The organism is Nonomuraea salmonea (assembly GCF_042428605.1).
In the GTDB taxonomy this organism is placed as follows: Bacteria; Actinomycetota; Actinomycetes; order Streptosporangiales; family Streptosporangiaceae; genus Nonomuraea; species Nonomuraea salmonea.
This window is the reverse complement of sequence record NZ_JBHMCF010000045.1, coordinates 1-55920: the sequence shown is the minus strand read 5'-3', so window position 1 is coordinate 55920 and position 55920 is coordinate 1. Positions and strand designations below refer to the sequence as shown.

General features: G+C 72.0%; 54 protein-coding genes (1 of these 54 only partly in view). 29 read left to right on the top strand and 25 right to left on the bottom strand.

Annotated elements, in window-relative coordinates; all coding sequences use genetic code 11:
• A protein-coding gene (locus tag ACFFR3_RS40260) for a hypothetical protein (protein ID WP_379484837.1) crosses the window boundary here: on the top strand, positions 1–35 show its 3' end. Its footprint begins 625 nt before the window's first position; the window shows 35 of its 660 coding nt (coding positions 626–660); its start codon lies off the left edge, out of view; it ends in the stop codon at positions 33–35.
• Between the two features lie 201 nt (positions 36–236).
• On the opposite strand, the gene ACFFR3_RS40255 is transcribed toward ACFFR3_RS40260, so the two are convergent.
• Positions 237–824 (bottom strand): hypothetical protein, encoded by a 588-nt coding sequence (locus tag ACFFR3_RS40255; RefSeq protein ID WP_345394714.1) that lies wholly within the window; start codon positions 822–824, stop codon positions 237–239.
• The gene (locus ACFFR3_RS40250) at positions 821–5500 is read right to left on the bottom strand and encodes a hypothetical protein (RefSeq protein ID WP_379484836.1); all 4680 of its coding nucleotides are present in this window, start codon (positions 5498–5500) and stop codon (positions 821–823) included. The genes ACFFR3_RS40255 and ACFFR3_RS40250 overlap by 4 nt, the downstream gene beginning before the upstream one ends.
• A 354-nt stretch (positions 5501–5854) precedes the next feature.
• On the opposite strand from ACFFR3_RS40250, the gene ACFFR3_RS40245 reads away from it, so the two are divergent.
• From ACFFR3_RS40245 to ACFFR3_RS40205, 9 genes are all read left to right on the top strand, one after another.
• Positions 5855–6727, top strand: a complete 873-nt coding sequence (locus ACFFR3_RS40245) for a thiopeptide-type bacteriocin biosynthesis protein (RefSeq protein WP_345409495.1) — start codon at positions 5855–5857, stop codon at positions 6725–6727.
• A complete protein-coding gene (locus ACFFR3_RS40240) occupies positions 6724–7791 on the top strand; it encodes a thiopeptide maturation pyridine synthase (RefSeq protein ID WP_345394720.1) in 1068 nt (355 codons plus the stop codon). Before ACFFR3_RS40245 ends, ACFFR3_RS40240 begins: the two co-directional genes overlap by 4 nt.
• Positions 7788–9143: a SagB family peptide dehydrogenase gene (locus ACFFR3_RS40235; RefSeq protein ID WP_379484835.1), complete on the top strand. Its 1356-nt coding sequence runs from the start codon at positions 7788–7790 to the stop codon at positions 9141–9143. Before ACFFR3_RS40240 ends, ACFFR3_RS40235 begins: the two co-directional genes overlap by 4 nt.
• Positions 9140–10933 (top strand): hypothetical protein, encoded by a 1794-nt coding sequence (locus tag ACFFR3_RS40230; protein ID WP_379484834.1) that lies wholly within the window; start codon positions 9140–9142, stop codon positions 10931–10933. The genes ACFFR3_RS40235 and ACFFR3_RS40230 overlap by 4 nt, the downstream gene beginning before the upstream one ends.
• Positions 10930–12867, top strand: coding sequence for a TOMM precursor leader peptide-binding protein (locus ACFFR3_RS40225; protein WP_345394735.1), 1938 nt, complete (start codon positions 10930–10932; stop codon positions 12865–12867). Before ACFFR3_RS40230 ends, ACFFR3_RS40225 begins: the two co-directional genes overlap by 4 nt.
• Positions 12868–12883: 16 nt before the next feature.
• Complete coding sequence (locus ACFFR3_RS40220) at positions 12884–14650, top strand: ABC transporter ATP-binding protein (protein ID WP_379484833.1); 1767 nt, start codon at positions 12884–12886, stop codon at positions 14648–14650.
• A 14-nt stretch (positions 14651–14664) separates the two neighbouring features.
• Positions 14665–14856 carry a thiomuracin/GE37468 family thiazolyl RiPP peptide gene (locus ACFFR3_RS40215; protein WP_364375557.1) on the top strand — a complete coding sequence of 64 codons (192 nt, stop codon included), beginning with the start codon at positions 14665–14667 and terminating at the stop codon, positions 14854–14856.
• A 75-nt stretch (positions 14857–14931) separates the two neighbouring features.
• Positions 14932–17616 (top strand): lantibiotic dehydratase, encoded by a 2685-nt coding sequence (locus ACFFR3_RS40210; protein WP_379484832.1) that lies wholly within the window; start codon positions 14932–14934, stop codon positions 17614–17616.
• A gap of 49 nt (positions 17617–17665) precedes the next feature.
• Positions 17666–17812, top strand: coding sequence for a hypothetical protein (locus ACFFR3_RS40205; RefSeq protein ID WP_345394747.1), 147 nt, complete (start codon positions 17666–17668; stop codon positions 17810–17812).
• Here ACFFR3_RS40205 and ACFFR3_RS40200 read toward each other — a convergent pair.
• Positions 17788–18900 carry a serine hydrolase domain-containing protein gene (locus ACFFR3_RS40200; RefSeq protein ID WP_379484831.1) on the bottom strand — a complete coding sequence of 371 codons (1113 nt, stop codon included), beginning with the start codon at positions 18898–18900 and terminating at the stop codon, positions 17788–17790. The genes ACFFR3_RS40205 and ACFFR3_RS40200 overlap by 25 nt on opposite strands.
• A 27-nt stretch (positions 18901–18927) precedes the next feature.
• Positions 18928–19593, bottom strand: a complete 666-nt coding sequence (locus ACFFR3_RS40195; RefSeq protein WP_379484830.1) for a DUF4097 family beta strand repeat-containing protein — start codon at positions 19591–19593, stop codon at positions 18928–18930.
• Between the two features lie 227 nt (positions 19594–19820).
• Here ACFFR3_RS40195 and ACFFR3_RS40190 point away from each other — a divergent pair, with 227 nt between their 5' ends.
• The 3 genes from ACFFR3_RS40190 to ACFFR3_RS40180 all read left to right on the top strand — a co-directional run bounded on the left by ACFFR3_RS40190 (position 19821) and on the right by ACFFR3_RS40180 (position 21685).
• On the top strand, positions 19821–20546 hold the full coding sequence (locus tag ACFFR3_RS40190) for a helix-turn-helix domain-containing protein (RefSeq protein ID WP_345394756.1): 726 nt from the start codon (positions 19821–19823) through the stop codon (positions 20544–20546).
• A 113-nt stretch (positions 20547–20659) separates the two neighbouring features.
• Positions 20660–21094, top strand: a complete 435-nt coding sequence (locus tag ACFFR3_RS40185) for a helix-turn-helix domain-containing protein (RefSeq protein ID WP_345394759.1) — start codon at positions 20660–20662, stop codon at positions 21092–21094.
• Between the two features lie 162 nt (positions 21095–21256).
• The gene (locus tag ACFFR3_RS40180; protein ID WP_345394762.1) at positions 21257–21685 is read left to right on the top strand and encodes a VOC family protein; all 429 of its coding nucleotides are present in this window, start codon (positions 21257–21259) and stop codon (positions 21683–21685) included.
• A gap of 6 nt (positions 21686–21691) precedes the next feature.
• On the opposite strand, the gene ACFFR3_RS40175 is transcribed toward ACFFR3_RS40180, so the two are convergent.
• Positions 21692–22213: a hypothetical protein gene (locus tag ACFFR3_RS40175; RefSeq protein ID WP_364375536.1), complete on the bottom strand. Its 522-nt coding sequence runs from the start codon at positions 22211–22213 to the stop codon at positions 21692–21694.
• 130 nt (positions 22214–22343) lie between these two features.
• Here ACFFR3_RS40175 and ACFFR3_RS40170 point away from each other — a divergent pair, with 130 nt between their 5' ends.
• On the top strand, positions 22344–23594 hold the full coding sequence (locus ACFFR3_RS40170; protein ID WP_364375533.1) for a hypothetical protein: 1251 nt from the start codon (positions 22344–22346) through the stop codon (positions 23592–23594).
• A gap of 63 nt (positions 23595–23657) precedes the next feature.
• Positions 23658–24104 carry a GNAT family N-acetyltransferase gene (locus tag ACFFR3_RS40165; protein WP_345394770.1) on the top strand — a complete coding sequence of 149 codons (447 nt, stop codon included), beginning with the start codon at positions 23658–23660 and terminating at the stop codon, positions 24102–24104.
• A 62-nt stretch (positions 24105–24166) separates the two neighbouring features.
• On the opposite strand, the gene ACFFR3_RS40160 is transcribed toward ACFFR3_RS40165, so the two are convergent.
• The 4 genes from ACFFR3_RS40160 to ACFFR3_RS40145 all read right to left on the bottom strand — a co-directional run bounded on the left by ACFFR3_RS40160 (position 24167) and on the right by ACFFR3_RS40145 (position 27080).
• Positions 24167–24493 (bottom strand): putative quinol monooxygenase, encoded by a 327-nt coding sequence (locus ACFFR3_RS40160; RefSeq protein ID WP_345394773.1) that lies wholly within the window; start codon positions 24491–24493, stop codon positions 24167–24169.
• A gap of 125 nt (positions 24494–24618) precedes the next feature.
• Positions 24619–25047, bottom strand: coding sequence for a hypothetical protein (locus tag ACFFR3_RS40155; RefSeq protein ID WP_345394776.1), 429 nt, complete (start codon positions 25045–25047; stop codon positions 24619–24621).
• Positions 25048–25254: 207 nt separating this feature from the next.
• Entirely contained in the window at positions 25255–26511 is a 1257-nt protein-coding gene (locus ACFFR3_RS40150; RefSeq protein ID WP_379484829.1) for a mannitol dehydrogenase family protein, read from the bottom strand.
• A complete protein-coding gene (locus ACFFR3_RS40145) occupies positions 26508–27080 on the bottom strand; it encodes a Gfo/Idh/MocA family oxidoreductase (protein ID WP_379484828.1) in 573 nt (190 codons plus the stop codon). The genes ACFFR3_RS40150 and ACFFR3_RS40145 overlap by 4 nt, the downstream gene beginning before the upstream one ends.
• Before the next feature lie 73 nt (positions 27081–27153).
• On the opposite strand from ACFFR3_RS40145, the gene ACFFR3_RS40140 reads away from it, so the two are divergent.
• Entirely contained in the window at positions 27154–28143 is a 990-nt protein-coding gene (locus ACFFR3_RS40140; protein ID WP_379484827.1) for a LacI family DNA-binding transcriptional regulator, read from the top strand.
• A 149-nt stretch (positions 28144–28292) separates the two neighbouring features.
• On the opposite strand, the gene ACFFR3_RS40135 is transcribed toward ACFFR3_RS40140, so the two are convergent.
• The 6 genes from ACFFR3_RS40135 to ACFFR3_RS40110 form a co-directional block, all read right to left on the bottom strand.
• Positions 28293–29783 (bottom strand): D-arabinonate dehydratase, encoded by a 1491-nt coding sequence (locus ACFFR3_RS40135; protein ID WP_379484826.1) that lies wholly within the window; start codon positions 29781–29783, stop codon positions 28293–28295.
• Positions 29780–30952 (bottom strand): N-acetylglucosamine-6-phosphate deacetylase, encoded by a 1173-nt coding sequence (locus ACFFR3_RS40130; RefSeq protein WP_379484825.1) that lies wholly within the window; start codon positions 30950–30952, stop codon positions 29780–29782. The genes ACFFR3_RS40135 and ACFFR3_RS40130 overlap by 4 nt, the downstream gene beginning before the upstream one ends.
• Positions 30953–31059: 107 nt before the next feature.
• Entirely contained in the window at positions 31060–31839 is a 780-nt protein-coding gene (locus ACFFR3_RS40125; RefSeq protein ID WP_379484824.1) for a glucosamine-6-phosphate deaminase, read from the bottom strand.
• A 150-nt stretch (positions 31840–31989) separates the two neighbouring features.
• Positions 31990–32133, bottom strand: coding sequence for a hypothetical protein (locus ACFFR3_RS40120; RefSeq protein ID WP_364375508.1), 144 nt, complete (start codon positions 32131–32133; stop codon positions 31990–31992).
• A gap of 64 nt (positions 32134–32197) precedes the next feature.
• The gene (locus ACFFR3_RS40115) at positions 32198–32746 is read right to left on the bottom strand and encodes a VOC family protein (RefSeq protein WP_345394800.1); all 549 of its coding nucleotides are present in this window, start codon (positions 32744–32746) and stop codon (positions 32198–32200) included.
• 87 nt (positions 32747–32833) lie between these two features.
• Positions 32834–33778, bottom strand: a complete 945-nt coding sequence (locus tag ACFFR3_RS40110) for an acyltransferase domain-containing protein (protein WP_345394803.1) — start codon at positions 33776–33778, stop codon at positions 32834–32836.
• Positions 33779–33838: 60 nt separating this feature from the next.
• Here ACFFR3_RS40110 and ACFFR3_RS40105 point away from each other — a divergent pair, with 60 nt between their 5' ends.
• The 4 genes from ACFFR3_RS40105 (at position 33839) to ACFFR3_RS40090 (ending at position 36698) form a co-directional block, all read left to right on the top strand.
• Positions 33839–34747: an alpha/beta fold hydrolase gene (locus ACFFR3_RS40105; RefSeq protein ID WP_364375504.1), complete on the top strand. Its 909-nt coding sequence runs from the start codon at positions 33839–33841 to the stop codon at positions 34745–34747.
• The gene (locus ACFFR3_RS40100; protein WP_364375501.1) at positions 34725–35309 is read left to right on the top strand and encodes a TetR/AcrR family transcriptional regulator; all 585 of its coding nucleotides are present in this window, start codon (positions 34725–34727) and stop codon (positions 35307–35309) included. Before ACFFR3_RS40105 ends, ACFFR3_RS40100 begins: the two co-directional genes overlap by 23 nt.
• 60 nt (positions 35310–35369) lie before the next feature.
• Entirely contained in the window at positions 35370–35948 is a 579-nt protein-coding gene (locus ACFFR3_RS40095; protein ID WP_345394812.1) for an HD domain-containing protein, read from the top strand.
• Positions 35949–36131: 183 nt separating this feature from the next.
• On the top strand, positions 36132–36698 hold the full coding sequence (locus ACFFR3_RS40090) for an NUDIX domain-containing protein (protein WP_345394815.1): 567 nt from the start codon (positions 36132–36134) through the stop codon (positions 36696–36698).
• A 4-nt stretch (positions 36699–36702) separates the two neighbouring features.
• Here the strand turns inward: ACFFR3_RS40090 and ACFFR3_RS40085 are convergent, their stop codons facing one another.
• Entirely contained in the window at positions 36703–38064 is a 1362-nt protein-coding gene (locus ACFFR3_RS40085) for an SLC13 family permease (protein ID WP_379484823.1), read from the bottom strand.
• A 78-nt stretch (positions 38065–38142) separates the two neighbouring features.
• The gene (locus ACFFR3_RS40080) at positions 38143–39330 is read right to left on the bottom strand and encodes a CaiB/BaiF CoA transferase family protein (protein ID WP_364375495.1); all 1188 of its coding nucleotides are present in this window, start codon (positions 39328–39330) and stop codon (positions 38143–38145) included.
• A gap of 111 nt (positions 39331–39441) precedes the next feature.
• Here ACFFR3_RS40080 and ACFFR3_RS40075 point away from each other — a divergent pair, with 111 nt between their 5' ends.
• Entirely contained in the window at positions 39442–40323 is an 882-nt protein-coding gene (locus tag ACFFR3_RS40075; protein ID WP_364375492.1) for a LysR family transcriptional regulator, read from the top strand.
• Here the strand turns inward: ACFFR3_RS40075 and ACFFR3_RS40070 are convergent.
• Complete coding sequence (locus ACFFR3_RS40070; protein WP_379484822.1) at positions 40316–41698, bottom strand: tannase/feruloyl esterase family alpha/beta hydrolase; 1383 nt, start codon at positions 41696–41698, stop codon at positions 40316–40318. The genes ACFFR3_RS40075 and ACFFR3_RS40070 overlap by 8 nt on opposite strands.
• Positions 41699–41992: 294 nt before the next feature.
• On the opposite strand from ACFFR3_RS40070, the gene ACFFR3_RS40065 reads away from it, so the two are divergent.
• From ACFFR3_RS40065 to ACFFR3_RS40045, 5 genes are read left to right on the top strand one after another with little or no spacing between them, the layout of a single operon-like run.
• Complete coding sequence (locus tag ACFFR3_RS40065; RefSeq protein WP_364375487.1) at positions 41993–42808, top strand: ABC transporter ATP-binding protein; 816 nt, start codon at positions 41993–41995, stop codon at positions 42806–42808.
• The gene (locus ACFFR3_RS40060) at positions 42795–43505 is read left to right on the top strand and encodes an ABC transporter ATP-binding protein (protein WP_364375484.1); all 711 of its coding nucleotides are present in this window, start codon (positions 42795–42797) and stop codon (positions 43503–43505) included. Before ACFFR3_RS40065 ends, ACFFR3_RS40060 begins: the two co-directional genes overlap by 14 nt.
• A 59-nt stretch (positions 43506–43564) precedes the next feature.
• Entirely contained in the window at positions 43565–44806 is a 1242-nt protein-coding gene (locus tag ACFFR3_RS40055; protein WP_364375481.1) for an ABC transporter substrate-binding protein, read from the top strand.
• A gap of 9 nt (positions 44807–44815) precedes the next feature.
• On the top strand, positions 44816–45679 hold the full coding sequence (locus ACFFR3_RS40050; RefSeq protein ID WP_345394836.1) for a branched-chain amino acid ABC transporter permease: 864 nt from the start codon (positions 44816–44818) through the stop codon (positions 45677–45679).
• Positions 45680–45681: 2 nt separating this feature from the next.
• Complete coding sequence (locus tag ACFFR3_RS40045; protein WP_364375832.1) at positions 45682–46752, top strand: branched-chain amino acid ABC transporter permease; 1071 nt, start codon at positions 45682–45684, stop codon at positions 46750–46752.
• Here the strand turns inward: ACFFR3_RS40045 and ACFFR3_RS40040 are convergent.
• The 4 genes from ACFFR3_RS40040 to ACFFR3_RS40025 form a co-directional block, all read right to left on the bottom strand.
• Positions 46634–48550, bottom strand: a complete 1917-nt coding sequence (locus ACFFR3_RS40040) for a helix-turn-helix domain-containing protein (protein WP_379484821.1) — start codon at positions 48548–48550, stop codon at positions 46634–46636. The two genes, ACFFR3_RS40045 and ACFFR3_RS40040, sit on opposite strands and share 119 nt — an antisense overlap.
• 304 nt (positions 48551–48854) lie before the next feature.
• Complete coding sequence (locus ACFFR3_RS40035; protein WP_364375475.1) at positions 48855–49487, bottom strand: TetR/AcrR family transcriptional regulator; 633 nt, start codon at positions 49485–49487, stop codon at positions 48855–48857.
• Between the two features lie 193 nt (positions 49488–49680).
• A complete protein-coding gene (locus tag ACFFR3_RS40030; protein WP_345394843.1) occupies positions 49681–50118 on the bottom strand; it encodes an HIT family protein in 438 nt (145 codons plus the stop codon).
• A gap of 42 nt (positions 50119–50160) precedes the next feature.
• The gene (locus ACFFR3_RS40025; RefSeq protein WP_345394845.1) at positions 50161–50346 is read right to left on the bottom strand and encodes a hypothetical protein; all 186 of its coding nucleotides are present in this window, start codon (positions 50344–50346) and stop codon (positions 50161–50163) included.
• Positions 50347–50465: 119 nt separating this feature from the next.
• Here ACFFR3_RS40025 and ACFFR3_RS40020 point away from each other — a divergent pair, with 119 nt between their 5' ends.
• Positions 50466–51011, top strand: a complete 546-nt coding sequence (locus ACFFR3_RS40020; protein ID WP_345394847.1) for a dihydrofolate reductase family protein — start codon at positions 50466–50468, stop codon at positions 51009–51011.
• Between the two features lie 39 nt (positions 51012–51050).
• Here ACFFR3_RS40020 and ACFFR3_RS40015 read toward each other — a convergent pair whose 3' ends face one another.
• Positions 51051–52676 carry an AMP-binding protein gene (locus tag ACFFR3_RS40015; RefSeq protein WP_364375469.1) on the bottom strand — a complete coding sequence of 542 codons (1626 nt, stop codon included), beginning with the start codon at positions 52674–52676 and terminating at the stop codon, positions 51051–51053.
• 131 nt (positions 52677–52807) lie between these two features.
• Here ACFFR3_RS40015 and ACFFR3_RS40010 point away from each other — a divergent pair, with 131 nt between their 5' ends.
• Positions 52808–53860, top strand: coding sequence for a serine hydrolase domain-containing protein (locus ACFFR3_RS40010; protein ID WP_364375466.1), 1053 nt, complete (start codon positions 52808–52810; stop codon positions 53858–53860).
• 56 nt (positions 53861–53916) lie between these two features.
• Positions 53917–54585: a flavin reductase family protein gene (locus ACFFR3_RS40005; protein WP_364375463.1), complete on the top strand. Its 669-nt coding sequence runs from the start codon at positions 53917–53919 to the stop codon at positions 54583–54585.
• Here the strand turns inward: ACFFR3_RS40005 and ACFFR3_RS40000 are convergent.
• Together ACFFR3_RS40000 and ACFFR3_RS39995 are read right to left on the bottom strand one after the other, a co-directional pair.
• A complete protein-coding gene (locus tag ACFFR3_RS40000) occupies positions 54582–55079 on the bottom strand; it encodes an NUDIX domain-containing protein (RefSeq protein WP_345394854.1) in 498 nt (165 codons plus the stop codon). The genes ACFFR3_RS40005 and ACFFR3_RS40000 overlap by 4 nt on opposite strands.
• Before the next feature lie 42 nt (positions 55080–55121).
• A complete protein-coding gene (locus ACFFR3_RS39995) occupies positions 55122–55865 on the bottom strand; it encodes an ABC transporter permease (protein WP_364375460.1) in 744 nt (247 codons plus the stop codon).
• Positions 55866–55920 lie beyond the last annotated feature (55 nt).

The following is a 55920-nucleotide window of genomic DNA, read 5'->3' as shown; positions in this document are numbered from 1 at the left end:
CCCCCTGGCGCGTCACGGCCGTCACCCTGCGCTAGCGCGCGAAAGCCGGGGCGCGCGAAAGCCGGGGCGCGCGAAAGCCGGAGCAAAGGGGCCGAAGGCAAGGGGGCCGGGGGAAGAGAGGCCGAGGGCAAGGAGAGCCGGGGGCGAAGGTGCCGGGGCCGAGGAGCGCCGGAGGGTGAAAACGCCGTGGCCGGCTCCCTCGCGGGAGCCGGCCACGGCGCGCTAAAGCGGGTGCGTCAGCTCTTGCCGCTCACCTCCCGCACGTCCAGCCGCCTGTCGGCCTTGGAGGCCATAGGCCGCAGCGTCTCGACGGTGACGTTGTACTCGCCGACCATCGCCACCTGCGTGAGCGCCTGGTACGTCCCCGGTTTCCCGGGCACCTCGGCCATCACGATGGGCCCCTGGCGATGGGCCATCGGCATGGCCACCATGTCCGTATGGGCCACGACCTGCGCCTTGGTGATCGGGTCGTAGCTGCCGGGCGCGCTCACCTTGGCTTCGATCTTCACCTGCAGGTCGCCGAGGTGGGTGGCGGTGATGTCGATCGCCGCCTTCGGATGCGCTCCGTGCGGTCCAGGAGCCGCCGCCGAGTCCGTCCCGGCCGCCGGAGCCTGGATCGTCGGCCGGGTGACGAGGAAGCCGATCGCCCCGATGGACAGGGCGAACGTCATCCCGATGCACCCCCCGAGCACCAGCCCCTGGCGGAACGGCGTCAGCCCGGCCGGCTTCTTGGGCGCCTTGCCGGGAGCCCGTCGCGGGCTCGGCACCCGCCGGGCCGGCGGCTGCTCGTCCCGGGACGACCTGAGCTTGCTGAGCAGGCTCATCCTGACCGCCTTCCGTAGCTCGCCCTGCTGCCCTGACCCGCGGTGCCGAACCACGCGTACGGCAGCTCGGATCCGGCGGGATCGCCGCCCTCGTCCCGTACGGGCATCTGGTTCGCGCCGGCCATCCTGTTGTCGGGCAGCGGGATCAGGTTGGGCTGGAGCCTGGCGTGCACCCGGAACAGCCCCCACTGACCACCGGGAAGGTGGCGGGGCAGCGTGCCGGAGCGGTAGAGATAGTCGCCGGGCACGTGACGGAACCCGCCGGCGCCGCCCGAGCTGTCCGGGTCGGCCAGCAGGTCGCGGACCACGCCGGGCACGATGTCGTACACGCTGCCCGGGTTGAACTGCCCCTGGGTGGCCGCGATCTGCGAGCCGGGGTCGCGGGGCGCGCGGCGCCAGGTGTGGCCGTGCAGGGCGAAGCTCGTCGAACGCGGGTCGCCCATGGCCTGACCGACCCGGAAGATCGTCCGGTCGCCGGCGTAGGCCTGGAACACCGGCGTCGCCGGGTCACCGTGCACCCGGGAGCTGAAGATCTCGGTGATGTTCTGGTTCCTGGCGTACCGCCACGACCAGGGCTCGTTGGTGTAGTTGATGGAGAACTCTCCCAGGTCCTCCGGGTCGTCGGCCTCCCTGCTCGGCTGGAGCACGAGGTCGAAGTTGTCCGGCACGGGCTTGCCGGTCTTGCGGAACAGCGCCAGGTCGCTGTTCATCAGCACGATGTTCTCCCGGAAGTCCGGATCCTCCGGATGGGTGATCACCGCGCTGGTGCCGCTGCGCAGCGGCCGGCCGTTCTTCGGGTCGAGGTACTCGGAGCCGGGCTTCTCGATGATCAGCGCGCCGTACAGGCCGTGGTGCAGGTGGTTCTGTACGTCGGCGTTGTCCCGCAGCAGCGCCATGCCGGTCGTGTCGGTCGGCAGCTCCCAGCGGTACTGGATGGTCTCCCCTGGAGCCACCGCCTCGGGCGGTTCTGAGTTGACCAGCTGCGGGCTGATCGACGCCTTGGAGCTCACCGGGAACGGCTCGAAGCCGGGCACGTTGTGGTGGTTCCTGGGCGGCCGCTGGATGCACTGCGGGAAGCGCAGCACGTTCTCCCTGAAGCCGAGCTGTCCCGGCTCGGTGGCCTCGTGGCAGTGCGGACGCATCTTGCGTGGATCGAGCTTGTTGGTGAAGTTCACCGTCACGCAGTCGCCGGCGTTCGCCCTGATCACCAGCGGTTCCGGTTGTTTCCTCCCTTGGCGCAGCGCCTGCTCGTCGGCCGCGAGGGCGTACATCAGGCCGTTCGGGTCGTGGTCGCCGTTCTTGTTGTAGACGATGTCGTGGTTCATGGCGATGACGTCGAACGAGCGGTTCTGGCCGGTCCGGCAGGGTGTCACCGGGCGGCTCCGCAGCCGGGCGGCTCCCGTCGTCCCGAACATCCCGGCGCGGGACTCGTGCTGGTCGATCGTCAGCTCGGACCATTCGTCGCGCTCGTTCTCACCCGTGCAGGTGTCGCGCGGGAAGTCCGGGAGCTCCCGAATCGGTGGCCCGCCCGCGCTCGGGTTGGAGCACGAGAAGATGCGCAGCAGTCCCCAGTCCCCGAGGAACCAGTCGTCCGCGCCGGCGTAGGCGTACTGGTAGTCGGTCACCTTCAGATCGGGCGTCGGCGGTGGCATCTCGTCCGGCAGCGGATCGACGTCGATGTATTCGAGCATGCCGATGTGCTGGGCGCCGACGATGTTCGAATCGGGATCTCGTGGCTCATGGCGCCATCGGAAGTGGTCCAGATTGAACCCGTGTGACTCCTCCTGGGACAGCTGGAAGAGCCGGAACCTGATCGGATCACCCCGGTACGCCTTCAGCACCGGCGTGAACGGATCCCCGTGCACCTTCAAGTTGAACAGCAGCGACGGGTCCCTGTTCCTGCGGGCCTCGAACGGCTCCAGCCGGTAGTTGACCCCCATGCCACCCTGGTCGTCGTTGCTCGACGGGAACTTGGCCGGGAAGATCGGCACCCCGTCCGGCGTGTCGAACTTGTCGTCCGCCCGCGTGCGCGGATCGTTCGGCTGGAACAACGGCACGTGGTCCTCGATGAAGAGGGAGAAGTTGCGGTAGTCGACTCCGTCCGTGAGCTGGTTGTTGTGGTCGATCACCGGTTCGCAGTGCACGTCGAACTGGGTCCCGACGACCCCGCGGGTCCGCGCGCCCGGCACGTCGGGCACGCAGCCCGCCGGGTGGATGGTCGCGCCGCCGAACAGCCCGTTCTTCTGGTGGGTGTTCGGGAAGAAGTGGTCGTGGAACGAGTTCGTCTTCGTGTTCTCCTGCACGAAGTCCCGGTAGGTGATCGTCTCGCCCGGTCCCGCGCCCTGATCGTAGTTCCAGCCGTTGGCGGCGCCGTCGGAGCTCAACACGTCGAAGTGCACCATGTGCTGGTGGATGCCGACCTCGTTGGTCTCCTGCGACCGGTCGAAGACGTTGCCGCCGAACATCCGGGGCAACTCGTTCGTCAGCTTGTAGATCACGCAGTCGCCGACGTTCAGGATGGGCGCGAACGGTTCGGGTTTCTTGCCGTTCAGCACCGCCTGTTTGTCACGTTCCAGGACATAGACCCGTGACTGCGGGATCGTCCATTTCAGATCAGGGTTGTACGTCTGTTTGATCTGGATGGCCGCGACCTTGAAGACCTTGGTCGGCCGGCCTATGGGACACGGGTCCTGGAAGAAGGCGCCCGGCTGCTGCCCGCCCGGGTCGGCCGCCGCCCGCTCCAGCGGTGTCGGCGGGAAGACGCCGTCCTCGGCCCGCGAGGCGAGCCCGAGTGGCGGCTTGGGCGCCTTGAAGCCGAACACTCCCGGGATGAAGTTCGGGAAGCCCGGCCGTTCCGGCGTCGGACTGGGCGGTGGCTGCCGCCCGGGGACGCCGGGCTGGTAGTCGTGATCGGGCAGCGGGAACAGCGGGAGCAGGCGCGTGCCGTCCGGCTGCCGCCGCGTGCCGTCCGACAGCGTCTCCAGCGTGCGGTTGAGCCCCCACATGCCGTTCGCGAAGTGCGGATAGAGGTGGCAGTGGAAGATGATGTCGCCGAAGGACGCCGGCTTGCCCGCGTTCGCCGACCCCGCGCCGCCCTGGATGATCAGCGGGTAGTGGCTGCCCGGCGAGACCGCCTGCACGTCGAGGAGGTTGGTCTTCCTCGTCACGTTGGCGGGCTCGCTGATCTCGTCGATCCCGCCCTCGTCCTCAGGGTCGAACATCCAGCGGTTGACGTGCCAGTGGAAGGTGTGGGTCTCGACCTCCGCGGGGTGCATGAGGCGGACCTGCGTCGGCTCGCCGCGGTAGTTGCCGATCACCAGGTCGCCGCCGCCCGGGTCGCCGTACGCCCAGGAGGACAGTGACGTCTCCTCACCGATGCAGCGCTCGGCGTCGAAGCCCTGGGCCTGGCGCCGTGCCGCCGGGCAGCCGACCTCGTCGCGGTTGAACCCGGGTTCTGAGCGGTAGTTGAAGGCGAAGTATTCCAGCTTGACCGGCACCTCGCCCTGCACCAGCGCGTCGGCGTCGCCGCCGCCGAGAGCGCGGATCGTCCCCCTGGTGAGCAGCCTGAGCTGCTCCCTGTTGGGCCGCACGCAGGACGTGTCACCCGCCTGTGGGCCGCCCCCGTCCTCGCGGCAGAACCGGGTGAGGATGCCGGGCTCGGCCTCCACCTCGTCGTGCATGAACATCACGTGCTCGCGGAAGTCCTTGCCGTTCGGCCGGATGATGACGGCCTGCGTCCCCGACTCCAGCGGCTCGCCCGTACGCGAGTCCACCCAGGTCGCCCCGGGCTCCTCGATGATGAACGCGCCGAACGCGCCGAACGCGTGGGAGCCGATGAAGCGCACGTTCCCGTCGCGGTCGATCGGGCGGGTCTGCTGTGAGGTGAAGTCCGCGCCGTCCTTGAACTGGAACTCACCCTGGATGTGGGCGTGCAGCTTGTACCTGATCGTCTCGCCCGGCCGGGCCGTGGAGTCCGGGTTGTTGCCCACCACGGTGCCGTCCGCGCGCCTGACGTCGTAGTCGAGGCCGTCGAAGTGCATCGAGGCGTTCGGCGCCTTGCGCGGGTCGAAGTCGATCTCCGGCACGCTCAGCGCCGGAGCGAACTCGCGCGGCCGCGGCGTCGGCGTGCCCGGCGGCAGCAGCCGCTCGCCGGGCAACGTGTAGATCGCGGAGTTGCGGATCCGCTCGTTGAGCGGCGGCGCCGGCTCGTTGAGCCGGTTGGTGAAGAACACCTTGATGCAGTCGCCCTGGTTGGCACGCAGGACCAGCGGCTCGATCAGGTCGCGCAATCCGCCTTCGCGCGGGTCGGCCGCCCGCGTGTAGGCGGCCCGCACGGCCGCGATGTTCTCGTCGAGCACGTACATGCGTCCCTCGGGAACCACGTCGCCGAAGCGGTTCACGAACAGCGGCAGGTTGATCAGTGAGACGTTGAACGTCTTGGGTTTCTTGCCGGTGCACGGATGCCGGGTCGGCTGCTGGATGTCGGGCAATCGCTCGGCGAGCGCGTTGCTCATCATCCACATCGACCCTCCGGCGAGGGCCATCCACAGCCCCGCTCCGGTGACCAGCAGCATCTTGATCGGCCAGGACCGCTTGCGGGTCCGCCGGGTGAGCATGGCCGCCGCGATGACGGCCAGCATGAAGAGCGGAATGAAATCGGTGTACGGCGCGTACAAGCATCCTCCAACCGAATGACCACTGAGTGGTCGCGCCGTCGGGGATCTGGGACAGAACCGGACAGAGGAGGGGATGACCGCCGGCATCGCCGCCCCACACGGTCGCCCCCGAGCCGTCCCGACCGCACGCCTGGCGATGCATGCCTGGTCAGAGTAAGAGTTGACGACCTTGAAACCTCGTCCGACCCGCCGACTGATCGCCGCCGTCGCCGCTGCGCACGGGGCTCCGACCGGGCGCGTATACGCGGCGTGTGCCGGACGTATTCCACCGCTCGTTACGCTCCCCGCAATCCAGTCATTCGTGACGACCGGCCCGATAGCCGGTCGGGACGGACCAGGGAGCGGGTGGTGCGGATGGCCGACGCGCGGTCGTGGGTCAGCGCCCACGTCTTCCACGACGGCGACCTCGACCTCGTCATCACCGACCTGCTGGCCACCGTGCAGAGCAGGCTCGACGCCGACGGGGCCGCCCGCGGGCTGTTCTTCCTGCGGTACTGGGAGGGCGGGCCGCACCTGCGGGTCCGCGTCCTGGCCCGGCCAGGACGCGTCGACGACGTGCGGCGGATCCTGTCGGGGGCCATCGCGGACGCGCTCAACCGCCTTCCCGCGCTCGTCCGGGTGACCCAGGAGGACTACGACCGCTACGCGCCTGCGATGGCGGAGCGGGAGCTGCGGCAGTCGTACGAGCGCCGCCGCCGCCCGCCGAACTCGTTCGCCTTCTTCCCGTACCGGCCGGAGACCGACAAGTACGGCACCGGCGCGGCCCTGCACGCCGTCGAGGACCACTTCGTCCGCTGCAGCACGGCCGTACGCCGGCTGCTGGCCACCGGCCCCTCCGACGACCGGCGCACCACGGCCGCGTTCGCCGTGCTCGCCCTGAACCGGTGGATCGCCTCGCGCGGCACCGGATGGCCGCGGCGCGAGCCACACCCGTGGCAGCCCGGCGAGCGGGCCCGCTACCTGCGCCGCCGCCCCGCCCTGCGCGCACTCGCCGAGCGGACGCGCACGCTGGCCGCGAACCCGCCCGAGCAGCCGTCCGGGTTCGCCGGCGCCCTCGCCGCCTCCGCCGCCACGCTGGCCGGCCGGCCCGACGCGGGGCCCGTGCTCGACATGTGCGCCCACCTCACCTGCAACCGGCTCGGCGTGGGTCAGGAAGAGGAGCTCCACCTGCGCGACCTCGCCGACAGGACCTTCGCGGAGCTGGTCGAGGAGGAGGCCCTCGCATGACGACCGGCTGGCACAGCGTGCACGTCCACCACTACGGCGACGCGACCGACCGGCTGCTGCTGGACGCCGTGCGGCCGGTCATGGCGGAGCTGGCCGGGCGCGGGCACCGGTCCTGGTTCGCCCGGCACTGGCGGCAGGGGCCGCACGTCCGGCTGCACGTCGAAGCCTCGGAACCGGCCTTCCTCACGGACGTGCTGCCGGTGGTCGCGGCCAGGATCGAGCCTTACCTGGCCGGGCTGCCTTCGGTGCCGCCCGACGTGGAGGCGCTGCTGCCGCTGCACCGCCGGCTGGCCGCGGCCGAGTCGGAGCGCGGCCCGCTGACCCCCTTCTACGCCGACAACTCCTGGCACGTCGAGCCGTACGACGACCGTACGGCGGTGCACGGCACGCCCGAGGCCGCCGCCCTGTACGCGGACTTCATGTGCGCCGCCAACGAGCACGCCTTCGCCGTCCTGGAGGGGCGCGACGTGCTCACGGCGGCGTTCGACGCCATGGTGGTCGTGGCCGACGAGTTCCACGAGGACGGCATCGAGGCCGGTTACCTCAGCTTCCGCTCACACGCCGACGCCTTCCTCGCCCAGCAGGGCGGCGGCGCGGCGCGGCGGCTAGCCTGGGACGCGCGCTTCGAGGCCCGCGCCGACGCGTTCGCAACCCGCCTGGACGCGCTGCTCGACTCCGGCGCCGTGGACGAGGCGACGGAGAGCCTGGTCGCCGCCCTGCTCGCGAGCCGGGAGCGCGGGCTCGGCCTGCGCCGGCGCGGTCTGCTCCCGCTCGGTGAGGACGGCGATCTCCCCTCGGTGCGGGACGCCTACCGCGACCTCAGCCCGTTCCACCGGGCGCTCGCCGAGAACGAGCGCTGGCTCGCCGAGGTGCTGCCCTCCACCTGGTTCGCGCTCTTCCGGCTCGTGCTGAACCTCATGTACCTGCAGTTCACCCGCCTGGGAGTGACGCCGTTGCAACGGTATTTCCTCTGCCACCTGGTCGCCGCCGCCGTGGAGCGGCGCACCGGCAGGCAGGCCACCGACGTCCTGCGCGCGTTCGCGGCGGCCGGGGACGCCGGATGAGCGGGACGGTGTACGAGACGCTGCGGCTGCGCGCCGGGGTGTCGGCCGGTCGCGGGCGGAGCGGCGTCCACCTGGTCGGCTACCCCGACGTGCGGCCGATCGGCGGCGACGACCTGGCCGTGGTGCGGGCGCTCGCCTCGGGTGAGCACCGCGCCGACGCCTTTCCGCCACCGGCTCGGCGGCTGCTGTCAGGGCTGCGGGAGGACGGCTGGCTCGTCGCCACCGTGTACGACGGCGACACGCCCGTCTACACGCTGGACCCGCAGGTCTGCCCGGACGGCGACGGCCCCGCGGACCCTGCTGTCGGCCGGTTGTCGCGTTTCACCACGATCGCGGCGGCGCCGGGCGGTGGGCTGCGGGCGACGTCACCCCGGGCGTGGGCGTCCGTCACCGTGCACACTCCCGGTGCGCTGGCCGTGCTCGCCGACCCCGGCTCCCGCGTCCCGCCTCCGGGGGTCGGCGCGCGGGCGGCTGCGATGCTGCGGCGGGACCTGCTGCGGGCCGGGCTCGCCGTGACCGGGGACGAGGACGCGGAGTTCCGGGTGCGGCAGTGGTCGGCGGTCGATCTGGCGTTCCACCGGAGCAGCCGGGGCATCGACGGCGAGGTGGGGGTGGCCGGCGGGTTCGGGGCCACGTACTGGGGGCGGGAGCACGTCACCGACGCGGGTCATCGGCCGCCGAGCGGGCCCGTCACCGAGCTGCCCCGCCCTGACCTCGCCCGCGTCGTCGCCGCCGACCCGAAGCTGACCGAGGTGCTTCAGGCGCGCCGGTCCTTGCGCGACCACGACGCCGCCAGGCCGATCACGCTGGGGCAGCTCGCGGAGTTCCTGCACCGCTGCGCCGCGACCGCCGACCACCCGACGCCGCACGGTGACCGGCCGCGCCGCGCCTATCCCGGCGGTGGCGGCGTGCACGAGCTGGAGCTGTACGTGGTGGCGCACCAGGTGGCCGGGCTTGAGCCGGGGACGTACCACTACGACGGCTACGGGCATCGGCTGGAGCCGGTGGGCCGGCAGGCCGGCGCCGAGCGGACGCTGCTGGAGGCGGCGCGTTCCATGTCGGACGCCCCGGTCATGCCGCAGGTGCTGGTGCTGGTGACCGCCAGGTTCGAGCGGCTCATGTGGGTGTACGAGGGGCTGGCGTACGCGCTGATCCTGAAGAACCTCGGCGTCCTGGTGCAGACCATGTACCTCGTCGCCACCGCCATGGGACTCGGCGGCTGCGCCCTGGGCGCCGGCGCGCCACGCGCCTTCCAGCGCATCACGGGCGCCGATCCCCTGAGCGAGGACGTGGTGGGGGAGTTCATGCTCGGCACCGTCGCAGGGGAGCACGACACGGAAGGGAACGCATGAGGCTGCGCCTGGCCGACCACACGTACATGGCGCCGATCGAGAACGGGCTGCACATCGTCACCCCGGCCGGCCCGGTCACGCTCACGGGGCCGTCGATCGCCCGGTGGGTCGAGGCCCTCGTACCGCAGCTGGACGGCCGATCCGGCCTCGACGACATCACGGCGGGCCTGCCGATCGCGCACGCGGCGATGGCCCGGCAGATCCTGACCCGGCTGCTCGACGCCGGCGTCGTCCGCGAGGTCACCGCCCCGCCCGACGTCGAGCCGGTCGCGGGGCCCGCGGAGGTCGCGTTCGTGGGCGCGCACACCGAGGGGGCGGGGGCGGCGTTCGCGCGCTTCCGCGAGCTCAAGGTCGCCGTCGCGCACGAAGGCCAGGCGGGCGGACCGCTGGCGGAGGCGGTCGCCGGCGCGCTGCGGACGTCGGGGGCCGGGGACGTCAAAGTGTGCGCGGCGGATGCGCTCGGCGACGACGACCTGTGGAGCCTGGACGTGCTGCTGGTGATCGGCGAGCTGGGCGCGGGCGGGCGGGAATGGGCGGCACGGGACGGGCTCGCCGTCGGGCACGTGCTGCGGGACGGCACGGACATCTGGTACGTCCCCGTGCGCGGGGCCAAGGAGGACCCGCTCAGCCCGGCATCCCTGCGCACCCGCCTCCGCACGGCCCCGCGCGCCCCTGAGCCGATCAGCGACCTGCACGTGGAGGCCGCCGCCGCCCAGGTGGGACGCGCGGTGCTGCGCTGGGCCACGGGCACGGCCGACCCGCGCCACGCGGGCAAGGTGACCAGGATCGGCCCCGGCCTCACCACGTCGAGGCACCACTGCGCGCCGCACCCGTACGAGCTGCCGGCCACGGCGTCCACCCCCGAGGCGCTGCTGACCCGGGTGGTGCACCTCAGATTCCGGCCCGTCGAGGACGGGCAGGCGTTCTCGGACGCGGCGGTCAGGGCGGCCGACGAGCTGTTCGGCCCGTTCCGCTTCCGGCCGGACGACTCCGCTGCGCAGAGCCCCCTGCACGTGTCGGAGGCCGAGGTCGGCGACGGCGTCGTACGGGCCGTGGGCTTCGACTACACGGAGACCAGGATCGAAGCGGCCCGTGCCGCGCTGACCAGGTACGCCGCCGCCATGGTCGACCCGCGCCGCCTGGTGGACGGCGGCGGGTCCGCGCTCGCGTACGACCTGGCGGCTGCGGCGACCGTGCGGCTGCCCGCGCACGACGCCTTCCCCCGCCCGGCGACCGGCGTGGGCGAGGGCTATGGCGCGAGCTGGGACGAGGCCGTGGCCCGAGGGCTGTGCACCCACTGGACGCGCGACCAGGAGCTGATCGAGGACGTGCGGGGAATCCCCGTCACGGTCGATCCCGGCGAGCTGGACGCGACGGGCCGCCGCTGCTTCGCCCTGCTGGCCGAGCTGGGCGAGCTGCCCGAGGTTCGGGAGCACGGGGGCCGCTTCGGCGTCACCGTGCTGTCGTTCCGCCGCGGCGGCGTGGAGGTGGCGAGGACCGCGGGGACCGCGTCGGCGGCCTGGACCAGGGGCCTGCTGGACGCGCTCTACGCCGTCCAGGTACGCGTGCACGCGGGCCGCCCGCGCCCGCCCGCCGAGCCCAGGCCGTCCCTGCCGACCGCCATGTGGGTCGATCCAGGCCGGTCCATCGACCCTGACGAGGTCGCGGCGGCGCTGGCCGCCGACGGCCGCCGCGCCGTCGTCATCCCCCTCGACCACGACCCCTTTGTGGCGGCGATCGCCCCGCTGAGCGTGCGGGTGGCGATCGTCAAGGAAGGACGTCAGGCATGACCGAGCACCCCGTGACCGTGCTGGCGGGCGGGCGGATCGCCGGCGCCGTGGCGGAGCGGCTCGGCGTACCGGCCGTTCCTCTTCCCGACGGTGAGCTGCCCCCGGGGCCGACCGTCGCCGCCGCGGACGGCTGGGCCGCGGTCGTCCCGCGTGACCTGCGGGCCAGGCTCACCGGCCCCGTGCTCCCCGCCCGCGTCGAGCTGGACACGATCGTCATCGGCCCCTGGGAGACGCCGGGCGAGCAGGGGTGCGCCTCCTGCGCCGCGTACCGGCAGTCGTGGGCCGCTCCGGCGTACGAACGGGGCGAGATCGTCCGCGAGCGCCACGCCGACCGGCTCGCCGCGCCCTCGCCGCTGCTGACCGGGGGCGCGGCCGGGCTTGCCGCGGCTCTGATGGCCGACGACCTGCGCGCGTACGCCGAAGGTGCGACGCCGCGGACCCGCGGCACGGTGCTCACCGTGGACCTGCACGACCTGTCGATCACCCCGCACCGGGTGCTGCCCGACCCGCTCTGCGCGGTCTGCGGCCCGCGCGTGACCGACGAGCCGCCGGCGGCGCTGGGCACGCCCAGCCCGGTCCCGAGCCACGCCGAGGGCGCCGTACGCGGGCGCGACCTCGTCGGGGAGCTGGACGCGCTGACCGACACGTACGTGGACGAGCGCACCGGCGTGGTCTGGCTGCTGCACGACCGCACCTCCGGCGGCGCGATCCTCAGCACGGCGGAGGTGTCGCACCGGTGGGCCCGGGGATCGGGAGGCTATGGGCGCGCCTCGGAGCGCCGGGTCAGCAGGACGATCGCGCTGCTGGAGGCGCTCGAACGGTTCTCCGCCTCGCCGGGACGGCTGCACCCGCCGAAGGTGGGGACGTACCACGAGCTGCGGGACCGGGCGCTGGACCCGCGCACGCTCGGCCTGCACCCGCCGCAGGCGTACGAGGAGCCCGGCTTCGCGTACGAGCCGTTCGATCCGGACCGGAACTACCGCTGGGTGTGGGGCTGGTCGTTCCTGCGCGGCGAGCCGATCCTGGTGCCCGAGACCGTCGCCTACTACGGGACGCACTCCCACGAACCCGACAACCGCCCCTTCGTCTACGAGATCTCCAACGGCTGCGCGCTCGGCTCCAGCCTGGAGGAGGCGGTGCTGTACGGGATGCTGGAGATCGCCGAACGCGACGGTTTCCTGCTGACCTGGTACGCGCGGCTGCCCGCACCGGAGCTCGACCTCGCCACCCTCGACGAGGTCAACGCGCTCCACCTCGCCGCCCTGCGCGCCGAAACCGGCTACGACCTGCGCCTGTTCGACATCACCACCGAGCACGGCATCCCCGCCGTCTGGGCGCTCGCCACCGCGCCTCCCGGCACGGACCTGCCGGCGGCGTTCTGCACCGCGGGCTCCCACCTGTCCGGCCGCCGCGCGGTCGCGGGCGCGGTGGCCGAGCTGGGCGACATGCTGACCAACGGCATCAGGTACGGCGGCGGCCCCGAGATCAGGGCCAGGGCGGCGGCCATGGCCGCGGACTCCTCCGCCGTCGAGGAGATGGAGGACCACCCGCTCCTCTACCACGACCCCCGCGCCGCGGCCCGGCTGGCCTTCCTCACCGCCGGCACGCCCACCCGCGCGGTCGGCGAGGTCGGCTCGGGCACGGAGGAGTTCGCCTCCGACGACCTCGGCGAGCTGATGCGCGCGGTCGTCGGCCGCTACACCGCGTCGGGGATGGACGTGGTGGTCGTGGACCAGACCTCCGACGAGCTGCGCGCCATGGACCTGCACGCGGTCAAGGTGCTGATCCCCGGGACGGTGCCGATGACGTTCGGGCACCGGTACCGGCGTACCAGCGGGCTGCCCCGGCTGCTGGAGGTGCCGCACCGGCTCGGCCACATCGGCCGCCCTCTCACCGAGGACGACCTCAGCACCGATCCGCACCCGTTCCCCTGAAGCCGCGGAGGAGATCATGACTCGACACTCGGCGGCCGTGTGGCGGACCTTCCTGGGCTGGGCGCGGCCCTACCGCGCCCGGCTGGCACTCGGCCTCGTGCTGGCGCTGCTCTCGGCGGCGAGCGTGCTGGCGCTGCCGCCGGCCACGCAGCGGCTCGTCGGGCAGATCGCCGACGGCGACCGGACGGCCGGGTCCGTGCTGCTGATCGTCGCGCTCGTCCTGGCCAACCTGCTGCTCAACGCGGGCAGCTGGTTCCTGCTCGATCGGACCGGCGTCACCCTGACCAGGGACGTCCGGCAGCGGCTGGCCTCGCGGCTGGTGCGGCTCGGCATCCCGGCGTTCGACCGGCTCAGGCCCGGTGACCTGCTGTCCCGCGCCACCGCCGACGCGGCGAGCGTGGACGACCTGACCACGTACGTGCTGGTCGGCCTGGGCGTGCACATCCCCGTGATCGTCGCGGTGCTCGTCTTCATGGCCTGGCTCGACCTGCTCCTGCTGGGGCTGACGCTGGCCGTGGTCGTGCTCTCCTTCCTGGTGTTCCGCCTGGTCGCGCCCATGATCAGGAACGCCAGCATGGCCACCGCCGAAGCCGTCGGCACGCTCAGCGCCGACCTGGAGCGGGCGCTTGGCGCGCTGCGCACGATCCGGGCGTTCGGGGCGGAGCGGGCGGAGGAGGCTCGCCTGCACGGCGCGGCGGAGGACGTACGCAGGGCCAGGACCAGGGCGTCGCTCTGGGAAGGCGTGTCGGCGAACGTCACCGGCCTCACCTACCAGCTCGCGCTCCTGACCGTGCTGACCGCCGGGGCGGCCCGGGTGGCGGCGGGGACCATCGAGGCCGGCGTGCTCGTGGCGTTCCTGCTGTACGTGTTCTACCTGATCGGGCCGATGCAGAACGTCATCCAGGCGCTGGCGTCGTACCAGTCGGCCAGCGCCGGGGTGACCAGGATCGCCGAGGCGCTCGCGTACCCGGCCGAGCCCGGCCACGACCCGCCGGAGCCGCAGGCCGACCGCTCGCCCCTGAGCGTGCGCTTCGACTCCGTGCGCTTCGGCTACGGCGCCGGCCCCGTGCTCAGAGGGCTCGACTTCTCGGCGGCGGCGGGCACCGTGACCGCGCTCGCCGGGGCCTCCGGAGCGGGGAAGTCCACGGTGTTCGGCCTCATCGAGCGGTTCTACGAGCACGAGGACGGCCGCATCCTGGTCGGCGGGCGCGACATCAGGGAGTGGCCGCTCGCGCAGCTGCGCCAGGCCATCGGGTATGTCGAGCAGGACGCCCCCGTGCTCGCCGGCACCATCCGCGACAACCTGACCTTCGGCGTCTCGGACGTCACGGACGCGGAGCTGGCCGAGGTGCTGCGGATGGCCAGGCTCGACCGGTTCGTGGCCGCTCTGCCCGACGGGCTCGACACGCCCGTCGGGCACCGCGGCGGCACCCTGTCCGGGGGCGAGCGGCAGCGCCTCGCCATCGCCCGCGCCCTGCTCCGCAAACCGCGCCTGCTGCTGCTCGACGAGGCCACCTCGCACCTCGACGCGGTCAACGAGGCGGCCCTGCGCGACACCGTACGCGGCATCGCCAGGTCGGTCACCGTCCTCGTCGTCGCGCACCGGCTCTCGACGGTCGTGGACGCCGACCGCATCGTCCTTCTCGACCGCGGAGTTGCCCGCGCCGTCGGGACGCACGAGGAGCTCAGCAGGACCGACGACCTGTACGCCGAGCTGCTCGCCCACCAGCTGGGCGGACTCGCGCCCGTAAGTGCTCCGGCTCCCAGCGGGGGAGCCGGGTGAGAGAAAGGAACGCCATGAGCCCTGCGAAGTTCTCCGTCGCCGACCTGCCCGTCGACGTCTTCGAGCTGGAGACCGGCGACCTGGAGATCGAGTCGCTGACCGGCGGCCACGGGATGCTGGAGCACGGCGCCTCCAGGAACTGCAGCTGCTCCTGCCAGCTGGTCGGCTGCAGCTGCTGCAGCGCTTCGCCCAAGTCACCGAGGTAGCCCACCGGCCGGCCGACGATCCCGGCCCGGCGCCTCACGGCCGGGCCGGGAGCTCCCGGAGTGCGAAGGAGAGCGATGACCTCAGGGGAGGCGTCCGCCCTGATCGTGGGCGTGACGGGCGACGCGGTGGTCCGCGTCGCGGGACTGACGACGGCGGTGCTCGACTGGATCCGTTCGCCGCGCCTGACCGAGGCGCTCGACGACGTGCTGGCCCGCCGTGACGGGCTGAGCGCCCAGGGACGCGCGCTCGCCGACGCGCTGCATCCCGTGATCGGCGCCCTGCCCCGCGACGGCGTACGCCCGCGCGTGATAGGCCTGCGCCGGGCCCTGCACGCCGGGCGGCGACCGGCCACGCGCGAATGGACGCCGGAGATCGCCGCCCGCCTGCCGTCGGAGGTGTCGAGCGGGATAGCGGACTGGCTGGCCGGCACCGCCGCCCTCGCCGCCGTCGAGGAGAGCCTGCCGCAGGTCCTCGCCGCCGAGCGGGAGTGCGGCCTGAGCGCGCTGCTCAAGGCGGCGACCGACCCGGGGTTTCGGATCGCGCTCGGCGGGACGAGCCCCGTACTGGCGGCCGAGCTGGAGAAGTGGATCGCCGACCCCGGCAGAACTCCCAGGTCGGGCACCACGACGACGCTCGCCCGCTACCTGGCCCGCGCCGCGACCAAGACCAGCCCCCTGAGCACGTTCGCCACCAGCGGCCCCGTGCGGTGGCGCACCGGCGGCCCCGCCGTCGAGACCGTTCCGGTCGATCGCTCCGGCGCCTTCGAGCTCTCCTACTACCACATCCGCGAGAACATCGCCGCCTTCGTCCTGGACCACGCGGCCGATCCGGCGCCGATCGCGCTCAACGCCTCCGCCCAGCGCCTGGGGGAGCAGATCGTCTTCCTGCGCGGGCTGGGCATGCTCGGGCTGCTCGGCGGCGAACGCTTCTGCGCCATCCCCGCCCGCCCGTCCGTCCTCGCCCTGATCGACGTGCTGGGCGAGGAGCCGGGCGGCCTGCCCCGCCCCGTCCTCCGCGACCGCCTCACCTCGGGGGACACCTCCCTGAACGACGAGGTGGACGCCTTCGTCGACCACCTCCTGGACGCCGGCCTCCTGGTCCGCGGCCTCCCCCTCACCCATCCCCACGAGGTCCTCGCCGGCGCCGCCACGTGGACCCGGCCGTCAACTGGCCTTCCTGACGCTTCGGCGGCTGTTCCGCCGCCCGCCCTGGCCGCCGCTTTGGGGCGGGCGGCTGCCGCGCTGGGGGCGCGGCCCGCGGCCGACGACGCCGACCTCTACCGGGCGCGCCGCGAGACGGTGGTGAGCAGGCTGCGCGAGCTGGCCGCCTTCGCCACACCGGGCAGTCCGCACCACGCGATGTTCAGCTCGCTGACCGCCGTCAACGTCCGCGACACGGCGGTCGCCGCGGAGCCGCCGGCCGCCTGCTCAGTACGCACCTGGCAGCCGGTCGCCGGCGACCTGGACGTGATCCGCCGCTGGATCGCCCCCTTCGCGCCACACCTCCCCGCCAGGCTGGCCCTGACCGAGCTCTTCGGGGAGCGGCTGCGCGAGCGCGGCCCCGTCCCCGTGCTGGCGTTCTACCGCGAGTACCAGTGGGCCATGACGGAGATGGACGAGGTCGGCGCCGAGCTGCGCGGCACCGTCCTCGCGCCGTCGGCCCGGCATCCCGAGGACAGCGTGCTCGACGGGGTACGCCGGCTCGCCGACGTGATGGCCACCGCCCTCGCGGCCCTGACCCCGTACGAGACCGGAGGGACCGGGGCCCTCGCCGTGCCCGTCGAGGCGCTGCGGGCGGCGATCGCCACCTACCCCGCGTGGGTGCCGGAGGTGCGATCCATCAGCGCCTACGTCCAGCCCGCCGGCGGGCTGGGCGTGGTCAACGCGCTGGGCACCGGCTTCGGCTCCGTACGCGCCCGCCTCGACCACCTGACCGGCCGCCGGGACTCCGGCGTGCGGGACCCTGGCACCGGCCCGATCCACGCGGAGTTCGGCAGCCGGTTCGGCATCTCGCTCAACGACCACCGCCGCTGCCTCCCGTACCAGCTCGGCGGCACCCCCAACCTGCTCGGCGACGGCGACGGCGACGGTGGCGGTGACGGCGACGGTGGCGCCCGGCTGCGGATCCAGGACCTCGTCGTCCGCCTGGACGAGCGGACCGGCCTGCTCGGCCTGGCGACGACCGGCGGGCGCGAGGTGCGCGTCGTGCACACCGGCGCGGCCGCGCGCGAGTTCCTGCCGCCGTTCTCGCTGCTGCTGACGGTGCTGTCCGGCGAGGTGCCGCCCCTCACGGTCCTGCCGCCGCACCCGTCTCGTACCGCCCCGCGTGACGGCCGCCGCGACTGGCCCCGCCTGGTGGCGGGCTCACTGGTGATCGGCAGGGCCCAGGTCAGGTTCCCGGTCGGCGAGGTGCCGCTGCCCGGCCAGGGCGAGGAGGAGAGCCGCTTCCTCCTGCGGCTGGCGGAGTGGCGGCGCGCGGAGGGCATCCCTCGCAGGTGCTTCTTCCGTACCCGGCCCGACCCCGACACCATGGACGAGACCAAATCCCCGGCGTCGTGGACCCAGGCCCAGGAGAAGTGGCACAAACCCATGTACCTCGACTTCGACAGCCTCCTCCTGGTTCGGGGCTTCGTCGCCGCCCTGCGCCGCCCCGGCACCGCACTGGTGACCTTCGAAGAGGCCCTGCCCGACCCCTCCGCCGTGGAGGGCGGCGATCACCACGTCGCCGAGCTGGTCTTGGACGTCACCGCCGCCCCATGAGCTACACCCTCGCCGTCCTCGGCATGAGCGGGACACCCCGTGGGCGTCGATGCCGCTGTCGGTCGGCATCGACCACGTGATCACGCACCTGAGCCACGCGGACCGAGCCGGCCCCGCGCTCGTCACGATCGCGGAGCCGGCCGCCCGTCACGGCCTGGCTCTCCACGATCCTCAGCTCGACGAGACCTTCTCCTGAGGCGCGTCGAACACCTCCTTGACGAGCCGCTCCGTCGCCTTCTGGAACGCCGGGCCCAGGGAGAGCGTGGGGTCGTCGGTGTAGTTCAGTGCGGCGGTCAGGGTCCTGGCGCCGTCGGGCGTGCTGTACATGAGCGCCGCGTGGCCCGCGATGCCGCCGTTGTGGTTGATGACGGTGCCGCCGCCCTCCGTGGTCTGGACGAACACCCCCAAGCCGTAGCCCGCCCCGGGGATGCCGGTCGGGTGCGGCGCGCACATCTCCTCGAGCAGCGCGGCCGGCAGGAGCCTGCCGCCCACCAGCGCGGAGATGAACGTCTGCAGGTCGCGGGTGGTCGAGATCATGTCGCCGCCGCTGGAGATCCAGGAGGGGTTGTGCCGGGTGACGTCGACCGTCCCCTGCTCGGATCGGTAGTAGGCATGCGCGTACGGCTCGGGGACGTCGACCTCGTCGGACGGCTGGACGGTGCCCGTCAGGCCGAGCGGCTCTATGATCAGCCGCCGCATCTCGTCGGCCGGCGGGCGGCCGGTGACCTTCTCGATCAGCAGCCTGGCCAGGACGTAGTTGGTGTTGGAGTACCTCCAGCCGGTGCCCGGCTCGAACCTGGCCGGCTTCGACAGCGCCAGCCGTACCAGCTCCTCCGGCTGGAAGGTCGTGAACCGGGCCGCCACCCACTCCTCGCCCGAGCTGGTGGCGGGGCTGCCCGGCACGTACGTGCCGTCGGGGTCGAAGTCGCCGGTGAAGTTGAACACGCCGCTGGTGTGCTGCAGCAGCATCCGTACGGTGATCCGCGGGTCGAGCCCGAACCCCTCCAGGTGCGCGGCCACCGGATCGTCCAGCCCGAGCCTGCCCTCGGCCACGAGCCGCAGCACCACGGTCGCGACGAAGGTCTTCGTGCTGCTGCCGATCCTGACATGGCCGTCGACCGGCGGCCCGGCGCTCCCGCCCAGCTCGGCGGCCCCGGCGGTGCCGGCCCATTCGCCCTGCTCGTCGTGGACGCGCAGGGTCACCCCGATGAAGCCCGAGTCGATCATCTCCTCGATGATCTGCTGCAACTGGGGGCGGGCCTGGGCGGAACGCGTGACGGACATGGTGCTCCTTCGGTGTAATCGGTGGCTTTACAGGCTGCGGGCGGTGATGTCGCCGTACGCGGTGGTCGCGTGGATGGTCAGGTCGGCCGCGCCGCTGTTGGTGAGGGAGTTGCTGATGCGGCCGTACGTGGTGCCGGCGTCCAGCGAGGCCGAGGTGCCGCGGGCGGCGCCGACCTCGATGTCGCCGTGCGCGGTGCGCAGCGTGACGGTGCCGCGTACGGCCTCGGCGATGCGCAGGTCGCCCTGCTGGGTGCTGATCCGCGCCGGGCCGGTGAGGCGGCCGACGGTGACGTCACCGGCCTGGAGCGTCAGGTCGGCGCTCGCGGCCTCGTCGAGCTTGACCGTGCCGCTCGCGCAGGAGAAGGACACCTCCCCGAGCCGCCCGACGCCCCGGAGGTCGCCGGCGGCCGCCTTCGCCTCGACCCGCGAACCGGCGGGCAGCCGCACGGTCACCTCGACGGAGCCGGAGGGGCCGAAGAACTGGTTCTTGGGCTCGGGGGTGTGGATCCGCAGGCCGCCGCCGTCGTAGGTGACCGCGGTCTCCTCGGCGGCCTTCACGTCGCGGCTCTTGGAGGCGTCCGCGGGCCGGACCTCGACCGTGGTGTCGGCGCGGTCGGCGGCGATGAAGGTGATGTGCCCGGCGGCGATGTCGAGGACCGTCGAGATGGCGGCGGGGGTGTCGAAGTGCTGCATGGTGTCGCTCCTCTTGTCCGTTCGTTTCCGACGAACGAAAAGCTACGTTGCTTTCTAGATTCTGACAACATCATCGTTGCTCTTGAGCTGAGTATTAGCAGGTCAAAGCTATGAAATCATTGCAACAGACCTGCGTCTAACGCAATGAGCAAGGCCACGTTCCGTTGCAACAGCTCAGTGATGAACGCTATGGTGTGCGGACACCGCGGATCACGGAGGAGACCACGATGCCGGGCGGCAGACTCACCCCGCAGGAACGCCAGCAGATCGCCCTGGGCCTGGCCGACGGCCTCGCCTACGCCGAGATAGCCCGCCGCCTCGACCGCCCGACCTCGACCGTCACCCGCGAGGTCATGCGCAACGGCGGCCCCACCTCCTACCGCGCCGACCTCGCCCACCGCGCCGCCGAACGCCGCGCCCACCGCCGCAAGAAGCCCGCCACCCGCGCGCAGGGCGCGGCCCCGCAGCACGTCGGACGCGACACCGAGGCCGTACGCGAGTACGAGGAGACCTTCACCACCGTCTTCATGCAGTCGGGCCTGCCCAAGATGACCGCCCGCGTGCTGGCCTGCCTCTTCACCACCGACAGCGGCAGCCTCACCGCCGCGGAGCTGGCCGCCCACCTCCAGGTCAGCCCGGCATCGGTCTCGAAGGCGGTCACGTTCCTCGAGAGCCAGGGCCTCATCCGGCGCGAGCGCGACGTACGCCGCCGCGAACGCTACGTCGTGGACGACGACGTCATGTACCAGTCCACGATGGCCAGCGCCCACTCCATCGCCCACCTGGGCGAGATCGCCCGCCAGGGCGTCGGCCTCCTCGGCCCCGGCACCCCGGCCGCCGCCCGCCTGGAGAACATCGCCCGCTTCGTCGACTTCGTCGCGGAAAGCATCGCCCGCGCCGCCGACCAGGCCCGCGAAATCCTCCACACCAGACCCACCGACGAGACCACCTGAACAAGGGCATGGGACAGGCGCAATCCGCTGGCCGAGCTTCTCGCTCGCGCACGGAATATGACTGTTGCCTTTTGCTTATGGACAGGTATCTGCTGGCTTCATAAGGTCCATCCGTGGTGCGGGTGAGGGCACATTGGCGCCGTAATCGTAATGGCACGCTGAGTTGGGTACGAGCGCATTACCGCAGCGCAGCGGCCGCAGGCGGGATCGGTGGGCTCATCGTGATTTCTTGCATCGTCATGTTCCTGGTGTCGATGGCCCAGAGCTCCGGTAACGGCAATGTCCAGCAGACACAGGTGACCGTGGCCTCCAGCCCCTTGAGCCCCGCTCATGCGCAGCTGATGAATGCTCTACGAGCCGCGAGGGAGCGTTCCGGGCTCTCGCTTGAGGAGGCGGGCAGCCGCGCCGGCCTGTCGGCCCAGAAGGTTTCCGACATTGAAACGGGCCTGCTGGTTCCCACGCCGGAGGACGTCACCAGCCTCAGTAATGCGTATGGAGTTCCGCCGGATGAATGGACGAACCTGGTTATGCTGCAGTCGGAGCTCTAGCAGTCCGAACCCGTCTTAGCCCCACTTGCCGGTATGACGTGAGGGACGCGGCGGGTAAGTGCGGGGTCACATGCTTTCCGACTTCTGATGTGATCAGGATTTGTCGGTGGCGGCGCGTAGCATCGCCGGGCATCCGGCCGGGCTCACGCGAAAAGGGAAGACATGGAGACAGAGCTGCAGGTCGCGTTCGACTGTGCCGATCCGCAACGGGTCGCCGAGTTCTGGGCCGAGGCCGTCGAAGGCTACGCCTTCCCGCCGCCGCCCGACGGCTACACCTCGTGGGAGAGCTGGGCCGAGGGGGAGAACATCCCCGAAGAGGAACGCAACGAGATGCGGGTGCTGATCGACCAGCGCGGCAAGCTGCCGAACCTCTACTTCCAGCGGGTCCCCGAGTCCAAGACCACGAAGAACCGGCTCCACCTCGACATCCGGGTCTCGAAGGGCCTCGCGGGCGACGAGCGCAGAAACCGCATCGAGGAGGAAGTGACCCGCCTGACGAAGCTCGGCGCCACGCTCGTCGAGCGCCGCACGCCGCCGGAGCTGTGGGTGGTGATGGCCGACGTCGAGGGCAACGAGTTCTGCGTGATCTGAGATCGCTCAGCGCGGCCTGCGCCAGTAGGCGAGCTGGCCGCTCGTGCTCTTGACCGTGCGCGGCGCCGACTCGGCCTGCGGCCAGATCTGCAGGAGGTAGCGGTCGATGACGGCGTCGGACGTGTCCACTTCCGCAGCCTCGTCCATGTGCTGAGCGTGGTAGCGCAAGCGGTACCACCCTGGGCCGGCGGGAAGCGCGGGAAGCTCGTGTTCGTCCGCGCCGCCCCATTCGTGCAGGGACAACCGGCCGGCGACCGACCGGAAGCTGACCTCCACGATGTCCTCGTAACCGTCGGTGTCCGCTCCGGGGTCGTGGTCGGCCACGCTCACCGCGAAACCGACGACCCCGGTGTGCAGACCGGTGACCAGGAAGGCTCCGCCGTCGTCCACCCGGATGATGCCGACGGGGTGCTCGGGGTGGTCGTCGGGCAGCCCATCGGGGCCCAGGCCGTCGTCGGTGTCGTCGACGAGGTACGCCTGCCGGTAGTGGACGCCGAGATCGAACGTCACCGTGCGAAGGTCAGTCATGGTCGGCAAGCCTAAGATCACGGACCGACATTTTCCGCGGGCCGGCCTGTGCCGGCCGTCCACCGGATATGTCGGTGGGGTCGGCCATACTTCGCCGGGTCAGGTGATCACGAGGTGAGGGTGGCGGGCGATGGCGCGGTTGTTGCGGAGTCTCGATGACGAGGTCTACGTCGAGTACAACTCGATGGGGCTCGACGGCACCGACCTGCCGACCTGGGGGTCGCCCACCGAGGAGATCTACCACTTCAACGCGGCCTTCCGGCTCGAGTCCTGGGACGCCGAGCCGGAGCCCGCGGACGGCTTGTGGACGCCGGTCAGCTCGTCGACGTTCGTCGCGGAGAGCGGGGTGGTCGCCGTCCTCGCGTCGATGGACGGCGGGGGGCACGACTTCCTGATCGGGCCGCCGCATTTCGAGTACGGCGTCCAGATGTACTTACGCGAGCCCCGGCCGGGCGACGGGCACGGCACGGGCGAGTGCGACGAGACGTGGCTGCTGAGGTTCTGGCCGATCCGGGACGTCTTCGACCCGATCGCGCACGCGGCCCCGTTCTCCTACATCGCCCGTGGCGTCCTCTACTACTCGATCGACCTCGAGCCCGAGCAGCTCGTCCAGCCTCCGTCGCGGCGGGAGGTGCCGGTTCCGGTCTCGGCGGTGACGGACTGGGCGTCGCTGCGAGCCGAGCCCGACCTCGACACCTTCGACGGCTGGTTGCGTCAGGTCCACCGCCGGGCCGAGGAGGAGGGCGTCACCGTACACGCGTGGCTGCGTGAGAAGGGGCTGGACATCGAGGACGGCGCCGACCTCACCGCGGCGACCTGCACGCCGCCGCGCATGCGTCCGGGCCGGTACGCCGATCCGCTGCTCGACCGCTACTACGCCGAGCAGCGGCACCGGAACCCGCTGTCCGGGCAGGACCTGGACGAAGACCGCCTGCGCGAACGCGCCGACGCCGACCGCATCGCCAAGGAGCTGTGCCGCGCCGGCACGCACACGTTCTCTGTGCCCGTCGAAGGCCGGGGCGGCCTCTACCTGCGGCCGGGCGTGAGCCGGCGCGTATGGCGGTGGGAGGACGACTACCTGGGCGGCGAGCTCGTGGACGGCGGGCTGACGGTGGACCGGCAGGTGCTGGCCAGGAACCCGTGGACCAGGCAGATCCTCGTCTCCGGCATCGTGACGATCCTGCGCCCCGACCCCGGCAGGGCGCCCTGTGGCGACACCGTCTGGTACCGCGTACGCGACGCCGAGCCGCACGAGGCGGCCAGGGTGCTGTGCGCGGAGGCCACCTGGGAGGAGGACCCGGAGCATCGGCGGGCCCTGGACGAGGTGGCCAAGGAGAAGCTCATCGAGCTGCGCGCCACGTACCGGAGCCGGGAGGGCTGAGCGGCGAAAACCCAGGCGACCGCCGGGAGCCCGCCGGGAGCCCGCCTGGCATGCTTGGACGACGTGATCATACGTACGGCGACGCGCCGCGACCTGCCCGCTGTCATCGCGCTCCTGGCCGGTGAGGACACCGTGGTCGATCCCCTGACGGTCGAGGTCGACGAGGCGTACGAGCGGGCCTTCCAGACGATCGACGCGGATGAGCGGAACGAGATGATCGTCCTCGACGAGGGCGACGGCACCGTCCTGGGCTGTCTCCAGCTGACCTACATCCCCGGGCTGGGGCGCCACGGGCAGGAGCGGGCGCTGATCGAGGCGGTCCGCGTACGCGCCGACCAGCGCGGGGCCGGGCTCGGCCGCAAGCTGCTCACCTGGGCGATCGACCGCGCCCGAGCGCGGGGCTGCACGCTGGTGCAGCTCACCAGCAACAAGCGCCGCACGGAAGCCCACCGCTTCTACGGCTCCCTCGGCTTCACGAGGAGCCACGACGGCTTCAAACTGCCCCTCTGACAGAGATGATGTGGGTGAGCGCCTCCCGCCGGGTCTGAGCCACCCTCTGACTGACCCCCGGCTCAGGCGGCCGAGGAGCCTGACGAGGCCAGGCCCGCGCCACCCAGCAGATCCAGCTCGATCATCTCGGCCGACTGAACGAGCCGCATCGCCGCGGCAGCCTCCGGACTACCGGCCACCTGCTTCAAGGCGTCATCGAGGTCGGCCTGACTACGCCAGAGCTCGGTCACCCAGATGGTGTCGGACGCGTCAGCCTGCCGATTGACCAGGTACAACTCACACCCGGCCACCCCCTCAAGAGCGTTCGCGGCGCCGAGCAACAACTCAGCCAGCTCCGCCCCTCGCCCATCCTGAGCCACGAACTTCCCATACCGCGCAACCTTCTCCATGCGCCCGAGCTTACGCGCGGCGGTCGGCGGCGGGCGTGGAGGGCCGTTCTATGCGCAGGTCCACCGGTGCTCGTCCCCAGGCAAAAGAAAGGGGCCCTGCGTCGAGGGCCCCTTCCTGGCGGACGTCAGCCGCAGTGGGTCCAGCCGGACTGCCAGCTGTCGCCGGCCCCGGCGCCGTTCGAGGCGACGCCGCCCCACGAGACGCAGGCGCCCTTGGCGCTCACCTTCACGGGACCGGCGTAGATCTTGTAGAAGTCGGTGTCGTCGATCCGGCCGCCGCCCTGCTTCTGGATGGAGGCGCCGGTGGTGCTGAGCTTGCCCTGGTACTTGCTGGCCTTCCAGGTCACCACGCAGTTGGTGCTGCCGTTGTAGAGCAGGTAGATCGTGGCCAGCCCGCCGATCGCGTGGCTGTCGATGACGTGGTAGCTGCCGCCGCCGCACGCCGCGACGGGCGACGACGCGGCCATGGCGGGACCGCTGCCCACGACCACGGAACCGACGAGTGCGGCCGCCGTGGCGAGGGAGAGCACGGCGGTCTGCGTGAATCTGCGCACTGCCTGGTCTTCGCTTTCTTCAGAGAATCATGCTGGGTCGTCGGGCAGCATAACTGGATCTTCGTCAAAAATCATGACAAACGACGTCAGAGGTGGCAGCGGGCCTCGTGGCCGGGGCCGAAGCGGCGAGCAGCAGTTTGGTGCACGGGTGCCGCGGCTCCTGCAGGAGTCGCGCAGCCCTTGTCCTTCCTCGGGGTCAGGAGAGGGTCATGCGTGGGTCAGGGATGCTCGGACGCCGTGTTCTGCGAAGTCGGACAGCGTGTTGCGGAGGTGGGTGGTGAAGTCTGGGTGGTCGGCCAGGTCGGGGACCACCTCGGCGAGCAGGCGTTCAGGAGCGTGGGCCAGGCGGCGGAGGTCCTCCGCTCGGGGGTCGTTGACGTCCACCGGGTGGCCTGCGTCGTCCAGGGAGACGGTGACGTGCCTGAGCCAGGCGGCCACCGCTAGGCAGGCCCACTGAGGGAAGGCGCCGGCGGCGAGGCGGTCGCGGGCGGTGCCCAAGAGACGGATCGGGACCTTCAGGGAGCCGTCCATGGCTATTTGGGCGCAGCGGTGGCGCAGCGCGCGGTTGCGCATTCTGGTCACCACCTGTTCGCCGTACGACGGCAGGTCCACGCCGGGAGGCGGGGTCAGGGTGGGCAGGACGTCCTCGGCCAGCAGCCGCTCGGCGAGGTGGGCGAGCGGCGGGTCGTCGAGGGCGTCGGCGATGTACTCGTGGCCGGTCAGCGCGCCCGTGTAGGCGAGCGCGCTGTGCACGCCGTTGAGCACCCGCAGCTTGGCCTGCTCGTACGGCTCCACGTCCGCGACGAACCGCGCCCCCGCCCGCTCCCAGGAGGGCCGCCCACCGGGAAAGTCGTCCTGGAGCACCCACTGGCTGAACGGCTCGGCCACCACGGCCGCCAGGTCCGGCCGCCCGGTCAGCCGTTCCGCGGTCGCGAGGTCGTCGGGGGTGGTGGCGGGCACCATCCGGTCCACGACGGTGGCGGGGAACGACACGCCTTCCGGCACATTGCCGCAGGCGTGCTGCACGGCCTCACGTACGCGGGCGCCGTTGGCCAGCAGGTTGTCGCAACTGACCACCGCCACAGGACCGGCGCCGGCGGCGGATCTGCGGGACAGCCCGGCCGCCAGCAAACCGATGGGGCTGCCGGGCGCGGTGTCGGCGTACGCCTTCTCGGTGATCGTCAGCGTGATCACCCGGACCGAGGGGTCGGCGACGTACCGGATGACCTGCTCGGCCTCGGTCGGCGCGTGCAGGGTGCGGCGGATGGAGGTGACCTCGGTGGCGGAGACGCGTTCGCCGTCGCGTACCAGCAGCGTGTAGCGGTGGTCCTGGTCCCGCAGCGCGCGCACGACGTCGGGGGAGCGCGGCGCGACGGCGCAGATCGTCCAGCCGTCGCCCGCCTCCTGCGTGTGGACGGCCTGGTGGGCGCGGTGAAAGGCACCGAGGCCGAAGTGCAAGATCATGACAGGAGCTCGGCGATGTCGATCGGGCGCCGCTCGACGGCCGAACGCCAGATCGCCTCGCCCGTCGCCACCGCGAGCGCCCCCTGCAGGGCGTCGGCGGGCAGGCCGAGGCGCAGCGACTCCGGCTCCGGCGTGCCGAACAGCGAGGAGAACGTGAACGTGCCGGCGCCGGGCAAAGGGGTGCCGTCGGGAGTCCTGCCGTGGCGGGACTCGATCTGGCCGTGGGTGCCGCTGATCACCACGCGGAAGCCCTCCCAGGGTGAGGAGAAGTCGAGGGTGTACGCCAGACTTGCGCCGTTCCGGTAGCGGACCAGCGCGGAGTAGGCGTCCTCGATGTCGATCTCGTCGTCGTACAGATAGGTGTCGGTGGGGTATTGGTGCTCGTACGCCAGGCCGTACAGGCCGGTGCGCACACCGCCGGGCTCGGCGAGCGTGCCGCTGCCCGCCTGAGCCCGATAGTAGGGGTCGCGCTCGTAGAGATCCGCCCCGGTGTACGGGTTCCCCGGCCGCGTCGTGGGGGCGGCGCGGGCTACGCAATCGATGGCCGCAATGGCAGCATTATCTTGCAAACGCGGTCGCTTCGGCCGGTACGCACCTGCGATATGGTCGCCTTCGTTGCAGCAAACCAGGAGGGTCAGGCACATGCCAGTCACGCTTGCGGACGTCGCTCAGGCAACGGGGCTGTCTGCGTCGACCGTCTCGCGGGCGCTGTCCGACCCCGACAAGGTCAACGTGCACACGCGCGAGAGAGTTCGCCGTGCGGCCCGCGAACTGGGCTACGTCCCCAATCAGACGGCCCGCTCGCTGATCTCGGGGCACCACGACGTCCTCGGCCTCATCGTGCCCGACATCGCCAACCCGTTCTTCCCGCCGATCATCAAGGCGATCCAGGCGCGGGCGGGCCTCAAGGGCAAGACCGTGATCATCACGGACGTCGACGAGCACCCCGGCGACGAGGTGGAGCGGGCGCAGATCCTCCGCAAGCGGGTGGACGGGCTCATCATGGTCTCGCCGCGCACCGGCGATGAGCGGCTCGCCGAGCTGGCCAGGCTCAAGCCCATCGTGTTCGTCAACCGGCGGGTCGAGGGCGCGGCCAACGTCCTGGTCGACAACGCCGACGGCATGATCGAGGCCGTCGAGCACCTCGCCGCGCTCGGCCACCGCAAGCTCGCCTACCTCAACGGGCCGCGGCGCTCGTGGTCCAACGCGCAGCGGCGCAAGGCCGTCGTCGCGGCCTGCCTGGCGCAGGACATCGAGCTGGTCGAGTACGGCCCCTTCGAGCCGCAGGTCCAGGCCGGAGTGCGGGCCGCCGACCTGGTGCACGCCGGTGACGTCACCGCGGTCATCGCCTACGACGACCTGATCGCCCTCGGCCTGATGACCCGGTTGGCCGAGCGCGGCGTACGGGTCGGCCAGGACCTCAGCGTGATCGGCATCGACGACAGCCCGATGTCCGGCATGGCGTACCCGACGCTGACCTCCATCCACGTGCCGGGCACGGAGGCCGGGATGGCCGCCGTCGACCTGCTCCTCGACATGATCGCCAACCCGACGGACGAGGAACCCCCGGTCGTCCAGCTCGAAACCCGCCTGGTGGTCCGCGGCTCCACCACCCCAGCCCCCACCTCCTGACCACCGATGTTCCCCGCCGGCCGGGCGCCGCGTTGGGAGGTGAGGTGTCGCGTCGGTCCTGTCATGTGACGCACGCGGGGCGGGGCGAGAAGCCTCGGGGTTGTTCCTCGCGACCTTTCGGCCGGGTCACATGACGGCGCTCGGCCGGGTCACATGACGGCGCCGAGTTGCCAGGGGGCGAATTCTTCGTCGCCGAAGCCGAGCAGTTCGCTGGCCGTCTGACGGCCTGATGCGGTGGCCAGGATCAGGTCGTAGACGGCGCGGCCGATCTCATCGATCGTGGCTTCGCCTGTGGCGATCGGGCCGCAGTCGATGTCCATGTCGTCGCGCATGCGCCGGTAGACGTCGCTGTTGGTGGCGAGCTTCAGGCTCGGGACCGGTTTGCAGCCGTAGACGGAGCCGCGTCCCGTGGTGAAGCAGACGATGTTCGCGCCGCCGGCCACCATGCCGGTGACCGAGACGGGGTCGTAGCCGGGGGTGTCCATGAAGGCGAGGCCGGGCTGTCGTACGGGCTCGGCGAAGCCGTGGACGCCGGTCAAGGGCGCGCTTCCGGCCTTGGCGACCGCGCCGAGCGACTTCTCCAGGATCGTGGTGATCCCGCCCTCCTTGTTGCCCGGGGACGGGTTGTTGTCGAGGCAGCCGCCGTGCCGCGCGGTGTAGTCGCGCCACCAGTCGATGCGGTCGAGCAGCGCCCGCGCGACCTTCTCGTCCACGGCCCTGGCCGCGAGCAACCGCTCGGCGCCGTAGATCTCCGGCGTCTCGGCCAGGATCGCGGTGCCGCCCTGCGCGATCAGCAGGTCGGCGGCGACGCCCAGCGCGGGGTTGGCGGTGATGCCGGAGTAGCCGTCGGAGCCGCCGCACTTGAGCCCGAGCACCAGGTGCGAGGCGGGCACGGGGGTGCGGGTCACGTCGAGCGCGGGCAGCAGCTCGCGGATGGCCTCGACGCCCTTGCGCACGGCCGCCGCCGTGCCGCCCGCCTCCTGGATGGTCATCGTCGCGATCGGGGTGCCGGCGGGCAGGTCCAGCTCGGCGATCTGGTTGACCTCGCAGCCGAGGCCCAGCACCAGCAGCGCGCCGAAGTTGGGGTGGGCGGCGTAGCCGGACAGCGTACGGCGCAGCAGGTCGAGCCCCTCGCCGTCGGAGGCCAGCCCGCATCCGCTGCCGTGGGTGATGGCGACCACGTCGTCCACGTGCGGGGCCGCGTCCAGCACCCCTGAGCGGCGGGTCTGGTCGGCGATGAGCTTGGCGACGGTCGCCGAGCAGTTGACGGAGGTGATGATGCCGACGTAGTCGCGGGTGGCGATCCGGCCGTCGGGACGCACGATGCCCTGGAACGTCTCGGGCTCCTGGGGGACGACCGTCCCCGGCGTGGGGACGACCTCGGCGCGCTCGGTGTCGTGGAAGCCGAGGTTGTGCGTGTGCACGTGGCGGCCGGGCGCGATGGGCTCGGTGGCGTGCCCGATGACCTGGCCGTACTTGATGACCTCCGCCCCGGGCTCGACGGCGGTGAGGCTGACCTTGTGGCCGGGCGGGACGTCCTGGGCCGCCGTGAGCCCGTACCCGATGGGGTCGCCGGCGGCGAGCCCGCCGAGCGTGACGGCCACCGTGTCGCCCTCCCGCAACCGGATGACTCTGGTCATGCGCTGTTCCCTTCTGGGCCGATCCACCTGCCGCGCAGGACGGTCGCCCACGGATGGAAGCCCTCGTCGAAGACGGCGAGGTCGGCGTCGGCGCCGGGCGCGATCACGCCCTTGCGGCCGGTCAGTCCGAGCACCCGCGCCGGCGTGGCGGTGGCGGCGGCCACGGCCTCCGGCACGGGCCAGCCGAGGTCGCCGGTCAGGTGGCGGAGCATGGCGGGCAGTGCCGAGGTGGAGCCGCCGAACGCGTCCGCGCCCACCACGAGCCCGACGCCGTCGCCGACCTCGCAGGTCACGGTGCCGAGTCGGTAGCGGGCGCCGCGCGGCAGGCCGGTGCCGGGCGTACCGTCCGAAACCACGCACAGGCGATCGCCCACGCAGCGGCGGGCGATCTCCAGCAGCGCGGGCGGCAGGTGGCGGCCGTCGGCGATCACCTCGGCGGTCAGGTGGTCGGCGGCCAGCGACTCCTCCAGCAGGCCGGGCAGCCGCCACGGGCCCTGCCTGATCGTGCTCGACTGGCCGCTCCACAGGTGGGTGACGTGGGTGAGCCCGGCGTCGACGGCCGCGCGCAGGTCGTCGCCGCGTGCCTCGCTGTGACCGGCGGCGACGACGACCCCGGCGGCGGCGAGGCGGGCCGTGGCCGCGACGGCGCCGGGCAGCTCGGGGGCGAGCGTGATCATGCTGAGCACGTCGCGGTGCTCCAGGAGCACGCCGACGTCCGCGGTGGTCGGCGGGCGCAGCACGGCGGGGTCGTGCGCGCCGCGCTGCGCCGCCGCCAGGAACGGCCCTTCCAGGTGGACGCCGAGCAGCTCCGCGCCGCCCTCGACGGTACGGTTCACGCCGCCGAACCCGGCCAGCAACTCCTCCAGCCGCCCGACGGAGGCCGACACCAGCGACGCCTGCACGCTGGTGACCCCCTGCCCGGCCAGGCCACGCAGCACCGCGACCCCCTGGCCGGGCCCCTCGTCGAAGCACGCGCCCGCGAACCCGTGCACGTGCAGGTCGATCAGCCCCGGCGTGACCAGCCGCCCACCGACGTCGATCGCCTGCCCGTCGGCACGGCTCCCGCGCGCCGCCACCGCCGCGACGCGCTCACCCGAGACGACCACGTCCACGTCATCACGAACCCCCTCGGCCAGCACCACCCGGCCACCGGTCAGGATCACGCCCACGTCACCACGCTTCCGGATGGGGGCCGCCGGTCAGGGTCGCGTCCGTGGCGTCGCGGACGCCCTCAGGAGGGGTCACGTCGGCGCCGCCTTCGAACCGGAGCACCCGATCACCGCGGCAGGTCGAGCTTGCCGGCGGAGTCTGGGTCGAGGAACAGGGTGGCGTGGGAGGTGCGGCGGAGGATCGTGGCGGGGCAGGCGGGTGAGATCGGCTCGGTGAGGGTGGCGGCGATGGCGGTGGCCTTGCGCTGCTCGGGGACGCACACCTGCACCGACGCGGCCGCCAGCAGGGCGGGCACGGTGAGCGAGATCGCGGTCTCGGGCACGTCGGCGACGGTCGCGAAGTGGCCCTCGCCGACCTGCTGCTCGCGCGAGCGCTGCGTCAGCGTGATCACCCTGGCCCACCGGTCGTCGTCGAAGCGCGCCTGGTGCGGCTCGTTGAAGGCCAGGTGGCCGTTCTCGCCGACGCCCATGCACACCAGGTCGAGCGGCAGCGTACGCAGCTCGGCCTCGTAACGGGCGCACTCCGCTTCGGGGCCGGGGGCGTTGCCGTCGATGTAGTGGACGGCGGCGGGCGCGAACGGGTCCTCGATGCGCTCCTTGATCCACCGGCGGAACGAGGCGGGGTGGTCGGCCGCGATGCCGACGTACTCGTCCATGTGGAAGACCGTCACCCGATCCCACGGGATCCCCTGCTCGCGCAGCGCGTCGGTGAACGCGTACTGGGAGTTTCCCGTGGCGATGACGACGCGGGCGGTGCCGCGCCGCGCCACCGCGTCCCTGATGGTCGCGGCGGCGCGCTCGGCCGCGGCGCGGCCCAGGTCCGCCTCGCTCGGGTGAACCTCGACGGGCAGGCTGTCCGCCGTGAACCGGGTCAGTGGGGTGGACAAGGTGCTCCTCCTCGGGCTGGGCGTACACCACCTTTGCAAACGCATGCAGCACTTGCAAGGAGGAGCAGCGACCGTCCCGGGGACGATTGCGGTGATCCCCGCGGAAGCGATTGCCACACGAACGTCCGTGTGGCAATCGCTGCAAGCCGGCTACGGGCGGCGCGCGTCCGTCCGCCGGAGTTCGTGCCTGATGGCGAGCCTGATCGTCCAGTAAAGGAAGAAGAGGACGACTGCCGCTGGAATGACCCAGGAGAAAAGCAACATCAGCACGTCGGGCAGCCCGATGTTCATCACGTCGATCCTCCTCCGGGACGGCAGGCGTCCAGCATCCCTCAGGCGTTTCCGCACGTACAGCGGATCATCGATCGCGCGGGTCCTTCAGCGAGCGCATCGTGTCGACCAGGGTCTCGTGGATGTACTCCAGCTCCGGCGAGGTGAAGCCCGTCCAGTCACCGGCGTCCTGGTCGGCGGCGTCCGCCGACCAGGACGCCTCGTCGGAGTCGCTCCAGGTGCTCTCGGCCGCCGCCGGGTCGTGGCGGTACACCCACCACAGGTTCCCCGAGGGGTCCTGGAAGCGGGCGAGGGTGTCGCCGAAGAAGTCGGTCGGGCGGGTCACGATGCGGGCCCCGCGCGCCGCCGCCCGGTCGAGGGTGGCCTCCACGTCGTCCACGTAGACGCGGGTGAGCGCCGGCGTGAACGGCCAGTCGGGCTTGCGGTCGGCGATGGTCAGCAGTGAGTCGCCGACGCGCAGCTCGGAGTGCAGGATGAGCCCGTCCTTGTCGTTCGTACGGGCCTCGGGCACGTCCACCGCACCGAACACCGCGATGAGGAAGTCGATCAGTCCGGCGGCGTCGTCGGTGACGATGAACGGGTTCACGGTGTTGGAACCCGCGGGCACTGCGGTCATGGTGCGTCCTTTCAGCAAGCTGAACGAAGGGATGCACGTATGGTCGCCAGCGGTGCGGCCACTTGATGTCCTGAATGCGGCCGCTTTTCAGATGGGGAAGCGGCCGTCGCGCCACTGCCAGTGGCGGCCCGCCTTGAGGTGGTCGATGACCGCCCGTTGGAGCGCGGTGCGGCGCGGCAACTGGTCGAGCGGCGTGGTCAGCGTGCGGAAGACGAACCGCAGCACCTCGACGTCGGCGTCTATCCCCTTGGGCTCCTCGTACGGCTCCAGCTCGAACCTGCGCTGGAACCGCACGATGTTGGAGTCGGCCGGCAGATATTCGCTGAGCTGCGGATCGAGCAGCCACGAGCCGCACGAGAACGCCGTGCGGTGCTCGTCGGGGAAGTGGCGGGGGAAGAACGCGCGGGCCCGGTCGAGCGAGGCGTCGATGGCCTCGGGGGTCAGCGGACCCGACTCGGGGATGTGCAGCTGAACGGCGGTGTCGCCGCGGTGGAACTGCAGCCGGCCCAGCTCGTAGAGGCCGCCGCGGACGTGCAGCGTCAGCCAGCTCTGGATGACCGGCCAGCCCTCGCGCTCCATCCGCCGGTCGACGGCGAGGTTGCGGCCGAGGTCGGCGAGGGTCGTCCAGGACACGTCCTCGGGTACGCCGTGGTCGCGGTGGTAGCCGAGGACGACGTCGATCAGCGCGAGGTAGGCGTAGACGTACAGGTGCCGCCAGGCGGGGCCCCGATCGCGCGGCAGCGAGGGGCCGAACGGCAACCAGCCGTAACCGCCGAGGTCGGCGCGGACCATGGCGGTCGCGCGGTCGAGCAGCCAGCGCAGCTCCGGCGTCCACAGCGGGGAATCGGGGTCCGGCCAGCCCTCCATGATCTCGGCGGCGTCGTCGGGGCGTACGGCGAGCCGGTCGAGGATCGCGGGGGCGTCGGTCTTGGCGGGCAGCGGCGCGGACGGGAGATCGCCGGCGAGGCGATGGACGCGCTCGACGTCCTCGAGGGGAACCCCGAGCCGGGAGGCGATGTCGTCAAGCTTCATCTCGCCGACTTTACTCGCGATAGGTTAGGATACGACTGTATCCATAAGGAGGTCGCCAGCATGCCTGACCAGCCGTCCGCCTTCACCAGCGACCGTGCCCGTGACCGCTACCACGCCGTTTACGACCGCGTGGTCCAAGAGTTGTGGCCGGTGCCCGTGGACGCCTTCGACGTCGAGACCCGCGCCGGCACCGTCCGCGTGCATCGCGCGGGTCCCACGGCCGGCGACCCCATCGTGCTCCTGGCCGGGGCCGGGGGGAACGCGCTCGCCTGGCACGCCTCCATCGAGCCGCTCGCCCGCGCCAGGCCCGTCCTCGCCGTGGACCCGCTCGGCGAGCCGGGCCGCTCGATCCAGCGCTGCCCGCTCACGAGCGGCGCCGACATCGGCGGCTGGGTCGCCGACCTGCTCGCCGTCGTCGGAGCCGAGCGCGCGCACCTTGCGGGCTTCTCGTCCGGCGGGTGGGCCGCGATGGAGCACCAGCGTGCGGGAGGCGGCGGGGTCGCGGCGCTGACGCTGGTGGACCCCGGCGGTCTCGCGCCGCTGTCCAGGAGGTTCGTCCGGTGGGCGGCGGCCGGGGCCCTCGCCTCGATGCTGCCGGGCCCGCTGCGCCGCCGCTCGGCCGGCCTGGTGAACAACGGGGTGTTACGCGATGACGGGCTGGTGGCGCTGCTGCGGGCCGGCTGGTCCTTCCGCCGGCGGGTGCCGATCCCGCCCGGCTACCGCGACGAGGAGCTCCGCGCGGTGTCCGTGCCCGTACAGGTGCTGATGGGCGCTCGCAGCGCGCTGTTCGACGTGGGGGCGCTGGCCGCCCGGCTGGCGGAGGTGGTGCCGTCCTGGCGGGTCGAGATCGTGCCTGGCGCTGGCCATTCGCTGTCCGTCGAAGCCCCCGAGCTGGTCGCCGACCGTATCCTCTCCTTTCCCGGGACCGAGCAGGCGGGAGACGCGCATGCCCCGACAGGTGGATCATGACGAGCGGCGGCGGCAGCTGACCGACGCGCTGCTGCGCATCGCGAGCACGCGCGGGCTGGGGGCGGTGTCGATGCGCGAGATCGCCGCCGAGGCCGGGGTCTCGCTGCGCGTCGTCCAGTACTACTTCGCCAACAAGCAGGCCCTGCTCGAATCAGGCCTGACCGAGCTGGGCGCCCGCATGAACCACCGGGTCAGGCGGCGGATCACCGACTCGGGCACGCCGGCGCCGCGCGAGCTGCTCGCCGCCGTGCTGGCGACGATCGTCCCGTACGACGAGCAGAGCCGCCTCGACTCCCTGGCCTGGACCGCCTACTACACGGCCGCGCTCACCGACCCGGCGCTCGCCGCCGCCGGCCTCACCCTGCCCGACGCGCTGGAGGACTTCCTCACCGTACGGCTGACCGGCGCCATCGCCGCGGATCGCGACCCGCGCATCGAGGTCGCGTCCCTGCTGGCCCTCGCCAACGGCCTGACCTCCAGCGTCCTCAGCGGCCAGCGCAGCCACGAGGACGCCCTCGACATCATCGACTACCGGCTGGACCGCCTCTTCGAGCAGGACTGACCGGCGACACGCACCCCTGACCACCGGGCCGCGGCCTTTCCCGTGACGGACACTCGACTCGTGACCTCGGAGACTCCCGCCACCACGGCGGCACTGACGGTGGCCCGGCGTTTCTATCCGCCGGCGCTGCTCGACCACTGCGTCCGCACCCGCCTGTGGGGCACGACGTACGCCGCGGCGCACGGCATCGCCATCGACGACGAGCTGTTCTCCGTCGCGGCCCTGCTGCACGACATGGGCCTGACGAAGGCGTTCGACAGCCACACGGTGCCGTTCGAAGAGGCGGGCGGGTGCCTCGGCTGGGTCTTCTGCACGGCGGCCGGCTGGCCGGACGAGCGGGCCGCCAGAGCCGAAGAGATCATCGTGCTGCACATGCGCGCCGACGTGCCCGCCGCCGACGACCCCGAGGCGCACGTCCTCCAGGTCGCGTCGAGCTTCGAGGTGGTGGGGCGATGGCACGAGCAGTTCCCCGACCACGTACGCGCGGACGTGCTCACCCGCCATCCCCGCCGCGACTTCCCGGCCGGCCTCCTGGCCGCCTTCGAGGACCAGGCGCGCCGCAAACCCGGCAGCGCCGCCGCCCGGTCGGTGCGCAACGCGCTCGCCGAGCGGATGGCCGCCAACCCCCTCGACAGCTGAGGTCAGAACCAGGCGACCGGCGCCCCGGCGAAGGAGGCGCCTACCGGCCGCCCGGGTGATGCGGGCGACGCGAGAACCCCTGACCCACGCCGCCCGAGCAACCGTCCCCACGCTACGGCTCCGCGGGCCCGTCCGGTGTCCGGTGAACACCCGACAACCGCGCCTTCCCGTACGGTGGCGATCATGGCGGACGGATTCCGAGAGCGGCTGGCGCGGCAGGTCGCCGGCATCACCCCGTGGGACGAGCAGGAGGCCGCGCACCTCGCCGAGACGCTCGCCTGGATCGACAGCGGCGCCCCGCTGCACCGGGCGGACGCGCCCGACGTCCCCGACCCGCATCTCGTCGCCTACACCGTGGTCATGGACCCGGACGGGCGGCTGCTGCTCGTCGACCACCGCAAGGCGGGGTTGTGGCTGCCCAGCGGCGGCCACGTCGAGCCGGGCGAGGAGGTGTGGCAGACCGTCGAGCGGGAGTGCCAGGAGGAGCTGCACATGGCGGCGCGGCCGGGTCCCGTCGCGGGGCGGCGGCCGTTCTTCGCCACCGCGACGCGGACCAGGGGCGCGCACCCGCACACCGACGTCTCGCTCTGGTTCCTGCTGGAGGCGGACACCGTCACCTCCTACGACGAGGGGGAGTTCGCCGGCATCAGATGGCTGTCGCCGCGCGAGGTGCTCGACGAGCCGGCCGGGCGGCTCGACCCGCACATGCACCGCTTCACCGCGAAGCTCATCGACGCCGTAGGGGCGTGACGCCTCACCACCATCCGAAGGCGGCCCAGGTCAGGGCCGGTGCGACGACGATCGAGATCAGTCCGTACGTGAGGAGCTGCCGGAACAGCCTGGGCCGCACCGCGGGCTCGGCGGCGCCCAGGATGAGGCCGCCGGTGATGCCCAGCGGGTTGAGGTCCACCAGCACCGAGGCCAGCGCCAGGGCCAGCACGCCGCCGACCGGGGATAGACCGGCGTCCACCAGCGGGGGCAGCAGCGGCGTGACGGTCGCGAACACCGCGATCGAGCTGGCCGCGAAGGACGTGATGCCGGCGACGTAACACAGCACGAGCAGGCTGAGCAGCGGCGCGCCCGTCACCCCGAGCAGGTCGCTGATCTGCTTGAACGCGCCCAGGTGCTGCATCAGCCCCACGTACGTCAGCAGGCCGCCGATCAGCAGCACCACGTTCCACGGGATCCGCGACACCACTTCGCCGATCGGCATCCTGAACGCCAGTTGCAGGATCAGGGCGGCGGTCAGGCCGAGGTACCCCACGTTCATGTCGAACCCGACGGACAACACGACCACCGCACCCATGCACACCAGGGTGAAGGCGCGAGCCCCCGACCGCTGCGGCGCCATGGCAGGCGCCTCCGGCTCAGCGGTCACCGTCACCGCGCCGCTCCCGGGAGAAGCCGGGGTGGGGACGGGCGCCACCGGAGCCGGTGCGCCCGGCGCTTCCGTGGCAGGGACGGGGGTGGTCGGGGTTTCGGCGGGCGTTGAGGTGCGGCCGCGGGGGATGCCGCCTTTCCAGCGGCCCACCGCCAGGACGCCCGCGCACACGACGAGCCCGGCGAGCAGGCCCCCGGCCAGGAACGTGACCGGGGCGGAGCCGGGCAGGCCGATGCCGAGCTTGCCGCTCAGCTCGCGCGCCGTGACCCCGTACACGGCGAGGGGTGACAGCAGGCCGCTGATGATGCCGGTGACGCCGAGCACGGCGGCGAGCATCGGTGAGATGCGGTAGCGCGCGGCGAAGCCGAGCGCGATGGGGGAGACGATGGCGGTCGCGGCGGCGGGCAGGGTGCCGGCGGCGGTGAGGACGGCGCCGATGGCGAACGGGGCCAGCGCGATCAGCACGAGCCGCCCGCCGGCCAGCCGTAGCAGCAGGTCGAGCAGCCAGTCGAGGGTGCCGTTGTGCTGGGCGACGGCGAACAGCGCGGTCACCCCGACGATGAGCACGAAGAAGTCGGCGGGGAAGAACGCCGTCACGTCGTTCTCGGTGACGCCGGCCGCGAGTCCGAGCAGGAACGCCGCCGCCAGGGCGCCGAGCCCGAGGTCGAAGCCGGGGATCAGGGTGGCCGCGAGCAGTCCGGCCAGCACGATGATGGACAGGGTCGCCAGGGTCATGGGCAGCCTCTTCCGTCGGTCAGGCGAGCCCTGCGCGGGCAGGGACGGTTCGCTCGGGGGGTGTCAGGGTCAGGTCGGTCAGACCACTCCTCGGTGGTGCAGGGCTTGGATCTCGGAGTCGGTGAGGCCGGCGAGGTCGCGGAGGACGTCGGCGGTGTGTTCGCCCAGCGCGGGGGCGGGGGTGCCGGGTGCGGGGTCGAAGCCGGAGAAGCGGCCGGCCGGGGCCTGCATGAGCCGGGGGCGGCCGGTTCTGGCGTCGGGCACCTCGACGATCGAGCCGCGGGCGCGGATGTGCGGGTCGGCGCAGATGTCGGCGGCGGTGTTCACCGGTCCGGCGGCCACGCCGGCCTCGGTGAGCAGCGCCATCAGGGGGTCGAGGTCGTGCGCGGCGACGAAGGCGGCGACCCGCGCCTCGATTTCGGTGCGGTGGTCCAGCCGGGCGGTCATGGTGTCGTGGACGGCGAGGTCGTCGGCGTCCATGACCTTGACGAGCCGGCGCCACATCTGCTCGGTCGAGGCGGGCAGGGCGAGCCAGCGGCCGTCGCGGGTGCGGTAGAGGTCGTTCGGGCTGATGTGCGGGTTGCGGTTGCCCTGGCGTTCGCGGTTCTCGCCGGTGACGCCGTACTCGACGATGAAGTCCTCCATCATCCGCAGCAGCGGCTCGTACAGGGGGATGTCGGCGAGCTGGGCCTGCCCCGTGCGGTCGCGCTGGCGCAGCGCGAGCATGGCGGCGAACGCGGCGTAGATGCCGGTGACGCCGTCGGCCACGGGATAGCCGGCGAAGATCGGCGGCCCGTCGGGCGAGCCGGTGCGGTGGGTGAGGCCGGCGAACGCCTCGGCGACGCGGGCGAAGCCGGGCCGGTCGGCGTAGGGGCCGGTCCTGCCGAACGCGCTCACCTGCACCATCACCAGGTCGGGCCGGTAGGCGCGCAGGTCGTCGAAGTCGATGCGGAAGCGGCGCAGGGTGGCGGGGCGGAAGTTGGTGACGACGACGTCCACGGCCGCGGCCAGCCGCCCGACCAGACCGGCGGCCTCGGCGTGGTGCAGGTCGATGGTGACGCTGCGCTTGCCGCGCCCGACCATCGTCCAGGCGGCGGACTCGCCGTCCTCCAGGGGCGGGTAGTGGCGGGCCGGGTCGCCCGTGGCGGGATGCTCGACTTTGATCACTTCGGCGCCGAACTCTCCGAGCAGCGCGGCCGCCAGGGGCCCGGCCAGGATCGTCGACACGTCCAGGACGCGCACTCCGCTGAGCGGACGATCAGACAAAGAACTTTCCTTTCACCCGAGAGTACGAGGGTCACGATCCCCCTCAGCCGGAGCGGCGGGAAGACGGCGGAGGGATTCACAGGTGAAAGGATTCGCCTTTATGGTGGCGCGGTGCGGGTGGAACGGGCGCGATACTTCCTGGCGGCGATCGAGACGGGCTCGCTGCGTGCGGCGGCGGCCAGGTGCGGGGTCAGCCAGCCGACCGTCGGGCAGCAGATCGCCCTGCTGGAGGAGGAGCTCGACGTCGTGCTGCTCACCCGCAGCAGGCACGGCGTGCACCCGACGCCGGCCGGCCAGGCGCTGATCGAGCCGCTGCGCAGGCTGGTCGCGGCCGAGGAGGCGGTGCGCGAGTCGGCGATGGAGACGAGCGGCTCCTATCGCGGGCGGGTGCAGATCGGCGGCGTCACGGTGGCCGTGGAGACCGTGATCGCGCCGGTGGTGGGCCGGTTGCGGCGTTATCACCCGGGGCTGCGGTTCAGCGTGCGCGAGGGCGCGTCGGCGGCCGTCGAGGCGGCGGTGCTGGACGGCGAGCTGGACTTCGGGGTGGTCACCATGCCGGCCGGGCCGGCCGCGCCGGGACTGCGCAGGATCCCGCTGGCGTCGGCGCCGGTCGGCGTGTACGCGCGTACCGACCACCCCTTGGCGGGCCGCGACCAGGTGCAGTGGCGTGACCTGGAGAGCTGGCCGGTCGTCACCATGCGGGCGGGCACCGTCATGTGGGAGACCCTGCACCGGCACGTGCCCGCCCCCGACGTCGTCGTGCAGGCCATGTCGGCGCGGACGGTCAAGGTGATGGTCGGCCAAGGGGTCGGGCTGGGCGTGCTCGCCCGCTTCGACACCTCGGCCGACATCACCGACGTGGTGTGGCTCCCGCTGTCCGACGCAGAGCCCGTGCACCTGTGCCTGACCCAGCGTCAGGACAGCAGGCCGTCGCCGTCCGCGCTCATCGTGCGCCGGCTCATCAGGGACCGGGCGGGCGAGCTGGTCAGCTGATGGCGCAGGTGTTGACCAGGTCACCCGAGGTCGCGCGGGGGACGGTGGCGCTGCGCGGCGGCTGCTTGCCGCGGTCGGTCCAGCGCTCCAGGGCCTCGAACGCCGTCCGCATGCACGGCAGCAGGGGCCGCATGCGGTCGGGGAACATGTCGTACTCGATGTCGAGGTGCGAGGCGCCCTCCATGCGGTAGTAGCGGTGCAGCGCGCCCCTGCCCTGCTCGCGCACGGCCTGGGCGTAGGCGTCGCCGTGCACCCTGATCGGCAGCAGCGTGTCGAGCGTGCCCATCACGGTGATCAGCGGCTTGCCGATGCGGCCGGAGTGGGAGGCCCGCCGTACGGCGTCGTGCACGCTCTTCGGGCGATTGGCGTAGTCGTAGTCGGCGTCGCAGTTGGGGGTGCCGCTCTGGCAGTACGGGATGCCGGCGTCCAGGTCGCCGTCGAAGCCGGGGTCCACCTCCTCGCGGTAGCGGCGCTGGGTGCCGTCCCACAGGACGCTGTAGTTGAAGTCCCACAGGAACTCAGAGCCCGGCGCGAAGCCCGCCCGCAGCATCGCGGCGTGCGCCTGCTCGTCGCCGGTCGCCTTGTACTTGGGGTATTCGCGCAGCGCCACCGGCAGGTACGTCAGCGCGTTGCGCTGCTGGCCGCTCGGCGGCCAGTAGGTGCCCTCGGAGTCGACGCCGCCGTCGTACAGCTCGGGGTGGTTCTCCAGCGCCCACCGGACGAGCTGGCCGCCGTTGGAGATGCCCATCGCGTACGTCCTGCGCGCCTGCCGGCCGTAGTGGCGGGCCACGGTGGCCTTGGCGGCGACCGTCACCTCGGTCATCCGGTGGTACCACTCCCGGATGGCGTCGCCCGGCCGCTTGCCGTCGTGGTAGAAGTTCGCGTCCACGTTGCCCTTGTCGGTGGAGGCGTAGGCGTACCCCTTGGCCAGCACGAAGTCCGCGATCGTGTAGTCGTTGGCGTACTGGCGGCGGTTACCCGGCGCGCCGGCGACGACCAGCCCGCCGTTCCACCGCTCGGGGAGGCGGATGACGAACTGGGCGTCGTGGTTCCAGCCGTGGGTGGGGTTGGCGGTGGAGGTGTCGGCGAAGTAGCCGTCGATCTGGATGCCGGGCACGCCGCTCGGGTTGCGGGTGCCGGCCGCGTGCAGGCCCTGCCAGTCGGCCTGGTCGGTGTGGCCCGAGGCGAGCGTGCCGGCCGTGGTGAGGTCGTCCAGGCAGGCGGCGACCTGGTGCTGCGCGCCGGGCACGCGCAGCCGGTTGATGCCGTGGCAGCGGGCGTCCGCGGCGGCGGGGGACGCCACCGGCGCCAGGGGGATCGCCACGAGCGCGGCCATCAGGGCGGAGAGAGACGTTCGGCGAAGGGACAGAGGCATGTGCGACTCCCATCGATCAGACGGACGCCATGCTGATCCAGCGTTCCCGGCGCGGCGACGTACGTGATCTCCACTGTTCGGCGGCGACCTGTGGAGGGGGTGTCCACCGGTTCGCCGGTGAGAGCCCGATCGGCCGGCCGGAAGGCCGGAACAGGCGCCGGATGCCGCGTACCGGTGTGTGTCACCGCATAACGGGCGGCCCGAATGTGTGGGTGCCTCACCTGGTCCGCCGTCGTGGGCGCGACCTAGCGTTCACGGTGTCCGAGGTCGCGTTGTGACACGTGAGGAGGGCGCATGGGAGCAGGCCCCACGGGCTCCGCGGGTTCCGCGGCGCAGGCGGCGAGCCCGCCCGCCGGGCCGGTGCTGCGGGCGCGCGGGCTGGTCAGGGAGTTCCGCGGGTTCCGCGCCGTGGACGGCGTCGATCTCGACGTGGCCGAGGGCAGCGTGCACGCGCTGGTGGGGCCGAACGGCGCCGGCAAGACCACCCTGTTCAACCTGCTCACCGGCTTCCTGAAGCCCACCGCGGGCAGCGTGGTGATCGACGGGCACCGGGAGCTGGTCGGCCGCAGCCCCGAGGCGATCAGCCGGCTCGGCGTGGCGCGCTCGTTCCAGATCACCAGCCTGTTCACCGACCTGACCCCGCAGCAGCATGTGGAGCTGGCGCTGGCCGGGCCGACGGGCCTCGGCTGGCGGTTCTGGCGCTCCGACCGGGCGCTGGAACGCTTCGCCGCGCCCGCCGCCGAGCTGCTGGACCGGGTCGGGCTCGCGGGCCACGCGGGCGTCCCGGCCGGCTCGCTGTCGTACGGCCGCAAAAGGGCGCTCGAGCTGGCGCTCGCGCTGGCCATGGACCCCAAGGTGCTGCTGCTCGACGAGCCGACCGCCGGGATGGGCGTCGAGGACGTGGACCGCACCATCGAGCTCGTCCGCACCATCCGCGCGGGCCGCACCGTCGTCATGGTGGAGCACAACATGAACGTGGTCGCCAGCCTCGCCGACCAGGTGACCGTGCTGCAGCACGGCAAGGTGCTGGTCGAGGGCGCGTACGCCGAGATCCGCCACGACCCCCGCGTCATCACCGCCTACCTCGGAGACGCCGATGCTGCGCGTTGAGGGACTGTCCGCCTGGTACGGCGAGGCGCAGGCGCTGCGCGAGGTGTCCATGCAGGTCGACGAGGGCGAGATCGTCACCCTGGTCGGCCGCAACGGCGCCGGCAAGACCACGCTGCTGCGCTGCCTGATGGGCCTGCACGGCACGTACGGCAGGACGACCGGCACGATCGCGCTGTCCGGCGCCGACGTCACGGCGCTGCCCCCGCACGCCAGGGCCAGGCGCGGCCTCGGCTACGTCCCCGACGACCGCGGCATCTACGCGACGCTGTCGGTGGAGGAGAACCTGACGCTGGCGCCGCCGGTCAAGGGCGGCGGCCCGGAGCCGTGGTCGCTGGAGCGGGTCTACGAGACGTTCCCGCACCTGAAGGAGCGGCGCCGCTCGCCCGGCACCACGCTGTCGGGCGGCGAGCAGCAGATGCTCGTGCTGGCCAGGGTGCTGCGCACCGGCGCCAGGCTGCTGCTCTGCGACGAGCCCACCGAGGGCCTGTCGCCGCTGTTCGTGCAGCGCATCGGCGAGATCCTGCGCGAGGTGCGCGCGGCGGGCACGACGGTGCTGCTGGTCGAGCAGAACGTGCACTTCGCCGCCACGGTCGCCGACCGCCACTACCTGCTGGCCGAAGGGCGGATCGTCGAGTCGCTCGACCGCGACCAGGTACGCGAACGCGAGCACCAGCTCCTCGAATACCTCGGAATCTGACGACATATGGACGATTCGCCACCCCTGAGGAAGACAGAACGGTAGAGGAGATGCCGCACATGAGAATCACGGGCTGGAGCGGCGGGCTGGCCGCCGCGACGCTGGTGCTGGCCGGATGCGGCGGCGGGCCCGGCGGTGGCGGCGGCGCGATCAGCGACGGCGGGGTGGTGCTGGCCGTGCTGAACGACCAGTCGGGCATCTACGCCGACACCTCGGGCCGCAGCACGGTCGAGGCCGTCAAGATGGCGGTGGACGACTACCGCGCCAAATACGGCGACAAGGCGGTGGCCAAGCAGGTCGAGGTGGTGGCCGCCGACCACCAGAACAAGCCCGAGATCGCCAACTCCAAGGCGCAGGAGCTCTACGACCGCGAGCACGCCGACGTCATCCTCGACGTGCCCACCTCCTCGGCCGCGCTCGCCGTCGCCACGGTCGCCAAGAACAAGAAGAAGGTCTTCATCGACGTCGGCGCCGCCAGCACCGAGCTGGAGGGCAAGGCGTGCAACAAGTACACCTTCCACTACGGCTACAACAGCTACATGCTGGCCCACGGCACCGGCACCGAGGTCACCAAGGACGGCGCGAAGAACTGGTACATCGTCTACCCCGACTACGCGTTCGGGCAGGACATGAACAAGACGTTCAGCACCGCCATCCAGGGGGCCGGCGGCTCCGTGGTGCAGTCGGACCCGACGCCGTTCCCCAACGACAACTTCTCCACGTTCCTGCTCAAGGCCCCTGGGCTCGACCCGAAGCCGCAGGTGCTCGGCACGATGCACGCCGGCGGTGACCTGATCAACCTGGTCAAGCAGTATAACGAGTACAAGCTGCGCGACAAGGGCGTGCAGCTCGCGCTCGGCCTGCTGTCGATGAGCGACATCCACTCGCTCGGGCCCGACGCCCTGGCCGGCACCCGCTACACCACCATGTGGGCCTGGACCTTCGACGAGCAGACCCGCGCCTGGGCCGACAAGTTCCAGGCCAAGGTCGGCAAGCGGCCCACCTCCAACATGGCCGCCAACTACTCGGCCGCCCTGCAGTACCTGGAAGCCGTGCAGCGCGCCGGCACCGACAACTCCGACAAGGTGGTCGCCCAGCTCGAAGGCCACTCCATGGAGGACATGTTCGTCCGCAACGGCACCATCCGCGCCCAGGACCACCTGCTGCTGCACGACGCGTACCTGACGGAGGTCAAGGCGAAGAGCGAGGTCAAGGAGCCGTACGACTACGAGAAGGTGCTCAAGACCATCCCGGCCGCTGAGGCGTTCCAGCCGCAGCCCGACCCGGCCTGCAAGCTGTAGGCGGCCGGCGTGCTCCAGCAGGCGTTCAACGGGCTGGTGGGCGGGTCGTTCTACGCCCTGCTCGCCCTCGGCCTGGCCGTCATCTTCGGCATGCTGGGCGTGGTCAACCTCGCCCACGGCGCGTTCTACATGCTCGGTGCCTTCGGCGCGTTCATCGCGCTCGACTCGTTCGGGCTGAACTTCTGGGTGGCGCTCGCGCTGGTGCCGCTGGTGCTCGGCGTGGCGGGCGCGGTGCTGGAACGATTGTTCATCCGGCGGCTCGCGCCGCTCGACCCGCTCTACAACTTCCTGTTCACGTTCGGGCTCGCGCTGATACTCCAGGACCTCATCCGCCGCGAGTACGGCGTCAACTCCCAGCCCTACCCCCGGCCGCCCGCCCTGGAGGGCACGGTCGACCTGGGGCTGTTCACCTATCCGGCGTACCAGGTGTTCGTGCTCGGCGTCTCGGTCCTGATGTGCCTCGCGGTGTGGGTGGTGCTCACCAGGACCCGCGTCGGCATGATCGTCAGGGCCTCGACCGAGCGGCCCGAGCTGACCCGCGCGCTCGGCATCGACGTCGGCCGCTGGGTGACGCCGGTGTTCGGCTTCGGCATCGCGCTGGCCGCCTTCGCCGGGGTGCTGGCCGCGCCGATGCGCGCGGTCAACCCGCTGATGGGCGCCGACCTGATCATCACGGTCTTCGCCGTGGTCGTGATCGGCGGGCTCGGCTCGGTGTTCGGCTCGGTCGCCGCCGGGTTCGCCGTGGGGCTGGTGTCGGCGCTGGGCAACCTGTACGTGCCCGCGCTCTCCCAGATCCTCGTCTTCATCCTGATGGCCGCCGTGCTGCTGTGGCGGCCCGCCGGGTTGTTCGGACGCGAGGAGGCGTACCGGTGATCATGTCCAGGCTGGCCCGCTCCGGCAGGGGCGGGATCGTGCTCCTGGTGGCCGGGCTCGTCGCCGCCCTCGTCCTGCCGTGGCTCATCTACCCGCCGGTCGCGCTGGACATCGTCTGCTGGGCGCTGTTCGCCGCGGCCGTGGACCTGCTGCTCGGCTTCACCGGGCTGCTGTCGTTCGGGCACGCCGCGTTCTGGGGCGGGTCGGCGTACGCCACAGGGCTGATCGTGCTGCACGGCGGGCTGCCGTTCCCGGTGGCGATCATCGGCGGCGCGGTGTTCGCGGCACTGCTCGCACTGCCGATCGGCTACCTGTCCGTCCGCCTGACCGGCATCTACTTCGCGATGGTCACCCTGGCCTTCGCCCAGATGCTCTACTTCCTGGCCAACCAGTGGCGCGGCGTCACCGGCGGCGAGAACGGCCTGCAGGGCATCCCGCGCGACCTGCTCGGCCTCGACCTCAACGACCCCTTCTATTTCTATTACGCGGGGCTGCCGTTCGTGCTGCTCGGCCTCGCCGCCGCCTGGCGGATCGTGCGCTCGCCGTTCGGCCGGGTGCTCGTCTCCATCAGGGACAACCCCTCCCGCGCCCGCGCACTCGGCTACCCCGTCGAGCGGTACCGGCTGCTCGCGTTCGTGCTGTCGGCCGCGCTCGCGGGCGTCGCCGGCGGCGTCTTCGCCATCGGGCACGGCTTCGCCTCGCTCGACGGCCTCTACTGGACCACCTCGGGCCAGGTCGTGATGATGGTCATCCTCGGCGGCATCGGCACGCTGTGGGGCGGTGCCATCGGCGCCGCCATCGTCGTCCAGCTCCAGGACTTCCTCGCCACCGCCGGGTTCGAGGGCATCGGCATCGTCACCGGCACCATCTTCATCGTCATCGTGCTGCTGTTCCGTCGCGGCATCTGGGGGACCGTCCGCCACCTGATCGCCACCCGCCGTACCACGCCGCCGCTCAGCTCCGCAGCCGATGCAGGCGCAGCGCCAGCTGGATCTCCAGAGCCCGCTCCGGCTCCTGCCAGTCCTCGCCCAGCAGGCGGCTCACCCGATGCAGCCGCTGGTGAACGGTGTTGATGTGGACGTGCAGCCGCTCCGCCGTCCTGGACAGCGCGCACCTGCTGCCGAAGTACGTCTCCAGCGTCCGCACCAGCGACGTGCCCCGGCGCGCGTCGTAGTCGAGCACCGGGCCCAGCGTCGCCTCCAGGAACCCCTTGGCGTCGCGGTGCGCGCCGATCAGCAGGCCGACGAAGCCCAGCTCGCGGGCGTCGGCGCCGTCGTCCATGCGGTCGAGCGCGAGCAGCGTGTCGGCGCACCGCCTGGCCTCCCGGTGCGCGGCGGGCACCCCGGACAGGTCGCGCACCGGGCCCGCCGCGCCGACCGTCACCGGCGCCGCCAGCGCCGCCCCCAGCTCCTTGGCCACCCGCCGTGCCGTCTCACCTGGCACGTCGCCGGGCAGCAGCAGCACGACCTCCTCCCCGCGCGCCGCCGCCAGCCCGTGCGCCGCCGCCGCATAGGACGCCGCCCAGAACGCGGCCCGTCCGCGATGCCTGGGCGAGGCGCACCGCGCCGACAGCACCACGTAGGGCACGTTGCGCTCCAGCCCCACCCGCCGGATCCGCGCCTCAAGCGCAGCCGCCCCCTCTACCCGGGAGTCCGTGCTGTCGCGGGCCTTGCCGTCCAGGAGGTCGTCGAGCAGCTCGCCCTGGACGCGCGCCTCGGCCTCCGCCGGGCTTCTGCGCAGCAGCATCACCAGCGCCGTCACCAGCGCGGCGCGTTCCAGGATGCGGCGGTCGGCGTCGTCAAGGTCGGCGTCCGTACGCAGGGCCAGCGTGCCCAGCACCTCGCCGGGCGTCGAGATCGGGGTGATCCATAGGTCGCCGTGCCGGGTGGTGCCGCCCCGGGGATGCGTGGGGGCGGTGACGGCCGGCAGGTCGTCCTCGGCCGGCGGCACCGCCTCGCCCGAGGCGACCAGGCAGCGGCCGGCCGCGTCCAGCACGTACAGGGTGCCGCCCAGCACCTCGGTGACCACCGCCGCCACGTCGCCCGCGTCGCCGCCCTTGACGACCAGCGCCGTCATCCGGTCGTGCGCCTGCGCCGCCCGCTCGATCGCCGCGCCGCGCGCCCGCAGCCGCCCGTTGACCGCGTCCATCTCCTCGACCGTCGCCCTGGTCTCCGCCAGCAGCCGCGCGTTGCCGATGGCCAGCGCCGCGTGCGCGGCCAGCGAGCCCAGCAGCACCGCCTGCTCGGGCGCGAACGGCCGCTCGGTGCGGTTGGCCGCGTACAGCACGCCGATCACCCGGCTGCCCACCCGCATCGGCACGCCCAGGATCGCCACCAGCGCCTCCTCGGCCACCGCCGCGTCGATGAACGCCTGGTGCCTGAACTGCGGGTCGCGCAGGTAGTGCTCGGTGCTGTACGGCATCGCGGTCTGCGCCACCAGCCCGCCGAGGCCGTCACCGAGCGGGATCCGCAGCCGCCGGAACGCGGCCGAGATCGAGCCGTCCGTCATGCGCATGCGGGTCTCGCCGCACTCGTCGTCGTTGAGCGTCACGTACGCGATGTCGGCGTTCAGCAGCCGCCTGGCGCGGCGCACGATCGCCTCCAGGATCGCGTCGAGGTCGCGCAGCCCGGCCAGGTCGCCGGCCAGGTCGAACAGCGCGGTCAGCTCGGCCTCGCGGCGCGCCTGCCTGCGCATGCCGGCGCTCACCCGCAGCGCGGTCAGCTTGGCCGCCTCCAGCTGAGTCAGCGTCTCAGGGGTCGCGCCCGCCGCGCGGGCCGAGGCCACCGGCTCCTCGAACTCGACCGGCGCGGCCTCCCTGGCCAGCAGGTCGAGGAAGACGTTGCACGAGGCGAGGGGGGTTTGCACGGTCATTTGCACGGTCATCGGCGCGTCCGTCCGGGTGCGGGGGGTCGGCGGCGGCACAGTCTGGGGCACGCCCTGGGGCGCTGGCCGGGGCGCTGTTCGGGGCGCTGCCCGGGGTGCGGGCCGGGGCGCGGGCACGGCATGGTCACGCATGCGGGCCGGCGGGTCGTGTGCGTGGAAGGGTGGTCAGGTCCTGCGGCAGGGCATGCAATGGGGCCTCCAGAGCACAACGAGCAGGGGTCTGATCGGAGTCCGCCAGGTTACTAAGCGCATAGTCAGTCCGTGAACGGTCGCTTGTCAACCGGTGGCCGGACTATTCGCCGTCCGGCGCCAGCAGCTTCAGCGCGAGGTCGGCGTAGAACTCGCCGAGCTGCTCAGGGGAGTCGGGCCCGTCCAGCCGGTACCACCGGACCAGGTCTATGGTCAGCGACAACATCGCCCGCGTGACCCGCTTGACGTCGACTTTCGCGAACGACCCGTCCGCCACGCCGCGCGCCACCGCGCCCCTGAAGTAGCCGTTGGTCTGGTGGCGCAGTTCCACGATCTCGCCGTAGTGTTCGGGGGTCAGATGGTTCAGCTCCATCTGGCAGACGCGCGCCGTCACGTGGTGACGGGCATGCCACACCGTGTACGCCGACACGATCGCCCGCAACCGCTCCGCCGACCCCTCAAGGGCCACGATCGCCGGGTCCCTGATGTGCGCGAGCACCCGCTCATGGCCGGCCCTGATCACCTCGAACAGGACCAGCTCCTTCGACGGGAAGTGCACGTAGAGCGCGGCCGGGCTGAGCCCGACGCACTCGGCGATGTCGCGCGTCGTCGTGGCGTGGAAGCCGTTGGCGGCGAAGCAGCGCACCGCCGACGACAGCAGGCCGCGCTGCACCTCCCCGAGGTCCGCCCGCCACAGATCGGGAGAGTGGTCACGCAGCCGGGGATCTGCCGCCAAGTCCTGCGCGGTGAATCGGGCCTGCCGTCGGGCCATCCGCGACCCTCGCCCCCTTCGACTCCGAGTGCGTGGTATCGATGCCGCCCGCGGAGCCCGCCGGCCACCTGGTCGTGACCTCTTGCCGCGAGTGTTTCGTACTCGCAGTCTAGAGCTGACTATGCGCTTAGTCACCACCTCTCTCGAAGCCCGTTGCTCAGCCGGGCAGCGCGTCCCGGATGAGCGCCGCGTCACCGTCGAGCAGGCCCCGCGCCCGCCGCCGCCCACCGGCTGCGATCACGATCCCGTCACCCGGATGACGCGGCACCACATGCAGGTGGAGATGGAAAACGTCCTGCCCGGCAGCCACCCCGTCGGCCAGCGACAGCCGCACCCCCTCACACCGCACCCCGGCTCCCTGCGAGCCGGCCGCTGCGCGCAGGCCGGCGGCGACCCTCCGGGCGGCGTGCCAGAGGGGCGCGCCGATCTCGTCGGTCGCGTCGGTGAGGCCGACCATGTGGGTGCGGGGGATCACGAGCGTGTGGCCGATGGTGGCCGGGTGGATGTCGAGGATCGCCATCACGCTGTCGTCCTCGTGGACGACGCTCGCCTCGGCGCGCCCGGCGACGATCTCGCAGAAGATGCAGCCGTTCATGCGCATCATCCTTCCGGGCCGCGGCCGCTCATCGCATCCGCATCACACGTCGCCGCATCCGCTTCCGGACGCGCGGACGGCGTTGCGCCGTACGAGGGCGGTGACCGCGGCGCCGGCGAGCGCGAGGGGGCCGCCGACGAGGACGGCCGGCTCGTACGCGTCCCTGACCCCGCCCATGACGACGCGCCTGACCCTGCCCCAGGCCGCCGCAGGCGCGGCACGGGCCACCTCCTACCGCGCATGCCACCAGGGAAGCGCCGCTGTCGGTTCTGTACAAGACCGGGAGGGGCTCGGCCGCCTAATGTCACGTTCATCGACGAAAGCGACGAAGGAAAGAGGACGCAGCCGTGGGCAAGATCGTGTCGAGCTTCTTCATCTCGGTGGACGGCGTAGTCGAGTCGCCGGACCAGTGGCACTTCCCGTACTGGTGCGATGAGATGGGAGCGTTCGTCCAGGCCGGGATGGAGAGCGCGGCCGGCTTCCTGATGGGCAGGAAGCTGTACGACGAGTGGTCCAGCTACTGGACGACCACCGACGCCGACCCCGAGATCGCCGCGACGTTCAACGAGGCAAGGAAGTTCGTCGTCTCCAGCTCCCTGGAGAAGGCCGACTGGGCCAACACCACCGTCATCTCGGGCGACGTCGCCGCCGGGCTGCGCGAGCTCAAGGAGCGGAGCGAGGGCGACCTGCAGATGTCGGGGTCGGCGACGACCGTGCGGTGGCTGCTCGCCAACGGCCTGCTGGACGAGCTGCACCTGCTCGTCCACCCGATCGCGGTGGGACGCGGGCAGCGACTGTTCGAGGACACGCCGACGCACCCGCTCAAGCTGACCGGGTCGGAGACGTGGTCGTCGGGCGTGATCCTGGCGAGTTACGCCCCCGCCGGCGCCTGAGGGGGCACGCTCAACGGGGGCGGGCGCGGCTGGGTGGCCTCAGCGCGAGACGTCGTGCAGGCCGAGCAACTCCACGGCCTTGTCACGCATCTCGACCTTGCGGATCTTCCCCGTCACGGTCATCGGGAAGGCGTCCACGAGGTGCACGTACCGGGGGATCTTGAAGTGGGCGAGGCGTCCGGCGCAGTACTCCCTGACCGCCTCGGCGGTGAGCGGCGGCGCGCCGGGCCGCAGCACGATCCAGGCCATCAGCTCCTCGCCGTACTTGGCGTCCGGCACCCCGATCACCTGGACGTCCGCGATGTCGGGATGCGTGTAGAGGTACTCCTCGACCTCGCGCGGGTAGACGTTCTCGCCGCCGCGGATCACCATGTCCTTGATCCGGCCGACGATGTTGACGTACCCCTCCTCGTCCATGGTGGCGAGGTCGCCGGTGTGCATCCAGCGGGCGGTGTCGATGGCCTCGGCGGTCTTGTCGGGCTGGTCCCAGTAGCCGAGCATCACGGAGTAGCCGCGGGTGCACAGCTCGCCGGGCTCGCCGCGAGGGACCGCGAGGCCGGTCTCCGGGTGCACGATCTTGATCTCCAGGTGCGGCATGACCTGCCCGACCGTCTCCGTACGCCGGGCCAGCCCGTCGTCCCGCCTGGTCATCGTGGACACCGGGGAGGTCTCGGTCATGCCGTAACAGATCGCCACCTCGCTCATGTGCATCTCGCCGATCACCCGCTTCATCACCTCGACCGGGCACGGCGAGCCCGCCATGATGCCGGTGCGCAGCGACGACAGGTCGTAGCCGGCGAAGCGCGGATGGCCCAGCTCGGCGATGAACATGGTCGGCACGCCGTACAGGGACGTGCACCGCTCGCTCTCGACCGCCCGCAGCGTCGCCTCGGGGTCGAAGCCGGGCGCGGGCAGCACGACGCAGGCCCCGTGGGAGGTCGCGCCCAGGTTGCCCATGACCATGCCGAAGCAGTGGTAGAGCGGCACCGGCAGGCACACCCGGTCGGCCTCGGTGTAGCCGACGCCCTCGCCGACGAAGTAGCCGTTGTTGAGGATGTTGTGGTGTGACAGCGTCGCGCCCTTGGGGAAGCCGGTCGTGCCCGAGGTGTACTGGATGTTGATCGGGTCGTCGAACGACAGCGTGGCGGCCCGTTCGCGCAGGGCGGCGGGGTCGGCGCGACGGCCCGCGGCGACCAGCTCGTCCCAGCCTGGCTCGCCGATGAACACCACGGGCTCGAACCCGATCTCGGCCAGCATCGCGCGGTAGTCGCTGGTCTTGTGCTCGACGGCGCTGACCATCAGCCGCAGGCCCGACTGCCGGACCACGAAGTCCAGCTCGTGGCCGCGGTAGGCCGGATTGACGTTGACGAGGACGGCGCCGATCTTGGCGGTGGCGTACTGCGTGAGCACCCATTCGGCGCAGTTCGGCGCCCAGATGCCGACCCGGTCGCCCTTGGCGATGCCGCGCGCGAGCAGGCCGAGCGCCACCTCGTTCACGGCGGTGTCGAACTCCGCGTACGTCCACCGCCGCCCCGTCGCCACCTCCACCAGCGCCTCCCGGCCGGGGTGCCGGGCCACCGTGCGTTCCAGGTTCTCCCCGATCGTCTCGCCCAGCAGGGGCACGGCGGAGACGCCCGACGCGTACGAGAGCGGTGAATCACTCATGATGCGAAGCATCCGTCAGCGGGGACGCCCGCGCCAGCCCCGGCTCACGGAGCGCCCTGCGGTTTTCCGCAGGAGAAGTGGACGGAGCACCGCATTCTGCCGCGATCCGGCGGTCCCTAGCGTTAGGGATCATGATGCAGACGCTGATGAACGTGCTGGTGGCGGCGAGCGTGGCGACGGCCGGACCGGGGGTGGGCCAGGACCTGGAGAAGATCGTCGCGGGCAAGGGCGCGACGGCCGCGCTGGCCCGCGTGACCGACGGCGGGAAGACGTGGGCGGGCGCCGCCGGCGTACGCGACCTGCGCCGCGCCGGCAGACCCGCGCCGAACGGCTACTTCAGGATCGGCAGCGTGACCAAGACCTTCGTCGCCACCGTGGTGCTCCAGCTCGTGGACGAGGGCAAGGTGCGCCTCGACGACCCCATCGCCGATCACCTGCCGGGGCTGGTGCCCGGTGGCGAGAAGATCACCGTCCGGGCGCTCCTCGACCACACGAGCCACCTGTACGACTACATGAGCGAGCCCGGCCATTCCACCAACCGGTGGCGCGGCACGGCCAGGTTCCGCTCGTACCGGCCGAAGGACCTGCTCAAGGTGGCCTTCGCCAAGAAGCTGCCCGACGACGGGAAGTGGCACTACTCCAACACCAACTACGTGGTGCTCGGCCTGCTGGTGGAGAAGCTGACCGGCCGACCGTACGGGAAGGAGGTCGAGCGCCGCATCCTGCGCCCGCTGAAGCTGCGGCACACGCTGGTGCCGGGCAACAGGGCGGGGGTGCCGTCGCCGCACGCCAAGGGGTACGAGCCGGTGGACGGCGAGCTGGTGGACGCGACCAGGATGAACCCGTCGCTCGACTGGGCGGCCGGCGAGATGATCTCGACTGCGGCCGACCTCGACCGGTTCATGGCGGCGCTGCTGGGCGGCAAGCTGACCAGCGCCGAGTCGCTGCGCGCCATGCGGACGACCGTCGAGACGGGGGCCGGGTTCGGCTACGGGCTGGGGCTGCAGGCGTACAAGCTGCCGTGCGGCACGGTCTGGGGGCACAGCGGCGAGCTGATCGGCTATCTGACCTTCGTCTTCCGCTCCGACACCGGCAAGTCGCTCACCCTCTCGCTCAACCCCTCGACCCGCAACCCGTCGACGGAGGAGGTCATGGGCATCGCGGTGAAGACGTTCTGCGGCTGACGCGAGGTCCGAAGGCCGCCAGCGCACGCGGTGAGCACCCGCGACAGTGGACGTTCATGACCACGACCGTCCACGCTCACACCGCGATCGAGCCGAACATCCTCTACTTCGGCACCCCCGTCGTCCTGATCTCCACCGCGAACGAGGACGGCACGCCCAACCTGGCCCCGATGTCGTCGGCCTTCTGGCTCGGCTGGCGGGCCGTGCTCGGCCTCGGCCGGCGCGCCAAGACCGCGCAGAACCTGCTGCGCACCCGCGAGTGCGTGCTGAACCTGCCGTCGGACGCGCTCGCCGCCGCCGTGGACCGGCTGGCGCTCACCACCGGCTCCGACCCCGTGCCCGAGGGCAAGCAGCGGCGGGGCTACCGGTTCGTCCGCGACAAGTTCGGCCGCGCCGGGCTCACCCCGCTCGCCTCGGAGACGGTGGCGCCGCCCCGCGCGGCCGAGTGCCCGGTCGCCATGGAGGCCGTGCTGGAGCGCCACCACCCCGTCGACGACGGCGGCGTGCTGGCGTTCGAGGTGCGGGTGCAGCGCGTCTGGGTGCACGAGGACATCCGCATGACGGGCACGGACGACCGCGTCGACCCGGACGCCTGGCGGCCGCTCATCATGAGCTTCCAGCACCTGTACGGCCTCGGCCCCCAGGTCCACCGCTCGACCCTGGCGACGATCCCCGAGCGCCTCTACCGGCCGGACGACGACCTGGAGCGCGCGCACGGCGTCTAGAGCAGCAGCGACCACGTCTGCTCGCCGCAGAGGCGGTCGATCTCGGCCCGCGTGAGCCACGCCGCCCTGGTGCTCTCGGACCCGGCCGGCGGGCGGGTGGCGGCGCCGGGCCCCGGCAGCGCGGCCCGGCACATCACCATGTAGGCCAGCGAGGGGTAGCGGTAGCCGGCGGGCGGCGGCTCCAGCAGCTCGATGCGCTGCCAGGCGAAGACCGACAGGGCGGACGGCGGCAGCCGCAGCCCGGTCTCCTCATGGAGCTCCCTGGCCGCCGCCTCGACGGCGCCCTCGCCCGGCTCCAGGTGGCCGCCCGGGATGTCCCAGCCGCGGCCCTCGCGGTCGACGCACGTCATCAGCGTGCGGCCGGCGGAGTCGGAGACGAACGCGAACGCCGACGTCGTCCGCCCGTCGGGCGGCAGGCTCGCGGCCCTGACGACCTCGAGGCGGTGGGCCACCGGGATCCACGGCACGGTCAGCGTGGCCAGCACTTGAGTCACCGGCTCACTCTGGTCCCCGCCGCGCGGGGGTGTCAAAACGGCTCAGAGACCCTTGCTCATGGCGCGGTTGCCCAGATAGAGGCCGATCGCGGCGACGACGCAGGCGGTGAGCGTGCCGTACAGGACGCTGGGCGCGGCCAGGTTCCCGGCGAAGAGGGCGCGCTGGGCGTCCACGATGTACGTGACCGGGTTGATCTGCCCCAGCACCTTCAGCCATCCCGGCGCGGTCTCCAGCGGCAGCAGCACCCCCGACAGCAGCAGCAACGGGAACAGCAGCGACTGGCTGACCACGTAGAACAGGGTGCCGCTCGGCACCGACTTCATCGCCAGCACGAACGACAGCGCGCCCAGCCCCACCCCGAAGATCGCCAGTTGCGCCAACCCGGCCAGCACCCCCGCCGCGTGCAGCTCGAACCCGAGCGGCAGCGCCAGCACGATGATCAGCACGGCCTGCACGACCAGCGTGACCACCGCTTTCATGCTCTTGCCGATCAGCATCGCCGTACGGCTCAGCGGCGTCACCATCATGCGCTCCATCGCGCCGCCGATCAGCTCGACCAGCAGCGTGTATCCGGAGCTCATCGGCCCGGTCAGGCACATCATGACCAGGATGCCCGGCACGAACCACTGCCACGACGGCCCGACCGCCCCGCCCAGCAACGACCCGAACAGGAACAGGAACAGCAGCGGCTGCCCCATGTCGAAGAGCATCGCGGCCGGGTTGCGCAGGCTGGGCCGCAGCTCCCTGGTGAAGACGGTGGCGGTGTCACGCAGGAACGTCGTCATCAGATACCTCCGAGGAAACTCCCGCCTTCAGGCGGGAGAGGAATCGGACCCCTGC

Coding starts and splice junctions, on each gene's coding strand:
- ACFFR3_RS40255 (WP_345394714.1), bottom strand. CDS start 824: ATGAGCCTGCTCAGCAAGCTCAGGTCGTCCCGGGACGAGCAGCCGCCG.
- ACFFR3_RS40245 (WP_345409495.1), top strand. CDS start 5,855: ATGGCCGACGCGCGGTCGTGGGTCAGCGCCCACGTCTTCCACGACGGC.
- ACFFR3_RS40240 (WP_345394720.1), top strand. CDS start 6,724: ATGACGACCGGCTGGCACAGCGTGCACGTCCACCACTACGGCGACGCG.
- ACFFR3_RS40235 (WP_379484835.1), top strand. CDS start 7,788: ATGAGCGGGACGGTGTACGAGACGCTGCGGCTGCGCGCCGGGGTGTCG.
- ACFFR3_RS40230 (WP_379484834.1), top strand. CDS start 9,140: ATGAGGCTGCGCCTGGCCGACCACACGTACATGGCGCCGATCGAGAAC.
- ACFFR3_RS40225 (WP_345394735.1), top strand. CDS start 10,930: ATGACCGAGCACCCCGTGACCGTGCTGGCGGGCGGGCGGATCGCCGGC.
- ACFFR3_RS40220 (WP_379484833.1), top strand. CDS start 12,884: ATGACTCGACACTCGGCGGCCGTGTGGCGGACCTTCCTGGGCTGGGCG.
- ACFFR3_RS40215 (WP_364375557.1), top strand. CDS start 14,665: ATGAGCCCTGCGAAGTTCTCCGTCGCCGACCTGCCCGTCGACGTCTTC.
- ACFFR3_RS40210 (WP_379484832.1), top strand. CDS start 14,932: ATGACCTCAGGGGAGGCGTCCGCCCTGATCGTGGGCGTGACGGGCGAC.
- ACFFR3_RS40205 (WP_345394747.1), top strand. CDS start 17,666: ATGCCGCTGTCGGTCGGCATCGACCACGTGATCACGCACCTGAGCCAC.
- ACFFR3_RS40200 (WP_379484831.1), bottom strand. CDS start 18,900: ATGTCCGTCACGCGTTCCGCCCAGGCCCGCCCCCAGTTGCAGCAGATC.
- ACFFR3_RS40195 (WP_379484830.1), bottom strand. CDS start 19,593: ATGCAGCACTTCGACACCCCCGCCGCCATCTCGACGGTCCTCGACATC.
- ACFFR3_RS40190 (WP_345394756.1), top strand. CDS start 19,821: ATGCCGGGCGGCAGACTCACCCCGCAGGAACGCCAGCAGATCGCCCTG.
- ACFFR3_RS40180 (WP_345394762.1), top strand. CDS start 21,257: ATGGAGACAGAGCTGCAGGTCGCGTTCGACTGTGCCGATCCGCAACGG.
- ACFFR3_RS40175 (WP_364375536.1), bottom strand. CDS start 22,213: ATGACTGACCTTCGCACGGTGACGTTCGATCTCGGCGTCCACTACCGG.
- ACFFR3_RS40170 (WP_364375533.1), top strand. CDS start 22,344: ATGGCGCGGTTGTTGCGGAGTCTCGATGACGAGGTCTACGTCGAGTAC.
- ACFFR3_RS40160 (WP_345394773.1), bottom strand. CDS start 24,493: ATGGAGAAGGTTGCGCGGTATGGGAAGTTCGTGGCTCAGGATGGGCGA.
- ACFFR3_RS40150 (WP_379484829.1), bottom strand. CDS start 26,511: ATGATCTTGCACTTCGGCCTCGGTGCCTTTCACCGCGCCCACCAGGCC.
- ACFFR3_RS40140 (WP_379484827.1), top strand. CDS start 27,154: ATGCCAGTCACGCTTGCGGACGTCGCTCAGGCAACGGGGCTGTCTGCG.
- ACFFR3_RS40135 (WP_379484826.1), bottom strand. CDS start 29,783: ATGACCAGAGTCATCCGGTTGCGGGAGGGCGACACGGTGGCCGTCACG.
- ACFFR3_RS40115 (WP_345394800.1), bottom strand. CDS start 32,746: ATGACCGCAGTGCCCGCGGGTTCCAACACCGTGAACCCGTTCATCGTC.
- ACFFR3_RS40110 (WP_345394803.1), bottom strand. CDS start 33,778: ATGAAGCTTGACGACATCGCCTCCCGGCTCGGGGTTCCCCTCGAGGAC.
- ACFFR3_RS40105 (WP_364375504.1), top strand. CDS start 33,839: ATGCCTGACCAGCCGTCCGCCTTCACCAGCGACCGTGCCCGTGACCGC.
- ACFFR3_RS40100 (WP_364375501.1), top strand. CDS start 34,725: ATGCCCCGACAGGTGGATCATGACGAGCGGCGGCGGCAGCTGACCGAC.
- ACFFR3_RS40090 (WP_345394815.1), top strand. CDS start 36,132: ATGGCGGACGGATTCCGAGAGCGGCTGGCGCGGCAGGTCGCCGGCATC.
- ACFFR3_RS40085 (WP_379484823.1), bottom strand. CDS start 38,064: ATGACCCTGGCGACCCTGTCCATCATCGTGCTGGCCGGACTGCTCGCG.
- ACFFR3_RS40070 (WP_379484822.1), bottom strand. CDS start 41,698: ATGCCTCTGTCCCTTCGCCGAACGTCTCTCTCCGCCCTGATGGCCGCG.
- ACFFR3_RS40065 (WP_364375487.1), top strand. CDS start 41,993: ATGGGAGCAGGCCCCACGGGCTCCGCGGGTTCCGCGGCGCAGGCGGCG.
- ACFFR3_RS40060 (WP_364375484.1), top strand. CDS start 42,795: ATGCTGCGCGTTGAGGGACTGTCCGCCTGGTACGGCGAGGCGCAGGCG.
- ACFFR3_RS40055 (WP_364375481.1), top strand. CDS start 43,565: ATGAGAATCACGGGCTGGAGCGGCGGGCTGGCCGCCGCGACGCTGGTG.
- ACFFR3_RS40045 (WP_364375832.1), top strand. CDS start 45,682: ATGTCCAGGCTGGCCCGCTCCGGCAGGGGCGGGATCGTGCTCCTGGTG.
- ACFFR3_RS40040 (WP_379484821.1), bottom strand. CDS start 48,550: ATGACCGTGCAAACCCCCCTCGCCTCGTGCAACGTCTTCCTCGACCTG.
- ACFFR3_RS40030 (WP_345394843.1), bottom strand. CDS start 50,118: ATGAACGGCTGCATCTTCTGCGAGATCGTCGCCGGGCGCGCCGAGGCG.
- ACFFR3_RS40015 (WP_364375469.1), bottom strand. CDS start 52,676: ATGAGTGATTCACCGCTCTCGTACGCGTCGGGCGTCTCCGCCGTGCCC.
- ACFFR3_RS40010 (WP_364375466.1), top strand. CDS start 52,808: ATGATGCAGACGCTGATGAACGTGCTGGTGGCGGCGAGCGTGGCGACG.
- ACFFR3_RS40005 (WP_364375463.1), top strand. CDS start 53,917: ATGACCACGACCGTCCACGCTCACACCGCGATCGAGCCGAACATCCTC.
- ACFFR3_RS39995 (WP_364375460.1), bottom strand. CDS start 55,865: ATGACGACGTTCCTGCGTGACACCGCCACCGTCTTCACCAGGGAGCTG.